The organism is Mesorhizobium sp. WSM1497 (assembly GCF_001672455.2).
GTDB classification, from domain to species: domain Bacteria; phylum Pseudomonadota; class Alphaproteobacteria; order Rhizobiales; family Rhizobiaceae; genus Mesorhizobium; species Mesorhizobium ciceri.
This window is the reverse complement of record NZ_CP021070.1, coordinates 1,074,272-1,129,096: the sequence shown is the minus strand read 5'-3', so window position 1 is coordinate 1,129,096 and position 54,825 is coordinate 1,074,272. Positions and strand designations below refer to the sequence as shown.

At 64.2% G+C, this 54,825-nt stretch carries 60 protein-coding genes (2 of these 60 only partly in view); 25 read left to right on the top strand and 35 right to left on the bottom strand.

Annotated features, from left to right (window positions below):
* The 7 genes from A9K65_RS05530 to A9K65_RS05500 form a co-directional block, all read right to left on the bottom strand.
* Positions 1 to 126 carry the 5' end (the start) of an ABC transporter permease gene (locus tag A9K65_RS05530; RefSeq protein WP_064992595.1) on the bottom strand. 855 nt of this gene lie to the left of the window's left edge, so only the first 126 of its 981 coding nucleotides appear in the window; it begins with the start codon at positions 124 to 126; the stop codon falls past the left edge of the window.
* Position 127: 1 nt separating this feature from the next.
* Positions 128 to 1,597, bottom strand: a complete 1,470-nt coding sequence (locus tag A9K65_RS05525; protein WP_064992596.1) for a sugar ABC transporter ATP-binding protein — start codon at positions 1,595 to 1,597, stop codon at positions 128 to 130.
* A 49-nt stretch (positions 1,598 to 1,646) separates the two neighbouring features.
* Positions 1,647 to 2,660 (bottom strand): ABC transporter substrate-binding protein, encoded by a 1,014-nt coding sequence (locus tag A9K65_RS05520; protein WP_013528926.1) that lies wholly within the window; start codon positions 2,658 to 2,660, stop codon positions 1,647 to 1,649.
* 96 nt (positions 2,661 to 2,756) lie between these two features.
* Complete coding sequence (locus tag A9K65_RS05515; protein ID WP_064993001.1) at positions 2,757 to 3,647, bottom strand: SMP-30/gluconolactonase/LRE family protein; 891 nt, start codon at positions 3,645 to 3,647, stop codon at positions 2,757 to 2,759.
* A 195-nt stretch (positions 3,648 to 3,842) separates the two neighbouring features.
* Positions 3,843 to 4,811 carry a YihY/virulence factor BrkB family protein gene (locus A9K65_RS05510; protein WP_245321986.1) on the bottom strand — a complete coding sequence of 323 codons (969 nt, stop codon included), beginning with the start codon at positions 4,809 to 4,811 and terminating at the stop codon, positions 3,843 to 3,845.
* A 114-nt stretch (positions 4,812 to 4,925) separates the two neighbouring features.
* Complete coding sequence (locus A9K65_RS05505) at positions 4,926 to 5,648, bottom strand: response regulator transcription factor (protein WP_027163049.1); 723 nt, start codon at positions 5,646 to 5,648, stop codon at positions 4,926 to 4,928.
* A complete protein-coding gene (locus A9K65_RS05500) occupies positions 5,648 to 6,928 on the bottom strand; it encodes a histidine kinase (RefSeq protein ID WP_064992598.1) in 1,281 nt (426 codons plus the stop codon). Before A9K65_RS05500 ends, A9K65_RS05505 begins: the two co-directional genes overlap by 1 nt.
* Positions 6,929 to 7,251: 323 nt before the next feature.
* Between A9K65_RS05500 and A9K65_RS05495 the strand changes: the two genes are divergently transcribed.
* The 8 genes from A9K65_RS05495 (at position 7,252) to A9K65_RS05460 (ending at position 16,628) form a co-directional block, all read left to right on the top strand.
* Positions 7,252 to 9,684, top strand: coding sequence for a glucan 1,4-alpha-glucosidase (locus tag A9K65_RS05495; RefSeq protein ID WP_064992599.1), 2,433 nt, complete (start codon positions 7,252 to 7,254; stop codon positions 9,682 to 9,684).
* 34 nt (positions 9,685 to 9,718) lie between these two features.
* A complete protein-coding gene (gnd, locus tag A9K65_RS05490) occupies positions 9,719 to 10,732 on the top strand; it encodes a phosphogluconate dehydrogenase (NAD(+)-dependent, decarboxylating) (protein WP_013528920.1) in 1,014 nt (337 codons plus the stop codon).
* 22 nt (positions 10,733 to 10,754) lie between these two features.
* Positions 10,755 to 12,131, top strand: a complete 1,377-nt coding sequence (gene zwf / locus A9K65_RS05485) for a glucose-6-phosphate dehydrogenase (RefSeq protein ID WP_063169510.1) — start codon at positions 10,755 to 10,757, stop codon at positions 12,129 to 12,131.
* A 13-nt stretch (positions 12,132 to 12,144) separates the two neighbouring features.
* Positions 12,145 to 12,864 carry an ROK family protein gene (locus tag A9K65_RS05480; protein WP_063169511.1) on the top strand — a complete coding sequence of 240 codons (720 nt, stop codon included), beginning with the start codon at positions 12,145 to 12,147 and terminating at the stop codon, positions 12,862 to 12,864.
* Positions 12,865 to 13,080: 216 nt separating this feature from the next.
* Positions 13,081 to 13,542, top strand: a complete 462-nt coding sequence (locus A9K65_RS05475; protein ID WP_013528917.1) for a MucR family transcriptional regulator — start codon at positions 13,081 to 13,083, stop codon at positions 13,540 to 13,542.
* A gap of 224 nt (positions 13,543 to 13,766) precedes the next feature.
* The gene (locus A9K65_RS05470; RefSeq protein WP_024503035.1) at positions 13,767 to 14,867 is read left to right on the top strand and encodes a pyridoxal phosphate-dependent aminotransferase; all 1,101 of its coding nucleotides are present in this window, start codon (positions 13,767 to 13,769) and stop codon (positions 14,865 to 14,867) included.
* A gap of 162 nt (positions 14,868 to 15,029) precedes the next feature.
* Positions 15,030 to 16,268: an MFS transporter gene (locus A9K65_RS05465; protein WP_013528915.1), complete on the top strand. Its 1,239-nt coding sequence runs from the start codon at positions 15,030 to 15,032 to the stop codon at positions 16,266 to 16,268.
* 51 nt (positions 16,269 to 16,319) lie between these two features.
* Positions 16,320 to 16,628 (top strand): NIPSNAP family protein, encoded by a 309-nt coding sequence (locus tag A9K65_RS05460; protein WP_024503037.1) that lies wholly within the window; start codon positions 16,320 to 16,322, stop codon positions 16,626 to 16,628.
* 100 nt (positions 16,629 to 16,728) lie between these two features.
* Here A9K65_RS05460 and A9K65_RS05450 read toward each other — a convergent pair whose 3' ends face one another.
* From A9K65_RS05450 to hemC, 6 genes are all read right to left on the bottom strand, one after another.
* On the bottom strand, positions 16,729 to 17,442 hold the full coding sequence (locus A9K65_RS05450; protein ID WP_027163054.1) for a glutamine amidotransferase: 714 nt from the start codon (positions 17,440 to 17,442) through the stop codon (positions 16,729 to 16,731).
* 15 nt (positions 17,443 to 17,457) lie between these two features.
* The gene (locus A9K65_RS05445; protein ID WP_013528912.1) at positions 17,458 to 17,937 is read right to left on the bottom strand and encodes a TerB family tellurite resistance protein; all 480 of its coding nucleotides are present in this window, start codon (positions 17,935 to 17,937) and stop codon (positions 17,458 to 17,460) included.
* 36 nt (positions 17,938 to 17,973) lie between these two features.
* Complete coding sequence (locus A9K65_RS05440) at positions 17,974 to 19,578, bottom strand: heme biosynthesis protein HemY (protein ID WP_027163056.1); 1,605 nt, start codon at positions 19,576 to 19,578, stop codon at positions 17,974 to 17,976.
* Positions 19,579 to 19,588: 10 nt separating this feature from the next.
* The gene (locus A9K65_RS05435; RefSeq protein WP_027163057.1) at positions 19,589 to 21,061 is read right to left on the bottom strand and encodes a COG4223 family protein; all 1,473 of its coding nucleotides are present in this window, start codon (positions 21,059 to 21,061) and stop codon (positions 19,589 to 19,591) included.
* Between the two features lie 109 nt (positions 21,062 to 21,170).
* Complete coding sequence (locus A9K65_RS05430) at positions 21,171 to 21,887, bottom strand: uroporphyrinogen-III synthase (protein WP_064992600.1); 717 nt, start codon at positions 21,885 to 21,887, stop codon at positions 21,171 to 21,173.
* A gap of 1 nt (position 21,888) precedes the next feature.
* Complete coding sequence (gene hemC, locus A9K65_RS05425) at positions 21,889 to 22,815, bottom strand: hydroxymethylbilane synthase (protein ID WP_064992601.1); 927 nt, start codon at positions 22,813 to 22,815, stop codon at positions 21,889 to 21,891.
* A gap of 101 nt (positions 22,816 to 22,916) precedes the next feature.
* On the opposite strand from hemC, the gene tsaD reads away from it, so the two are divergent.
* The 6 genes from tsaD to A9K65_RS05395 are packed head-to-tail and all read left to right on the top strand — an operon-like array spanning position 22,917 to position 26,928.
* Complete coding sequence (gene tsaD / locus A9K65_RS05420) at positions 22,917 to 24,002, top strand: tRNA (adenosine(37)-N6)-threonylcarbamoyltransferase complex transferase subunit TsaD (protein WP_198327618.1); 1,086 nt, start codon at positions 22,917 to 22,919, stop codon at positions 24,000 to 24,002.
* Positions 23,999 to 25,021 carry an NAD(P)H-dependent glycerol-3-phosphate dehydrogenase gene (locus A9K65_RS05415; RefSeq protein ID WP_050596319.1) on the top strand — a complete coding sequence of 341 codons (1,023 nt, stop codon included), beginning with the start codon at positions 23,999 to 24,001 and terminating at the stop codon, positions 25,019 to 25,021. Before tsaD ends, A9K65_RS05415 begins: the two co-directional genes overlap by 4 nt.
* A 26-nt stretch (positions 25,022 to 25,047) precedes the next feature.
* Positions 25,048 to 25,344: a YciI-like protein gene (locus tag A9K65_RS05410; RefSeq protein WP_013528905.1), complete on the top strand. Its 297-nt coding sequence runs from the start codon at positions 25,048 to 25,050 to the stop codon at positions 25,342 to 25,344.
* Positions 25,345 to 25,382: 38 nt separating this feature from the next.
* Positions 25,383 to 25,808 (top strand): EVE domain-containing protein, encoded by a 426-nt coding sequence (locus A9K65_RS05405; RefSeq protein ID WP_013528904.1) that lies wholly within the window; start codon positions 25,383 to 25,385, stop codon positions 25,806 to 25,808.
* Positions 25,763 to 26,461 (top strand): methyltransferase, encoded by a 699-nt coding sequence (locus tag A9K65_RS05400; RefSeq protein WP_198327563.1) that lies wholly within the window; start codon positions 25,763 to 25,765, stop codon positions 26,459 to 26,461. The genes A9K65_RS05405 and A9K65_RS05400 overlap by 46 nt, the downstream gene beginning before the upstream one ends.
* Positions 26,462 to 26,511: 50 nt before the next feature.
* The gene (locus tag A9K65_RS05395; RefSeq protein ID WP_063173342.1) at positions 26,512 to 26,928 is read left to right on the top strand and encodes a DUF1761 domain-containing protein; all 417 of its coding nucleotides are present in this window, start codon (positions 26,512 to 26,514) and stop codon (positions 26,926 to 26,928) included.
* A 146-nt stretch (positions 26,929 to 27,074) separates the two neighbouring features.
* On the opposite strand, the gene gcvA is transcribed toward A9K65_RS05395, so the two are convergent.
* On the bottom strand, positions 27,075 to 28,010 hold the full coding sequence (gcvA, locus tag A9K65_RS05390) for a transcriptional regulator GcvA (RefSeq protein ID WP_013528901.1): 936 nt from the start codon (positions 28,008 to 28,010) through the stop codon (positions 27,075 to 27,077).
* 130 nt (positions 28,011 to 28,140) lie between these two features.
* Between gcvA and A9K65_RS05385 the strand changes: the two genes are divergently transcribed.
* Positions 28,141 to 28,407 carry a hypothetical protein gene (locus A9K65_RS05385; protein WP_013528900.1) on the top strand — a complete coding sequence of 89 codons (267 nt, stop codon included), beginning with the start codon at positions 28,141 to 28,143 and terminating at the stop codon, positions 28,405 to 28,407.
* Between the two features lie 80 nt (positions 28,408 to 28,487).
* Here A9K65_RS05385 and A9K65_RS05380 read toward each other — a convergent pair whose 3' ends face one another.
* Complete coding sequence (locus A9K65_RS05380; protein WP_181172690.1) at positions 28,488 to 29,024, bottom strand: L,D-transpeptidase; 537 nt, start codon at positions 29,022 to 29,024, stop codon at positions 28,488 to 28,490.
* Positions 29,025 to 29,168: 144 nt separating this feature from the next.
* Here A9K65_RS05380 and A9K65_RS05375 point away from each other — a divergent pair, with 144 nt between their 5' ends.
* The 4 genes from A9K65_RS05375 (at position 29,169) to A9K65_RS05360 (ending at position 32,667) form a co-directional block, all read left to right on the top strand.
* Complete coding sequence (locus A9K65_RS05375) at positions 29,169 to 29,852, top strand: response regulator transcription factor (RefSeq protein ID WP_013528898.1); 684 nt, start codon at positions 29,169 to 29,171, stop codon at positions 29,850 to 29,852.
* 121 nt (positions 29,853 to 29,973) lie between these two features.
* A complete protein-coding gene (locus A9K65_RS05370) occupies positions 29,974 to 30,429 on the top strand; it encodes a Crp/Fnr family transcriptional regulator (RefSeq protein ID WP_013528897.1) in 456 nt (151 codons plus the stop codon).
* Positions 30,430 to 30,643: 214 nt separating this feature from the next.
* Positions 30,644 to 31,726 (top strand): glycosyltransferase family 9 protein, encoded by a 1,083-nt coding sequence (locus A9K65_RS05365; RefSeq protein WP_084015485.1) that lies wholly within the window; start codon positions 30,644 to 30,646, stop codon positions 31,724 to 31,726.
* A gap of 266 nt (positions 31,727 to 31,992) precedes the next feature.
* Positions 31,993 to 32,667 carry a hypothetical protein gene (locus A9K65_RS05360; RefSeq protein ID WP_050596349.1) on the top strand — a complete coding sequence of 225 codons (675 nt, stop codon included), beginning with the start codon at positions 31,993 to 31,995 and terminating at the stop codon, positions 32,665 to 32,667.
* 28 nt (positions 32,668 to 32,695) lie between these two features.
* On the opposite strand, the gene A9K65_RS05355 is transcribed toward A9K65_RS05360, so the two are convergent.
* From A9K65_RS05355 to tesB, 7 genes are all read right to left on the bottom strand, one after another.
* The gene (locus A9K65_RS05355; RefSeq protein WP_013528894.1) at positions 32,696 to 33,502 is read right to left on the bottom strand and encodes an exodeoxyribonuclease III; all 807 of its coding nucleotides are present in this window, start codon (positions 33,500 to 33,502) and stop codon (positions 32,696 to 32,698) included.
* 171 nt (positions 33,503 to 33,673) lie between these two features.
* Positions 33,674 to 34,357: an outer membrane lipoprotein carrier protein LolA gene (locus tag A9K65_RS05350; protein WP_024505000.1), complete on the bottom strand. Its 684-nt coding sequence runs from the start codon at positions 34,355 to 34,357 to the stop codon at positions 33,674 to 33,676.
* Between the two features lie 151 nt (positions 34,358 to 34,508).
* A complete protein-coding gene (locus A9K65_RS05345; protein ID WP_013528892.1) occupies positions 34,509 to 37,184 on the bottom strand; it encodes a DNA translocase FtsK in 2,676 nt (891 codons plus the stop codon).
* Between the two features lie 259 nt (positions 37,185 to 37,443).
* Complete coding sequence (locus A9K65_RS05340; protein ID WP_013528891.1) at positions 37,444 to 37,719, bottom strand: hypothetical protein; 276 nt, start codon at positions 37,717 to 37,719, stop codon at positions 37,444 to 37,446.
* A gap of 325 nt (positions 37,720 to 38,044) precedes the next feature.
* Entirely contained in the window at positions 38,045 to 39,226 is a 1,182-nt protein-coding gene (locus tag A9K65_RS05335; protein WP_224619141.1) for an ammonium transporter, read from the bottom strand.
* A gap of 205 nt (positions 39,227 to 39,431) precedes the next feature.
* Complete coding sequence (locus A9K65_RS05330) at positions 39,432 to 39,770, bottom strand: P-II family nitrogen regulator (RefSeq protein ID WP_013528889.1); 339 nt, start codon at positions 39,768 to 39,770, stop codon at positions 39,432 to 39,434.
* 217 nt (positions 39,771 to 39,987) lie between these two features.
* Positions 39,988 to 40,863, bottom strand: coding sequence for an acyl-CoA thioesterase II (tesB, locus tag A9K65_RS05325; protein ID WP_013528888.1), 876 nt, complete (start codon positions 40,861 to 40,863; stop codon positions 39,988 to 39,990).
* A gap of 96 nt (positions 40,864 to 40,959) precedes the next feature.
* Here tesB and A9K65_RS05320 point away from each other — a divergent pair, with 96 nt between their 5' ends.
* On the top strand, positions 40,960 to 42,219 hold the full coding sequence (locus A9K65_RS05320; protein ID WP_064993002.1) for a ubiquinone biosynthesis hydroxylase: 1,260 nt from the start codon (positions 40,960 to 40,962) through the stop codon (positions 42,217 to 42,219).
* 10 nt (positions 42,220 to 42,229) lie between these two features.
* Here A9K65_RS05320 and A9K65_RS05315 read toward each other — a convergent pair whose 3' ends face one another.
* From A9K65_RS05315 to A9K65_RS05305, 3 genes are all read right to left on the bottom strand, one after another.
* A complete protein-coding gene (locus A9K65_RS05315) occupies positions 42,230 to 42,757 on the bottom strand; it encodes a hypothetical protein (protein WP_024504998.1) in 528 nt (175 codons plus the stop codon).
* 140 nt (positions 42,758 to 42,897) lie between these two features.
* The gene (locus tag A9K65_RS05310) at positions 42,898 to 43,254 is read right to left on the bottom strand and encodes a YciI family protein (protein ID WP_063173350.1); all 357 of its coding nucleotides are present in this window, start codon (positions 43,252 to 43,254) and stop codon (positions 42,898 to 42,900) included.
* A complete protein-coding gene (locus A9K65_RS05305) occupies positions 43,251 to 43,472 on the bottom strand; it encodes a hypothetical protein (RefSeq protein WP_024504996.1) in 222 nt (73 codons plus the stop codon). Before A9K65_RS05305 ends, A9K65_RS05310 begins: the two co-directional genes overlap by 4 nt.
* A gap of 218 nt (positions 43,473 to 43,690) precedes the next feature.
* On the opposite strand from A9K65_RS05305, the gene A9K65_RS05300 reads away from it, so the two are divergent.
* Complete coding sequence (locus tag A9K65_RS05300; protein ID WP_013528883.1) at positions 43,691 to 44,116, top strand: OsmC family protein; 426 nt, start codon at positions 43,691 to 43,693, stop codon at positions 44,114 to 44,116.
* Positions 44,117 to 44,178: 62 nt separating this feature from the next.
* On the opposite strand, the gene A9K65_RS05295 is transcribed toward A9K65_RS05300, so the two are convergent.
* On the bottom strand, positions 44,179 to 45,150 hold the full coding sequence (locus A9K65_RS05295) for an AraC family transcriptional regulator (RefSeq protein WP_064992605.1): 972 nt from the start codon (positions 45,148 to 45,150) through the stop codon (positions 44,179 to 44,181).
* 324 nt (positions 45,151 to 45,474) lie between these two features.
* Here A9K65_RS05295 and A9K65_RS05285 point away from each other — a divergent pair, with 324 nt between their 5' ends.
* Both A9K65_RS05285 and A9K65_RS05280 read left to right on the top strand, forming a co-directional pair.
* Positions 45,475 to 45,828, top strand: coding sequence for a hypothetical protein (locus A9K65_RS05285; protein ID WP_064992606.1), 354 nt, complete (start codon positions 45,475 to 45,477; stop codon positions 45,826 to 45,828).
* On the top strand, positions 45,822 to 46,361 hold the full coding sequence (locus tag A9K65_RS05280; RefSeq protein ID WP_013528879.1) for a hypothetical protein: 540 nt from the start codon (positions 45,822 to 45,824) through the stop codon (positions 46,359 to 46,361). Before A9K65_RS05285 ends, A9K65_RS05280 begins: the two co-directional genes overlap by 7 nt.
* Before the next feature lie 2 nt (positions 46,362 to 46,363).
* Here A9K65_RS05280 and A9K65_RS05275 read toward each other — a convergent pair whose 3' ends face one another.
* The 6 genes from A9K65_RS05275 to A9K65_RS05250 form a co-directional block, all read right to left on the bottom strand.
* Positions 46,364 to 46,999 (bottom strand): DUF480 domain-containing protein, encoded by a 636-nt coding sequence (locus tag A9K65_RS05275; protein WP_024504993.1) that lies wholly within the window; start codon positions 46,997 to 46,999, stop codon positions 46,364 to 46,366.
* A gap of 32 nt (positions 47,000 to 47,031) precedes the next feature.
* A complete protein-coding gene (locus A9K65_RS05270) occupies positions 47,032 to 47,811 on the bottom strand; it encodes a succinate dehydrogenase iron-sulfur subunit (RefSeq protein WP_013528877.1) in 780 nt (259 codons plus the stop codon).
* A 9-nt stretch (positions 47,812 to 47,820) separates the two neighbouring features.
* Positions 47,821 to 49,656 (bottom strand): succinate dehydrogenase flavoprotein subunit, encoded by a 1,836-nt coding sequence (gene sdhA, locus A9K65_RS05265; RefSeq protein ID WP_064992607.1) that lies wholly within the window; start codon positions 49,654 to 49,656, stop codon positions 47,821 to 47,823.
* 1 nt (position 49,657) lies between these two features.
* On the bottom strand, positions 49,658 to 50,053 hold the full coding sequence (gene sdhD / locus A9K65_RS05260) for a succinate dehydrogenase, hydrophobic membrane anchor protein (protein WP_013528875.1): 396 nt from the start codon (positions 50,051 to 50,053) through the stop codon (positions 49,658 to 49,660).
* Positions 50,054 to 50,055: 2 nt separating this feature from the next.
* Complete coding sequence (sdhC, locus tag A9K65_RS05255; protein ID WP_064992608.1) at positions 50,056 to 50,475, bottom strand: succinate dehydrogenase, cytochrome b556 subunit; 420 nt, start codon at positions 50,473 to 50,475, stop codon at positions 50,056 to 50,058.
* A 261-nt stretch (positions 50,476 to 50,736) separates the two neighbouring features.
* Positions 50,737 to 51,165: a hypothetical protein gene (locus A9K65_RS05250; RefSeq protein ID WP_027163300.1), complete on the bottom strand. Its 429-nt coding sequence runs from the start codon at positions 51,163 to 51,165 to the stop codon at positions 50,737 to 50,739.
* Between the two features lie 261 nt (positions 51,166 to 51,426).
* On the opposite strand from A9K65_RS05250, the gene A9K65_RS05245 reads away from it, so the two are divergent.
* The gene (locus tag A9K65_RS05245; RefSeq protein WP_024504989.1) at positions 51,427 to 51,789 is read left to right on the top strand and encodes a hypothetical protein; all 363 of its coding nucleotides are present in this window, start codon (positions 51,427 to 51,429) and stop codon (positions 51,787 to 51,789) included.
* On the opposite strand, the gene A9K65_RS05240 is transcribed toward A9K65_RS05245, so the two are convergent.
* The gene (locus tag A9K65_RS05240) at positions 51,773 to 52,981 is read right to left on the bottom strand and encodes a GGDEF domain-containing protein (RefSeq protein ID WP_027163299.1); all 1,209 of its coding nucleotides are present in this window, start codon (positions 52,979 to 52,981) and stop codon (positions 51,773 to 51,775) included. The two genes, A9K65_RS05245 and A9K65_RS05240, sit on opposite strands and share 17 nt — an antisense overlap.
* 73 nt (positions 52,982 to 53,054) lie before the next feature.
* Positions 53,055 to 54,251 (bottom strand): GGDEF domain-containing protein, encoded by a 1,197-nt coding sequence (locus A9K65_RS05235; RefSeq protein WP_027163298.1) that lies wholly within the window; start codon positions 54,249 to 54,251, stop codon positions 53,055 to 53,057.
* Positions 54,252 to 54,410: 159 nt separating this feature from the next.
* Between A9K65_RS05235 and A9K65_RS05230 the strand changes: the two genes are divergently transcribed.
* The gene (locus A9K65_RS05230; protein WP_013528869.1) at positions 54,411 to 54,728 is read left to right on the top strand and encodes a hypothetical protein; all 318 of its coding nucleotides are present in this window, start codon (positions 54,411 to 54,413) and stop codon (positions 54,726 to 54,728) included.
* Between the two features lie 38 nt (positions 54,729 to 54,766).
* Here A9K65_RS05230 and leuC read toward each other — a convergent pair whose 3' ends face one another.
* Positions 54,767 to 54,825, bottom strand: partial view of a 3-isopropylmalate dehydratase large subunit gene (leuC, locus tag A9K65_RS05225; RefSeq protein ID WP_013528868.1) — the final stretch only. It continues 1,351 nt past the right edge of the window; the window shows 59 of its 1,410 coding nt (coding positions 1,352–1,410); its start codon lies off the right edge, out of view; the stop codon is at positions 54,767 to 54,769.

Sequence of the window (54,825 nt, the reverse complement as noted above, 5' to 3'; positions counted from 1 at the left end):
GGCGATGGCGAGCAGCACCAGCGCCAGCGACAGCGCCGGCAGCAGTCCTCGCAGCAGGCGGGCGCGGGCCAGCGCGCCACGCTCGGCGGAAGTCCTGGCAGCGGTGTCGAGGCTGGCGGCCGTCATCTCAGGCCGCATCGCCGAAGGAGGACTGGATGATCTTCTCTTCGGTCAACTCGTCGCGACGCAGATTGGCGACGATGCGGCCGTTCTTGAAGACATAGATGTGGTCGCAATTGTCGAGCTCTTCGGTTTCCGTGGTGTACCAGAGGAAGGTACGGCCTCGGGCAGCCTCCTCGCGCACGAGGTCGTAGACCTCCAGCTTGGTGCCGATGTCGACGCCGCGCATCGGGTCGTCCATCAGCACGATCTGTGCATCCGAGCCGAGCGCACGCGCAAACAGCGCCTTCTGCTGGTTGCCGCCCGATAGCGAGAAAATGTTGTTGTTCATATCAGGCGTACGGATGCCGATCTTCTTCTGCCAGAATGCAGCAAGCTCGGCCTCACGCTGCGGCGAGATCAGCAGCCCGCTGCGCAGCCGCGCCAGCGAGCGGATGCCGATGTTCTCAGCAATCGACCATTGCGGAAAGATGCCGTCCGACTGGCGGTCGCCAGCCACCAGCGCCACCGGCGCTGTCACCTCGATGCCGGCCCGGGCGCGCGATGCCCCGCTAAAGATCGCCAGCAGCAGGTCTGTCTGGCCATGTCCGGCAAGCCCGGCAAGGCCGATGATCTCGCCGGCGCATGCGACAAGATCGGTGCCGTCCTTTTGCGCGGCGGGCCGCGCCCGGACCCTCAGCGGACTGGCGGCGGGCTTGGCGGCAGCGATTTGCGCCGCGATCTTCTGGCGCGCCTCCGCGCCGCCCATCGCCGTCACCAGCCGGTCGCGGTCGAATGCATCCGCCGCATCGGCGACAACCACCTTGCCGTCGCGCATCACCACGATGCGGTCGGCGTTGCGCAGCACCTCGCCCAGCACATGCGAGATCAGGATGCAGCTTTTGCCGCCGGCGACGAAGCGGCGCACGAAGGCCAGCAACTGGCCCGCCGTATGCGCGTCGAGCGACGATGTCGGCTCGTCGAGGATGACGAGGTCGAGACGATCCTGCGTGACGGTGAAGGCGCGGGCCACTTCGACCATCTGGCGACGGCCGATCGACAGGTCGCCGACAATGTCCGACGCCGAGATGCTGTGGCCCGGAAAGATCTCGTCGAGCTTGGCGGCGATCAGCTCGGCCGCCTTGCGCCGCCAGCCGAAGCCACGCAGCGAAGCGTGGTTGATGCGTGTGTTCTCGGCGACGCTGAGATTGGGGCACAGCGACAGCTCCTGGAACACGCAGCGTATGCCGAGCTGCTGCGCCCGCGACACCGAGTAGTTGTCCTCGGTGTCGCCATGCACGCCGATCTGCCCGCTGTCGGGCACCAGCGTGCCCGCCACCATGTGCATCAGCGTCGATTTGCCGGCGCCATTGTGGCCGACGAGCCCGACGCATTCGCCGGGTCCGACGTGAAAATCCACGCCACCCAGCGCGCGAACGGCGCCGAAATGCTTTTCGGCGCCGTTCAGTCTGATGATGTCAGCGTTACCCCTGGGCATGCTCAACGATACTCGCTTGGCGATACGGACGGCAACGCTTGGCCGACATTCACTTGATGTTGGCTTTGATGGCCGCGATCGCGTCTTCCTGCGTGTATTCGTGGCTGGCGACGCCGCCCTTGGGGATCTTTGGCAGCTCGGCCTCGAAATCGTCCTGCGTGAAGGCCAGATACGGCACCAGCAGGTCGTGCGGAATATCGGTGCGGCCGTCGAGCACCTGCTGCGCCACCCAGAAGGCGAGCGATGACACGCCGGGCGCGATCGATGCCGACCAGGTCTGGTAGCCGTCCTTGTCCTTCTGCTCCTTCCACCACTGCAACTCGTCCTGGCGGTTGCCCATGATGATGGTTGGGCGCGGCTTGCCGGCGGCGGCGAAGGCCTGTGCGGCGCCGTAACCGTCGCCGCCCTGGTCGACGACGCCGACGATGTCGGGCAGCGACGGCAGGATGGTCGCCACCGCCTTTTGCGCCGTCGTCTGGTCCCAGTCGCCGGTCACCGAACCGACGATCTTGAACTCGGGATGGGCGGCGACGCCTTCGAGGATGCCGGCATGGATGGCATCATCGATCGAGGTGCCGGCAAGGCCGCGGATTTCAAGCAGATTGCCGCCCTTGGGCTGGAACTTGGCCATCTGCTCGACTTCCTGCTTGCCCATGTCCTTGAAGTCGACGACGACGCGGTAGGCGCAAGGCTCGGTCACGGTGCCATCGAAGGAGACGACGGTGATGCCGGCATCGCAGGCCTGCTTGATGGCGCCGTTGAGCGCATCCGGCGAGGCAGCGTTGATGACGATCGCGTCATAGCCCTGCAGGATCAGGTTCTGCACCTGCGCCGCTTGCGTCGGCACCTCCTTGTCGGCGGTGGTGAAGATGTCGGCCGCGCCGACCACTTTGTCGGCGACCGCCTTCTTGGTGACGATGCCATAGCTGTCGAGCATCGCCTGCCGCCAGGAATTGCCGGCATAATTGTTGGAAAAAGCAATCTTCTTGCCACTGGTGTCGGCCAGCGCCGTGCCCGAAGCGAGCATTGCCGCCAGAGCGCCCAGAACGAACAGTTTCTTCATGTCGTTATCCTCCCAGATGTGTTGACTGCTGCATTCCCACCGGCTTTGACCCCGGCCTCACTCCCAACTCTGATTTGAGCACGGATTGTCGCGAGCTCAAAACAGTCTCAATCCCGGCACGCGCACCCTGAGCCGGTACAGCGACGTCGACGCGGCAATGTAGAGGCTTTGCAAATCGTCGTCGCCGAAGGTGAAATTCGCGCAATCTTCGGGCGTCCGGATGACGCCAAGAATGGTGCCCGACGCGTCGAAAATGTGGATGCCGCCGGGTCCGGTGCAGTAAAGATTGCCGCGGCTGTCGATCTTCATGCCGTCGGGCGCTCCCGGCCCCTCGCCCTCGGTTACTGCCCACACCGCGCCGCCATTGAGGTCGCCATTGGCTTCGACGCCGAACACCCTGATGTGCCCGCGTTCGGTGTCGTTAATGAACAGCCGCGACTCGTCCAGCGAAAAGCACAGCCCGTTCGGCTGCCCGAAATCGTCGGCCAGCAATGTCAGCCGGGCGCCGTCGCCATCGATGCGGTAGACGCCCTGGAACGGCAGCTCCTGCGGGCGTGGCACGCCATAGAACTCCCTCCGGCCATAGCCCGGATCGGTGAAGTAGATCGATCCGCCGGTGGCAACGACGATATCGTTCGGGCTGTTGAGCTGCTTGCCCTGATGATGCGTGGCCATCACGGTCACGCTGCCGTTGGGCTCGGCGCGGGTCACGCGGCTTGTTGCGTGCTCGCAGGTGACCAGCCGCCCCTGGCGGTCCAGCGTGTTGCCATTGGCCTTGTGGCTCGGCTCGCGGAACAGCTCGATCTCGCCCTCGGCACTGCGGCGATACATCCGGCTTTCCGGAATGTCGGAGAAGACCAGCCATTTCTCATAGGGATGCCAGACCGGCCCTTCGAGGAAGCCGAAGCCGCTCGCCAGCGTTTCGATCGGCGCATCGCCGACGACATCGTCGAAACCGGAATGACGCGCACGCGCCGGCACCGACATCATCGGCTCCCGGCGCGAACAGCCGTGCTACTCCGCATGGTGACGAATGGCATGAGCGCTTCCCGATACAGTCTTCTTGTTGGGGCAGAGCGTAGGCGCGGTCCCGACGAGCCGATACGGGTCAAAGCGCACGGGCGACTGTGCATTTGCACAGTCGCCCGTGCCTATCGAGCGTAGAATACCGGCGACGTCAGATCAGGGCCGGCGAACACTTCGCAAAAGCGCGGTCAAGGTTGCGCTCGCGCACGCCACCGCCACGAGCACGACAACGCCGGCAGAGTTGGATTTTTGCCCTGCGCGAAATGAGCCGTGCTGCGCGGGCAGAGGGCTGTGAACCAACCTCTTCAGATCGGACCGGCTGCCGTGGCGAACGGAATAGGCGCGCGTGAACTCGGCGCCGAGGAGGAAAATCTCCGACGAGTAGTAAACCCAGAGCAAAATCACGAGCAGTCCGCCGGCGGCGCCATACGACGACGCAATCGCGCTGGTGCCGATATACCAGCCGATAAGCGATTTTCCCAATGTGAACAGGGCCGCGGTTCCGACAGCGCCAATTGCCACATCGCGCCATTCCAGGGTTCGATCGGGCAAAACCTTGTAAATGGCGGCAAACATCACGGCGATAAGCACAAACGAAACGACGCCGTTGATCCCGCTGAGTATGATCGTTCCGAACGGCAGATGGGCGTTGATGAAAGCGCCCAGTGCCGAAATCGCGGCGCTTGCGATGAGAGAGACCAGCAACAGGAACCCGAGTGCGGCCACCAACCCCAGACTGGCGGCCCGTGCCCTCACCAGACGCGACAGGGAATTGCCTTGCGGTTCGATCTTCCAGATTGTGTTCAACGACTGCTGCATTTCGCCGAAGACGCCAGACGCGGCTACCAGCAAGGTGACCAGCCCTATGATCGCGGCCCAGGTGCCGTACAGCCTGCCGGATGCACTTTCCAGCGCAGTCTTGAGGAGATCGGCGCTTTCCGGTCCCATCAGCCCTGATATCTGCGCGGACAAGGCCAATTGTGCGGCATCGTGGCCGAAGACGAGACCAGCAATCGCAACCACGATCAGCAAGATCGGCGCCAGCGAGGTGGCGGCATAAAAGGCCATCGCCGCACCATGGCTGAGCGCATTGTCGTCGATGAAACCGACGACGCTTTCGCGCACCAGGTGCCATGAATCTGCAAATGAGGGTCGCACTTCGGATCCGCAGGCGTTGAGTTGGCGTTCACTAGCAATGCGCCGGACCTTCCGATGTTCCGGCTTGTGGCCGCCGCTGTTTCAGTGCTCCGCCAGCCAGGCGTCGAGCCGGTCCTGTTCGCGGCGCAGTGCGTCGATGTTGATCAGGCCGCGCGCCATGGCGAGATAGATCGCCCGCGTCCGCGAGTTGAACACGGAAGCATCGCCGGTGCCGTCCTCCGCCGGCACGATGCCGAGCTTGTCGTAGCAGTGCTTGATGCGGCTCTGCGCACCACGGATCGACAGGCCGCGACGTGCCGCGATCGCCCGGTCGGTCAGGCCGAGCGCGATGTCGATCAGGCTTTCATATTCGCCGTCGGTGATGCCCTCGAACTTGTCCTGAACGCGATGCTGGATGCCGCGGATCTCGCGGTCGATGATGCAGTGGCCTTCGCGGAAAACCCCGCGCAGGGCGGACCGCATGCCTTCCTCCGTTGCCGATTTCAGCACATAACCGTAGACAGAGCCGGGCGGGACGATGCGCGCCACGCCGCGCACATAGGCTTCGTCGGCGAAATTCGACCAGAACAGGATGTGCGTGCCGGCGCGGCGGTTCCAGATCGCCCTGGCAACTTCGATTCCCGTCGCCTTCGGCATCTGCAAATCGAGCACGACATGCAGTGGCTCCCGCTCAGTCGCCAGGTTGATGGCGTCCTCGCCGTCGCTCGCTTCGATCACCTCGACGTCACCGGGCCACAATTGCTCCACCGTCCGCCGCGCGAAGCTACGGTGCAGCCCGTCATTCTCGGCGATCATCACAAGCATCACATGGCCTCCGATACGGCGAGTTCGCCAGGCATTGTTGCAGCCGCCGCCAGTTCCCGTAATGGCTGGCGGTCGATCTCGACGACGACACGGGTGCCGCCGTTCTTGCGGCCGGCCTGGCCGATGCGCAGCCGCGCCCCGATAAGGGCTGCCCGCGTGTGCATATGGCCGATGCCGCCATACGCGGCCGGGTCAACGGCGCCGCAGCCCTGGCCGTCATCCGTGACGATCACCCGCAGCACGCTCGCGGTCGACGCCAGCAGCACGTCGATGCGGTGCGGCGCGGCATGGCGAACGGCATTGTTGATCGCTTCCTGCACGATCCGGTAGAGCGCCGTCCGCACTGGCTCCGACAGGCTGTCGGCGCCGCCGTCGCTGGTGTCGGCGATGCGCACGGCGATCGGCGGCTTGGCCCTGGCGACGCTGCGGTTGAGATGCGCCTCGACCGCATCGCGCAGGCCGAACAGTTCAAGCACGCTCGGCCGCATGTCGTCGACGATGTGGCGCAGTTCCGTCAGGCAGCCGGCGACCTCCTTTTCGAGATCGGCAAGCTGTGCTGCCCGCGCCACGCCCTGGCCGCGAAGGGCCGAGAGCTGGCGCGCGATCCGGGCGAGATCGGCAAGCGTCTGGTCGTGCAGGTCCATGGCCATGCGCCGGCGTTCGCGCTCCATGCCTTCGGTCAATTGCGAGGCGCCGACGCGCAGCAGCTCGACGCGGTTTCGCGCCTCGCTCTCGGCCAGCATGGCGCGGCGCGCCTCCTCGGTCTGGATCAGCGCGAAGATGTAGGGCGCGATCAGGTCGGCGCATTGTTGGGCGACCGCGACGTCGGCAAGCGTGTAGCAGTCGACCTCGTGCCGGCTGATGTTGAGCGCGCCGATGATGCCGCCGCGCGCCCTGAGCGGCACGACGATGCGGCTGCGCAGCCTGGCGGCGAAGATCGGACCATCGATAGCGGTGGCGAAATGGAACCGCTCGTCGCTCAGCGCGTCGTCGGCGAGCAGATAGGGGACTTCGCCCCACAGCACCGAGCGGATCGGGCTGACTTCGGTCGGCAGCGGATGCTGGGCAAGCTCGCTCCAGCTGGTGTGGAAGCCGGCTTCGTAACAGGCGTGCCGGCGCCCATCATGCGACAGCACCGCCAGATCCATGTGGTCGTGCGGGATGAGCGAGCCGATCTCGATGGCTGTCGCGCGGAACGCCGTGCCGGGATCGATATGGCCGGCAAGCGCCCGCGATATCGCCAGCAGCCGGTCGATCAGGACCAGGGACACTTCCGCCATTGCTTTCACGATCCTCCCGTGCCGGGAAATAGTGGACGCATGCCGCCGCCGCTGTCAACGACGGTGCCTTTGGTCATAGGAATTTTTTCTTGACTCGGTGAGCTCAGCTATGGTACATTTTCGTCCATGGTGCTGATTTGCGCCGGTGACCCGCCGCACTGGCGGGTTTTTCATTTGCTGCTCCGTCAGCGCAGACGAAAGCTCCGAAGAAACCCGTTAGCCCTAGTTCGTTGCCCTGCCGTCGGCGCCGATCAACTTGCGGTGCAATGATTGTAAAGGGTTCGCGTCATGGTCTAGGGAGGAGGCCAGGAGACCGAAACAGAATGCCAGTGACGCCAAACGTTGCTCCGGGCGCCCCGGGAATTCCGGCGCGCTGGACGTCAAGCGCCAAGAGCGGCGTCGGAACGTCGCTTTCGCCGGCCGGCCGGATCTGGTTCACGATCAGCCACGGCATCCTCAACGAAATCTACTATTCGCGCGTCGACAGTGCCTGCACCCGCGACCTCGGCCTGATCGTCACCGGCGCCGCCGGCTATTTCTCGGAAGAGAAGCGCGCTGCCACGCACAGCATCGAACCGTTCGAGAACGGCGTACCCGCCTACCGGCTGGTCAACACGGCGAACGACGGCGCCTGGCGGATCGAAAAGCGCATCCTCGCCGATCCGGCGCGCCCGGCGCTGCTGCAGGAAATCACCTTCACGGCGCTGAGGGGCGTCGCTGACGATTATCGCGTCTACGCGCTTCTGGCGCCGCATCTGGTCAATGCCGGCATGGGCAACACCGCCTGGGTCGGCGAGCACGAAGGAAAGCCCGTGCTGTTCGCCTCGGGGCGCGGGTCCTGCCTGGCGCTGGTCTCGTCGCTGCCCTGGCGGACCGGTTCGGCCGGCTATGTCGGTTTTTCCGACGGTTGGCAGCAACTGCACAACACAGGTGAGCTCGATGCTGCATACCAGCGGGCCGAGGACGGCAATGTCGCGCTGACCGGCGAGATCGGCTTTTCCGCGGCCAGGACCAAGGCTTTGCTGGCGCTGGGATTTGGCGCGACGCCCGAGGAGGCCGCGGAACATGCTTTCGCCAGCCTGAAGCAGGGTTTTGAACCCGCGGCGAAATCCTACCTCCAGAACTGGCGCAACTGGCAAAAGGGCCTGCTGCCGCTCGACGGGCACGCGGTGCCCGGGACCAACTTCTATCGCGTCTCGACGGCGGTACTGGCGACGCACCGGTCGATCGCCACACCGGGCGCCGCGGTCGCCAGCCTGTCGATCCCGTGGGGCTTCGACAAGGGCGACGACGACCTCGGCGGCTACCATCTGGTCTGGCCGCGCGATCTGGTCGAGACGGCCGGCGGCTTTCTTGCTGCCGGCGACGCCGCCTCGGCGTTGCAAATCCTCGACTATCTCGGCTCCATCCAGCAGCCGGACGGCCACTGGCCGCAGAACGCCTGGCTCGACGGATCGGCCTATTGGCCCGGCATCCAGATGGACGAATGCGCCTTTCCGCTTCTGCTGGCCGAAGCTTTGCACCGCGCCGGCCATTTGCCGCACGCCAGGCTCGCAGTCTTTCTGCCGATGATCGAGCGCGCCGCCGGCTTCGTCGTGCGCAACGGGCCGGTCACCGGCGAGGACCGCTGGGAAGAGGATGCCGGCTACAGCCCGTTCACGCTCGCCGTCGAAATCGCCGCACTGCTTGCCGCAGCCGACCTGCTCGACGCCTGTGGCAAGCCGGACGCGGCGACCTATCTGCGCGAGACATCAGACGTCTGGAACGACCAGGTCGAGCGCTGGACCTACGTCACCGGCACGGCGATCTGCGGTCAAGTCGGCGTCGAAGGCTACTATGTCCGCATAGCACCACCCGACAGCGCCTCGGCCGGTTCGCCGAAGGACGGCTATGTCCCGATCAAGAACCGGCCGCCCGGCGACACCAACCGGCCGGCCGAGCAAATCGTCAGTCCGGATGCGCTTGCACTTGTCCGCTTCGGTCTGCGGGCGGCCGACGACCCGCGCATGACAGACACGGTCAAGGTCATCGACGCGCAATTGCGCTGCGATCTGCCGCAAGGGCCGCTCTGGTACCGCTACAACGGCGACGGCTATGGCGAGCATGAAGATGGCGCACCTTTCGACGGCAGCGGCCAAGGTCGCCCCTGGCCGCTGCTGGCCGGCGAACGCGCCCACTATGAGCTGGCGGCCGGGCGCAGGGAAAAGGCAGCCAGCCTGCTGGCAGCGCTGGAAGGCTCGGCCGGACCGGGCGGCCTGTTGCCGGAGCAGGTCTGGGACGGCGCCGATATGCCGGAGCGCGAACTGCTGCACGGCCGCCCCTCGGGCAGCGCCATGCCGCTGGTCTGGGCGCATTCGGAGCATATCAAGCTGTTGCGCTCGCTGCGCGACGGCGCGGTCTTCGACATGCCCCCGCAAGGCGTCAAGCGCTATATCGAGGACAAGACCGTATCGCCGTTCAGGACATGGCGGTTCAACAACAAGATCCGCACGGTCCCGGCCGGCAAGACGTTGCGCGTCGAACTGTTGGCCCCGGCTACAGTCCATTGGAGCACCGACAACTGGGCGACCGCCCACGACAGCCAGACGGTGGAGAACGATTTCGGCATCCATCTTGCCGATCTGCCCGTGGCAAGCCTTCCCAAGGGAAGCACGCTGACCTTCACTTTTTTCTGGCCCGGGGCCGGCGATTGGGAGAATGTCGACTTCTCCGTCATCTCAGGCGACCAGGACAGCCAGCAGACCTTCCCTCGATAACCCCGCAAATCTCCTAGAAAACAGGGACGAAACCATGCAGATCGGAATGATGGGACTGGGCCGGATGGGCGCCAACATGGTCCGGCGCCTGATGCGCGACGGCCACGAATGCGTCGTCTACGACATCAACCCGGCCAGCGTCGCGGCCCTGGTGACCGACGGCGCGGCAGGGGCGGCCTCGATGGAAGAATTCATCGGCAAGCTGGCCAAGCCGCGCTGTGTGTGGCTGATGCTGCCGGCGGCGATCACCGGCAGGATCATCGACCAGGTGGCGGCCCTGATGGAGCCCGGCGACATCGTCATCGACGGCGGCAATTCCTATTATCACGACGCCGTCGACCAGGCCGCGAAACTGGCCGGCAAGGGCATCCATCTTGTCGATGTCGGCACCAGCGGCGGCGTCTGGGGCCTGGAGCGTGGCTACTGCCTGATGATCGGCGGTCCCGACGTGGCGGTGCAGCACCTCGATTCGATCTTCGCCACGCTGGCACCGGGCGCCGATGCCGGCTCCAATCCGTCCAGGGATGCCGGGACCGCGCCCTTCGGCTACCTGCATTGCGGACCGAGCGGCGCCGGCCACTTCGTCAAGATGGTGCACAACGGCATCGAGTATGGCGTCATGGCCGCCTATGCCGAAGGCATGAACATCCTGAAATCGGCCAATGCAGGCAAGCGGCAACGGACGGCGGACGCCGAGACCAGCCCGCTGGAAAACCCGCAATACTATCAGTTCGACATCGACCTTCCCCAGGTGGCCGAGGTCTGGCGGCATGGCAGCGTTATCGGCTCCTGGCTGCTCGACCTGACGGCCGGCGCCTTGAAAAGCGATCCGGGCCTGGTGAATTTCGGCGGCCGCGTTTCGGATTCCGGCGAAGGCCGCTGGACGCTGAAGGCGGCGATCGACACCGGCGTGCCGGCTCCGGTGCTGTCCTCGGCGCTGTTCGACCGCTTCTCCTCGCAGGGCGAATCCGAATTCGCCGACAAGCTGCTCTCCGCCATGCGCTATGCCTTTGGCGGCCATGTCGAGAAGCCGAAGGCCGGCAAGTGAGGACAGCGGGGGAGACACGCGCATGAGCCAGGAACGGTCCGACACGCTGGTGCTCTTCGGGGCCACCGGCGACCTCGCCCACAAGAAGATATTTCCAGCCCTTTACCAGATGGTCGCCAAGGGCACGCTTACCGAACCGGTGATCGGCGTCGCCTTCGATGCCTGGGACCTCAAGCAATTGCAGGCGCGCGCGCGTGACGGCATCGTCAATGCGCTCGGCAAGATCGACGAAAAAGCCTTCGCCAAATTTGCCTCGCTGCTGCGCTACGTCAGCGGCGACTACCGTGACGGAGCGACGTTCGAGAAACTGAAGAGCGCGCTCGGCACCGCACAGCGACCGCTGCATTACATGGCGGTGCCGCCGACCATGTTCGAGACCGTCGTCCAGGGGCTGGAGCAGTCGGGCACGGCGCATGGCGCGCGGCTGATGGTGGAAAAGCCCTTCGGTCACGATCTGCAATCGGCGCGCTGGCTGAACCGGGTCCTGCATCTGGTGTTCGACGAGCAGTCGATCTTCCGCATCGACCACTACCTGGGCAAGGAAGCGATCCAGAACCTGCTCTATTTCCGCTTCGCCAATTCCCTCCTCGAGCCGATCTGGAACCGCAATTACGTCGAGAGCGTGCAGATCACCATGGCCGAGGATTTCGGCGTCGAGGGACGTGGCCGCTTCTATGACGATGTCGGCTGCATCAGGGACGTCATCGAGAACCATCTGCTCAACATCCTGTTGCTGCTTGCCATGGAGCCGCCTGTCGGCCGCTCCGCCGACGATCTGATCGACGAGAAGGTGCAGGTGCTGCGCGCGATCAGGACGCTGACCAAAGACGATGTCGTGCGCGGCCAGTTCACCGGCTATCTCACTGAACCCGGCGTGGCGCCGAACTCGCCCGTCGAGACCTTCGCGGCGGTGCGTTTCTTCGTCGACACCTGGCGCTGGCAGGACGTGCCGTTTTTCATCCGCGCCGGCAAGAACATGCCGGTGCATGTCACCGAAGTGGTGGTGCGGCTGAAGCGGCCGCCGCTCGATGTCTTCGATCCGATCAAGCCCGCCGACCAGAACTACGTCCGCTTCCGCATCGACCCACAGGTGGTGATCGCCATCGGAGCACAGCGCAAGGCGCCGGGCGACGACATGATCGGCGAGCAGGTCGAACTGACGGCGCTCGACGACTCGAAGGGCGACATGCCGCCCTATGAGCGCTTGATAGGCGACGCCATGAACGGCAACGGCCAGCTGTTCACCCGCCAGGACGCCAGCGAACTGGCCTGGCGCATCGTCGGCCCGGTGCTTGGCGACACCACGCCGCCGCACCTCTACGAGCCGCTGACATGGGGACCGGCGGACGTCATGGCCGGGTTCGGACCACCCAATGGCTGGATCGATCCGGTGAAGTGAGAGGAACCACGCGATGGCCAAGGCAGTGAAGCAACCAGCATCGGGCACCGAGACGCCGGATACTGAGAAGATCGTGCTCACGATCGACATCGGCGGCTCGCACGTCAAGATCCTCACCAGCGCCGGCGGCGCGGAGCGCCGCGCCGATTCGGGGCCGGGGCTGACGCCGCAACAGATGATCGATACCGTGAAGAAGCTCGCCGAAGGCCTGTCCTACGACGTCGTCTCGATGGGCTATCCCGGTCCGGTCAACCACAACAGGCCGCTCGCCGACCCCGCCAATCTCGGCAAGGGCTGGGCTGGATTCGACTTTGCGGGCGCGTTCGGCAAACCGGTGAAAGTGGTCAATGACGCGCTGATGCAGGCCATCGGCAGCTACGAGGGCGGGCGCATGCTGTTCCTCGGGCTCGGCACCGGGCTCGGTGCGGCGATGATTGCCGACAACGTCGCCCAACCGATGGAACTCGCGCATCTGCCCTACAAGAAGGGCAAGAGCTTCGAGGATTATGTCGGCGAACGCGGCCTGGAAAAGCGCGGCAAGAAGAAATGGCGCAAATACGTCTTCGACGTCGTCGACCGGCTCCGTGCCGCCATGCAGCCTGACTATGTCGTCATTGGCGGCGGCAACGTCGACAAGCTCGATGAATTGCCCGCCGACTCCAGGCGCGGCGACAACACACGCGCCTTCGAAGGCGGGTTTCGTTTGTGGCGCGACAAGGCGCTGATAGTCTGATACTGTTATTGTTTAATATAGTTGTTCAAAATAACGTGTGACCTGCCATCAAGTCGTTGCAATACGCAGATTTGCCGACTAGGAATTCCGCGCTACAACAACGCCAATTCGTCCCGTGGACGCACGAAGGACGCCATAGCATTTTGATTTCGCGCATGATCCTTTCCGGAAGTCGAATCCGATTTTCAGGTCATTCGCTGTAGACGGAGAAATAGAGTGACCGACGATAGCAACAGTGCCCGTAAAGACATCGATCTGCTCGAGCTGACCGCCCACATCGTGTCCGCTTACGTCGAGAAGAACCGCTTGCCTGCCTCCGGCCTGGCCGACCTCATCGCCAGCGTCAGCGCGTCGATAAGCGGGCTCGGCAAGCCTGCGGTCCCGGTGGCTGCCCCGCTGGTCCCGGCGGTCAATCCCAAGAAGTCGGTGACGCCCGATTTCATCATCTGCCTCGAAGACGGCAAGAAGTTCAAATCGCTGAAGCGTCACATCGGTGTGCATTTCGGCCTGACGCCGGACGCCTATCGCGCCAAATGGGGCTTGCCGTCGGACTATCCGATGGTCGCTCCCAACTACGCGGCCTCGCGTTCGCTGCTGGCGAAGTCGATCGGCCTCGGCCGCAAGGCCGCCCCCGTCAAGGCGCCCGCCAAGGGCAGGAAGGCCAAGGCCTCGGCCTGAACATTCAGTCCTGAGCCAACAGTTAGGACGACTGGAACAGAAGCCTGCCGGCGAATCCGCCTTGGCAGGCTTCATGTTCTTATGGCTTGGATGGACCGGACGGGTTCCTAGAGCAATTCCAGGAAAAGTGTGAAACGGTTTTCCGTCCGGAATTGCGTAAAAACAAGGAGTTAGAGCGGGTCGCCGTTTCCGTGAAACGGTGAACTGCTCTTGGGGAGTGAGCCATGAACTACACCAGGATGGTGATCGAGAAAGAGGCGCCGGAAGAATACGGCTACGACCGTATCCGCTTCAATCTTTCCGAAAGCTCGATCGCCGACCAGAAGCTCTCCGACATCGGCCTGTCGCTGCCCGATCTCACGCTTTTCTATGGCGAGCATCGCGGCGACAAGCAATTGCGTGCACTGATATCGGCGCAGAATGCGGGCATTTCGCCGGATGATGTGCTGGTCACCGCCGGTGCCGCCGGCGCACTGTTCATCATCTCGACCTCGCTTTTGTCGGCCAACGACCATCTCGTCGTCATCAGGCCCAACTACGCCACCAACATCGAAACCCCAAGGGCGATCGGCTGCGCCATCAGCTTTGTCGACCTGGCATTCGAGGAAGGCTTCGCCATCGATGTCGAACGCGTCAAGGCCGCGATTCGGCCGGACACGAAGCTGATCAGCGTCACCTGCCCGCACAACCCGACCGGCACGATGATGAGCCGAGCCGAGCTCGATGCGCTGGTGGCGCTTGCCGAGGCTCGCGGCTGCCATCTGCTGGTCGACGAGACCTATCGCGACCTCTCCTACGGCAGGCGGCTGCCGACGGCTGCCTCGCTCAGCCCGAAGGCGATCAGCGTCTCGTCATTGTCCAAGGCCTTCGGCATTCCCGGCATCCGCATCGGCTGGCTGATCACCAAGGATGCGGTGCTTCAGGAAAAATTCCTCGCCGCAAAGGAGCAGATCGGCATCTGCGGCAGCGTCATCGACGAAGGCATTGCCCGCGGCATGCTCGAGCGCCGGGACGCCTTCCTGGCGACACTGCTGCCCGAAATGGCCAAGCGCCGCGACATCGTCCAGGCCTGGATCGACCGCGAACCGCTGATCGACTGGATCAGGCCCGAAGGCGGTGTCGTCGGCTTCCCGCGCCTCGATGTCGAACCCGGCTTCGACCTCGACCGGTTCTATGCGAACCTGCTGGAGAACCATGGAACCTATGTCGGACCCGGCCACTGGTTCGAGATGGAAAAACGCTTCTTCCGCGTCGGCTTTGGCTGGCCGACGGAAGCCGAATTGCGCGGCGGCCTCGACGCCATCTCCGTCGCGCTGCGGCAGTAACTTCCGCGTGCCGGCGATGGAACGGGCTGAAAATTCCTTGATCCAGCACTGATTTTGACGCATATCCGCGGCGAACTGAGCTAAAAGTTCCGCCAGCCGGACCAGCGCCCATCGTGGAAGTGCCCCGCCAGCTGACGCCACTGCAATGGGGCCTCTTAAATCATGACCGCCGAACAGATATCACCGGACCAGCGCTATGCCGCGTTCCGCCACCGCTCCTTCCTGAGTTATTGGGCGGCGCGTTTCCTCACCACATTCGCCACCATGATCGTGTCCGTCGCGGTCGGCTGGCAGATGTACGATTTGACCCGCGACCCGCTCGATCTCGGCCTGGTCGGCATCGTCCAGTTCCTGCCGTCGCTGCTTCTGGTGCTGGTCACCGGTGTCGTCGCCGACCGCTTCGGCCGCCGCCTGATCATGGCGCTGGCGGTCGTGGTGGAGGCGATGTGCGCGCTGGCGCTGCTGTTCCTGGCGCTGCGCGGCATCAGCGGGCCGCTGCCGATCTTCTGCGTGCTTGCCATGTTCGGCGTCGCCCGCGCCTTCTTCGGTCCGGCCTCCGCGTCATTGTTCGCCAATCTGGTGCCGCCTCAGGATTTCGCCAACGCCATCGCCTGGAATTCATCGGCCTGGCAGACGGCGACCATCGTCGGACCCGTCGCCGGCGGCCTGCTCTACGGCGTGTCGCCGGAAGCGGCCTACGGAACCGCCGCTGTCCTGATGCTTGTGTCCGGGCTGCTGATCTTCACCATCCCGAAGCCGTCGCAGCGCACCGAGTCGGACAAGCCGACGATGCAGCACCTGCTCGGCGGGTTCAGCTATATCTGGAGCGAGAAGATCGTGCTCGGCGCCATCTCGCTCGATCTGTTCGCCGTGCTCCTGTCCGGCGCCTCGGCGCTGCTGCCGGTCTATGCGCGCGACATCCTCCAGCTCGGCCCGTGGGGCCTCGGCCTGCTGCGCTCGGCGCCAAGCATCGGCGCCATTTGCGTCGCCATCTGGCTGGCCGGGCATCCACTTCGCAACCACGCGGGCATGATCATGCTGGCCGCCGCAGCCTCGTTCGGCGCCTTCACCGTGGTTTTCGGCCTGTCGACCATCACCTGGCTGTCGATCGTGGCATTGGTCTTCCTTGGCGCCACCGATATGTTCAGCGTCTACATCAGGGAGACGCTGATCCAGCTGTGGACGCCCGACGAGGTGCGCGGCCGCGTGAACGCCGTCAACCAGGTCTTTGTCGGCGCCTCCAACGAGGTCGGCGAATTCCGGGCCGGCACGATGGCCGCGCTGATCGGCACGGTGCCGGCCGTGGTGATCGGCGGCATCGGCGCCATCGCCGTCGCGGGCCTGTGGGTGGTGCTGTTCCCGCAACTGCGCAAGGTGCGCCACCTCAACGGGCGCAACTGATCTTCCCACGGTTGACAGCCGACATGCCTAGCCCATGCCACAGGAGCTCTCATGATCACTTGCTACCTGAAATACGTCATCGACCCCTACAAGCTTGCCGAGTTCGAAGATTATGGTCGCCGCTGGATAGCTCTGGTCAACCGCCTCGGCGGAAACCATCACGGCTATTTCCTTCCAAGCGAAGGGGCGAGCAACATCGCCTATGCCATGTTCAGCTTCCCGAGCCTTGCCGACTACGAGGACTATCGCAAACGGATGGCTGCCGACCCGGAATGCCAGGAAGTGTTCGAAATGGAAAAACGCAATCGCAGCATTCTCAGCTACGAGCGCAGCTTCCTGCGGCCGGTGCTCGAACCTTAATGCATGTCGCCCAAAAGTGGCCCCGGTTTTGGGAGAACGACATGCATGAAGACAAAGACCTAAAGCGGGTCGCCTGAAATCCGTTCAGACGACGGTTTAGCTATCTGCTCGGCTTGCCGAAGACCATCCGCAAAAACTCGTCCAGCCAGCGCTTGAGATGCATGTCCCAGATCAGCCGGCCGCCGAGATGATCGCGGCCGGGCTGGGCACCGGGCAATTCGAAGCGATGCGCGCCGCGCACCACCCAGCGCTGCATCATCACCCTGGTCAGTTCGCCATGGAACTGGATGCCCCAGGCATTGTCGCCGTAGCGGAAGGCCTGGTTGGGATAGGTTTCGGCCGTCGCCAGCAGCGTCGCGTCCCTGGGCAGCGAAAAACCCTCGCGGTGGAACTGGTAGACCATCTCCGGCCAGTGCATGAGTTGCTTGCCGGCTTCGGTCGCCTTCAGGGGATACCAGCCAACCTCGACCAGCCCTTCACCATGACCCTCGACCTTGCCGCCGAGACAGTTGACCAGCATCTGCGCGCCGAGACAGATGCCGAGACATGGCCGGTTCTCCCTCAGCGGTATTTCCAGCCAGTTGGTCTCGCGACGAACGAACTCGTCGTCGTCATTGGCGCTCATCGGGCCGCCGAACACCACCGTGCCGGCGTGGTCGTCCAGTGTTTCGGGCAAGGCGTCGCCAAGCGGCGGCCGGCGGATGTCGAGATCGAAACCTTCTTCCAGCAACATGTGGCCGACACGTCCCGGGCTCGAACTCTCCTGATGCAGCACGATCAGGATCTTTGGCTTCGAACTCGTCTGGCGTGGCATGGGAAGGCGAAGATCCTATTCGTCGCTCGATGTTCCGGTGGCGCCGGGCGCGTGCGCCGCCGCCTTGCGGCGCGCCTCGACGCGGTCGTGGCGTTCGACGCCGATCAGCTCGGCGACGCGCCAGACGGTGTTGTCCTCGAGCTCGTGCAACTCGCCGTCGGCATAGACGATTTCCCACATCAGGCCGATGAAAGCCTTGCGCGCATCGGCATCGAGATGGCGCTTCAAGACGCTGGTGAAGGCGTAGAGATCGATCGCCTCATTGTCGGCCCGCTCGCCGGCAGCGGCCAACGCTTCGAGTTCCGCGCCACTGATCGAATAGCTCTCGGCCAGCACCGCCTTGAACCGCTCCCACTCGACATCCTGGCGCACGCCATCGGCGTTCATCACATGGTAGAGCAGCGCCGAGGCGGCGACACGCGGATCGTCCGTGCTGGCATGCGTGCCGGCACCGGCCGGCAAATCCCTGAGAAACGACAGAACGCGTTCAAACATAGATCCATACCCCAACGGCCTGACGGCCTGCCCAACTCAAAACAACCGAAACCGGCGCGGCGATTTCTCCGCTTCCTCGTCCGGATCGACGCCGGGATCGTCCGGCAGCCGCGCAAGCTCCTCGGCCGGCTCGACGCCTTCGGCATCGCTCGGCACCGCGGCGAAGGCCGCTGCCGTGATTGGCCTGACATGATCTTCTTCGCGACTTTCAGCTTGCTTGCCCGCCGACGTCTCGCCACCGGCGTCGTCGATCACTTCGATCGGCCTTTTTTCGCTCGTCGGCTTTGCCAATGCTTCAATAACCGGTGCCGCACCCGCTGGCGCGTCATCATGGCTGTCGATCAACTGGCCAAGACGCTCCATCGGCGCGCGCCACTCGAAGGCGTCGAGCCGGCCGGTGATCGGCGATACCGGAGCCCAGCGTTCCGATACCACGCCGTCTGCGACCCAGGCCGGATCGCGCGGCGCCCGCACCGCCCTGGACAGCAGCTGCCGAACCTTGCCCTGATCGCCGGTCTCGGCCTCCTCGATGTCGGCGAGCAGCAGATAGGCGCCCTCGCGACGGTCCATCCGGATCGCCGCCTCGGCCTCGCGGCGGGCGGTCGCGAAATCCTGCGCGTCGAGCGCGGCGCGCGCCACCGTCATCGACGATTCGGCGTGGTTCTTCTTCATCTCCTGCAGCTTCTTCGCCCGGTTGAGGCGGTCGAGCACCGCGTCGCCCGGCCTTGCATGGGTATAGAGCTCGGCGATCTCCGGATGCGGCTCGGCCTTCCACGCCGCCTCGAGTATCTTCGAGCCCTTGCGCACATCGTTCTGCTTGAACAGTGCGGCCGCGGCGGCCACGGCGGCAGGCGCGAAATCGGGCCTGAGCTTGTTCGCCTCGATCGCGGCCGTTCTGGCGGCGGCGGGATCGCTGTCGGCAAGCGCCTGCGCCTTGGCGGTCAGCAGCACGGCGCGGCGGCGGTTGGCGGCATCGCGTTCGATCTGCCGTGTCGCTTTCTGCGCGTCGACGAGTTTCAGGGCGCCGTCCCAGTCGCCGCGCGCGGTCAGCTCTTCCAGCGTCGATTCCGCCGCCCAGGCCAGCTGCGGCGCCACAGCGGCGGCGCGGCCGGCATAATGCCTGGCGGCGTTGCGGTCGCCGAGCCGTTCGGCTTCCAGATAAAGCCCGCGCAAACCCAGCAGCCGCATTTCGGGATCGTCGAGCATGCTCTCGAATTTCTGCCGCGCGCCTTCATGATCGCCTTCGAGCAGCGACGCCTGCGCTTCGAGCAGGTGGATCAGCGGCTCCTGGTCGGAACGGATCAGCTTGGCGGCTTCCTTGGTCTTCTTGCGGGCCAGCGCGCCATCACCGGCGCCGGCGGCAATCATGCCGGTCGACAGCGCCTGATAGCCACGATCGCGGCGGCGGACACGGAAATAGCGCGAGATGGTGTAGGGGCTGTTCCACAGCGACTTGAGCAGCCACCACAGGATCATCACCGCAGCGACCACGGCAACGACAGCCACCGCCGCCACCATCAGGCTGACCTGGTATTGATAGCCGTTGAAAGTGACGACCATGTCGCCCGGCCGGTCGGCCAGCCAGGCAAAGCCCAGCCCGAGCGCGAAAACGACGATGAGGAAGGCGAGCAGGCGGATCATTGTGTTGCCCTCATGCCTTCATCGCGCCCGAGATCAGCGCATCGACCTGGGTTTCGACCTCGATGCGCGCCTTCAGCTTACCGGCAAAGTCGGCGCCCGCGGCCTTGGCGGCCTCGGGCAGCGTTTCATACTCGCTGAGTGCCTTGGCGTAGTCGCCCTGGTTGACCGCCGCCTCCATGCGCGCGACGGTTTCCGGTGCGCCGGCGCCTTCGACGGCGCCGATCGGCCTGACCTTGACCAGCGATTGCGCGCTCGACAGAAGGCTCTGAACGAAGCCGGCATTCTCATCGACAGGCGTCGCCGCCGTGACCATGGCATTGGCGGCGGCATCAGCCTGCGATGCGATCTCGGCGCGGGTTGGAACGCCCTTTTCGGCATAGGGGCGCAGTGCCGCAAGCTGCGGCGCATCAGGCGAAATCGCGGCGAGGGTTTCGAGTTCGGCCGAAAACGGCCCGCCACGCTCAAGCGCCGCCTTCAAGGCCGACGCCGCGATGGCAAGCGCGATCTTCGGCTGTCCCGCCGCCGCCTCGACCTTGCCGGACAGCTGCGACACAGACTGCTCCAGCGCTTTCAGCCGGCCATCCTGCGCGGTCGCCGCCTCGCCGGCCGACTTCACCTGCGCGTCGAGGCCTGCCAGTTTTTTGGTGAGCGGACCAAGATCGACCGGCGCCGAGCTGCCCGCCTTGCCGAGGGCGGCGACCGCCGTCTCGATCTGCGCGACCTTGTCGCCCAGTGCGGTGACGCCGGCCGCGTCGCCTGCTCCACCTTTCTCGACAGCCGATTTCAGCGCCGCGACATCAGCCTTGACCTGCTCCAGGCCCGAGGACAGCCCGACCATCTTCGCCGCTGCATCGCCGTTGCCGCCGGCGTCCTTCAAGCCGGCGATTTCGGTCTTCAGCGAGGCGATGTCGCCATTGACGCCATCGAGCGAGACGCTGGCGCCGGAGCCCGGCGCGCCGAGCAGGCCGGCAAATTGCAGCCCGCCGGCGCCGACCAGCGCGATGACGCCGCCGATGATGCCGGCGGCGATGCCGTTGAGGCCGCCACGCTTTTCAGGGGCTGGCGCCATTTTCTCGTCCCGTGTCTCGGCTTTTGCCTTGTTGCCGTCGGTCTGCGCTGCCGACGCGTCGTCGAAACTGTAGTCGAAGGTTTTGGCGCGGTTGGGCGGCGCATCCGAACCGGGATAAGGCAGCTCTGGCTCGGCGGCTTTGGCTCCGCCATCCGCCGGCGCTTGCCCTTCCGCACCTGCGGCGCCATCGGCATGTTCCCACGGCTCGAGATCGGTCTGGTCGGCATGAACCGGCTCTTCGGGAACCTCGGGCTGCGAAGCGTTCGCTGCTTCCTCGGCCTTCGCCTCGTCTGTCTGCGCCTCCTGCGTGGCGGCGTCCTCGTCGGCGATGCGTGAGACGGCGCCCGGCTCGAGATCGATGGTCACCGGCTCGCGGCGGCTTTTCGAGTGTCGCATCTTCGGCGTCTTGACCATGCCTGGGCTCCGCACATTCGCTTCGTCTCAACGCCTGGCGGCGCATGATGGTTCAGAAAGGGTCTAGCACATCACCAAGCGGTGAAAAGGGGCGGTGTGATGACGCGGCTCAGCGCGGCGCCTGCAAAAGCGCCAGCAATGCCTCCTCGTCAGGTTGCGCGGCAATGCGGATCCTTTCGCTGGCGGCATCGTCGAAGGCTGCGGCGATCCGCGTGGAAAGCGCAAAAACCCATGTTTTTTCGAAGAGACCGCGCAGAGCGGGCCGTCTTGCCAGGATTTGCATCGCCGCCGCCGCCTTGGCTGAATAGAGCAATACCGCGTCGGCAGGTTGCCCGGACAGGCGTTCGAGGGTGACTTCGTCCGGATAACCCACTGTCAGCGTGTCATAGGTCTCGACGGCGTGGACCCGAACGCCCACCGTCCCGAGCCTCTGTTCGAACGCCGGAAAACGCACGCGCCCGCAGAGGTAGACAATCGTCTTTCCAGAAAAATCGGCGGCGAGAACGTCGGCCAGCGCCTCGGCATCGCCCGGGCCTTCACTGACCGACAAAAACCCCGCTTTGCGGGCAGCTTCCGCAGTCCGCCTACCGACGGCATGACAAGGCAAGGCGGCGAGCGTCGCGATGATTTCTTCCGGCGCATGGCGCATGGCATTGGCGCTTGTGACGGCCACCGCGACGGCATCGTCCGGGATCAGTCCGGCAGCGGCGGGCAACGCCTTTGTTTCGGTCAGGGGCAAAAGAACCGGCTGAAAACCTGCCTCCTCCAGCCGATGCGCTGTGCGCGAAGCACCCGGTTCCGGCCTGGTCACCAGGACGCGAAGCATTTCAGAGCCAGCCGTCGAAGAACTTTTCGCCGGCCCTGGCGCGCACGCTCCGGGCCGCTTCACCGCCGATGCGGGCGGCGTCTTGCGCCGGCCCCTGCAGCTCGACCGTGTGCGACTGCGTGCCGTCGGGCGAGATGATCAGCCCGGCAAAAGACAGCTTTCCGGCCTCGATCGCGGCATAGCCGGCGATCGGCGTGCGGCAGGAGCCATCGAGCGCCGCCAGAAAGGCACGCTCGCAGGCCAGCGCCTGGCCGGTCGGCACATCATGGACGGCTGCCAGCATCTTTTCGACATCGCGGTCGCCGATACGGGTTTCGATGCCGATCGCGCCTTGCCCCGGCGCCGGCGGGAAGACGTCGAGCGGTATCAGGTCGGTGACGACATGCTCGAGCCCAAGCCGCTTCAGCCCGGCATAGGCCAGGATCGTGCCGGCGGCGACGCCTTCCTCGAGCTTGCGCAGCCGCGTCTGCACATTGCCGCGGAACATCACCACGTCGAGATCCGGCCGCATCCGGCGGATCAGCGCTTGCCGCCGCAGCGACGACGAGCCGACTTTCGCCCCGCGCGGCAGTTCGGCGATCGTCTTCGCCGCTTTGCCGACAAAGGCGTCGCGTGCGTCCTCGCGCGGCAGGAAGGCCGACAGTTCGAGGCCGTCGGGCAGTTGCGTCGGCATGTCCTTCGACGAATGCACGGCGATGTCGATCCGGCCGGCCAGCAGCGCCTCCTCGATCTCCTTGGTGAACAGGCCCTTGCCGCCGGCTTCCGACAGCGGCCGGTCCTGGATGCGGTCGCCGCTGGTCGAGATGACGACCACCTCGAACGCCTCCGCCGGCATGCCATGCGCGGCCATCAGCCGCGCCTGCGTTTCATGCGCCTGCGCCAGCGCCAGCGGGCTGCCGCGTGTTCCGATTCTCAAGATTGTTTGCATGGCGCGCAGTCCGTGATAACCCCCCGGCAAGCGAGGCTTTTCCGGGGTTCTCCTAACGGGGAAAGCCCCATGATACAATCTTTAGGGACAGCGACGAATTGATCCGCGTGCTGGGCATAGAGACGAGTTGTGACGAGACCGCCGCCAGCGTGGTGGCCATCGACGGCGACGCCGCGCCAAAAATCCTGTCCAACATCGTGCTCAGCCAGATCGAGGAGCATGCCGCTTTCGGCGGCGTCGTGCCGGAAATCGCCGCGCGCGCCCATGTCGAGGCGCTGGACGGCATCATCGAGGCGGCGCTTGCCGATTCGGGTACAGCACTAGCCGATATCGACGCGATTGCCGCCACCGCCGGCCCCGGCCTGGTCGGCGGGCTGATCGTCGGGCTGATGACCGCCAAGGCAATCGCCGCGGCGGCGAACAAGCCGCTGATCGCCATCAACCACCTCGAAGGCCATGCGCTGACCGCAAGGCTGACCGACGGGCTCGACTTTCCCTATCTCTTGCTGCTGGTCTCCGGCGGCCATACGCAAATCGTCGCCGTGCGGGGTGTCGGCGACTACCAGCGCTGGGCAACGACTATCGACGACGCGCTCGGCGAAGCCTTCGACAAGACGGCCAAGATGCTCGGCCTGCCCTATCCCGGCGGACCGAATGTCGAAAAGGCGGCACAGGCCGGCAACGCCTCGCGCTTTGCCTTTCCGCGTCCGATGAAGGGCTCGGCCCAGCCCGACTTCTCCTTCTCCGGCCTCAAGACCGCCGTGCGCCAGGCGGCGAGCGCCATTGCGCCGCTGAGCGACCAGGACGTCGCCGACATCTGCGCCTCGTTCCAGGGGGCCGTAGCCGATGCTCTGGCCGACCGTGTTTCTCGCGCGCTGACGCGCTTTCGCGAGACATTTCCCGGCACCAGGAACCCAGCCCTCGTCGTTGCCGGCGGTGTCGCCGCCAACCGCACGATCAAGACCATGCTGGAGCGGCTCTGCGCCGAGACCGGCTTCACCTTCATTGCGCCGCCACTGAAACTTTGCACCGACAATGCGGCGATGATCGCCTGGGCCGGCATCGAGCGGCTGCGCGAGGGCATGGCGCAAGAGAACGGCTTCGATTTCGTGCCGCGCTCGCGCTGGCCGCTGGACAGCATCTCGGCGCCGATGGTCGGCTCCGGCCGGCGCGGAGCCAAGGCATGAACGAAGTGGCAATGAGCGGCAACGTCACCGCGCCAAGCGGCTGGCGCGTTGCCGTGCTCGGCGGCGGCGCCTGGGGCACTGCCTTGGCCTTGGCCATGCTGCGCGCCGGCCATTTCGTCCGCCTTTACGCGCGCGATCCGGAGACCGTCGCCGCGATCGACCGCGGCGAAAATCCACGCTACCTGCCGGGCATTACGCTCCAGCCCGGCATCGTGGCGACGAGCAACATCCAGGCCACGCTCGACGGTGCCGATTGCGTGCTGGCGGTGACGCCGGCGCAGTCGCTGCGGGCGACGCTGGCGGCCGCGAAGGACCATATGCCGGCCGGTATCCCGCTGGTTCTGTGCGCCAAGGGCATCGAAAGCGAGACTGGCGCGTTGCTATCGGCGATTGTCGAAGAAATCCTGCCGCTCAATCCGGTTGCCGTTTTGTCGGGCCCGAGCTTCGCCAACGACGTCGCCCGCGGCCTGCCGACGGCCGTTGTGGTCGCCGCCCGCGACGAGGCGTTGGCCGCCGATCTCGCCGCCCGCTTTTCCGCCGAAAACCTGCGCTGCTATTCGAATGACGACCTGATCGGCGTCGAGATCGGCGGCGCCTTGAAGAACGTCTTTGCCATTGCCGCAGGTGCCGTCACTGGGGCGGGTCTCGGCGCCAGCGCCCAGGCCGCCATGGTGACGCGCGGCTTTGTCGAATTGCGCCGCATCGGCGCTGCCTTCGGCGCCAGGCCCGAAACGCTGATGGGGCTTTCCGGCCTTGGCGACCTGCTGCTGACCTGCTCGTCCACCCAGTCGCGCAATTTCGCCTATGGGTTGGCGCTCGGGCAAGGCAAGCCACTTGCCGGATTGCCGCTGGCAGAAGGCGTGCCGACGGCGGCGATCGCAGCCCGCATTGCCACCGAGCGCAACATCGACGCGCCGATCATTGCCGCCGTCGCCGCCATACTGGATGGCACCATCACCGTCCGGCAGGCCGTGACGGCGTTGATGACCCGGCCGCTGAAGACCGAAACCAACGATTGATCCCCTTTGAACGATCAGGAGAAAAAATGCTGTTTGCTGTGATTTGCAAGGACAAGCCCGGAAGCCTGCAGGTGCGCCTCGACACGCGGCCCGAGCATGTTGCCTTTCTCGAGGGGTTGAACGGCGACAAGAAGCTGGCATTCGCCGGTCCGTTCCTTGACACTGAAGGCAAGTCCAATGGCAGCCTCGTGGTCGTCGAAGCGCCCGACCTGGCTGGCGCCCAGGCTCTGTCGGCCGCCGACCCCTACGCCAAGGCCGGGCTGTTCGAAAGCGTCGAAATCCGCCCGTGGAACTGGACGTTCAACAAGCCGGCGGCTAGTTAAATCCCGGTCGCCAGCGCGACTCCAAGGAGGAGAAAGACATGAACTACTGGCTGTTCAAATCCGAGCCATTCAAGTTCTCCTTCGAGATGCTGAAGGCCAAGGGCAAGGCCGGCACGCAATGGGACGGCGTGCGCAACTACGCGGCGCGCAACAACATGAAGGCGATGCAGATCGGCGATCTCGGCTTCTTCTACCACTCCAACGAGGGGCTGAACATCGTCGGCATCGCTGAAGTCTGCGCGCTTGCCCATCCCGACACCACGTCCGACGATCCGCGCTGGGAATGCGTCGACATCCGCGCCGTAAGGGATGTACCGAACCCGCCGACGCTGGAACAGGTGAAGGCCAATCCGAAGCTTGCCGACATGGCGCTGGTGCGGCTCGGACGGCTTTCCGTGCAGCCGGTGACGCCGGCCGAATGGAAGGAAGTCTGCCGCATGGGCGGCTTAACGCCGGCTCCGTGACGGCGCTCACGCCCAACAGTGCCAAACAGTTCATTCTCGACAACACGGCGCTGATGGCGCCGCCGCACGTGCCGGAGATCCTGCTTCATCTTGCCGACGAAGCGCATGACCTGTGGCAGCGGACCGAGGAAGAGCTGGTCGAAATCGGCCTGCCGCCGCCCTTCTGGGCTTTCGCCTGGGCCGGCGGCCAGGGCCTTGCCCGCTATGTCCTGGACAATTCCGGCACGGTGCGTGGCAAGCACGTGCTCGACTTCGCTTCCGGCTCCGGCCTTGTCGCCATCGCCGCTGCCAAGGCCGGTGCCGCCAAGGTGATCGCCTCCGACATCGATCCGTTCTGCGCCACCGCGATCCGGCTCAACAGCGAGATCAACGGTATCGGGACCAAATTCCTCGGCACGGATTGCATCGGCACCGATGCAGGTTGGGACGTGGTCCTGGCCGGTGATGTTTTCTATGACAAATCTTTCGCTGACCGGCTGGTGCCATGGTTCGCAACGCTGAAGGCGCGCGGCGCCGAAATCCTTGTCGGCGATCCCGGCCGGTCGTATCTGCCGAAGACAGGGCTGGAGCCGCTTGCGGTCTATGAAGTGGCCGTCACGCGGGCGCTGGAGGATGCGCTGGTCAAGCGCACGACCGTCTGGCGGTTCGCTTGACGCGATCGCCGAACAGGCGTTCCATCATATCCAATCAGAGGGGGGAGCTCATGGATTTTTCAGCAGTGAACTGGCTGGCGGTGGTCGCTGCCGCAATCGTGGCGTGGCTGTTCGGCGCCGCCTGGTACATGAGCCTGAGCAAGCCGTGGCTGAAGGCCGCCAAGCTCGATCCGGCGACGATGAAGAAGTCGCCGCTGCCCTTCGTCGTCAGCTTCATCGCCGAACTGGTCATGGCCACGATAATGGCGCTGGTCGTCGGCGCGATGACCGGCGGCGAGCCGACATGGCTCGCCGGACTTGTCTTCGGCTTCGTGCTCTGGCTGGGTTTCGTCGCCACGACGCTCTCGGTCAACCATCGCTACGAGAATTTCGGCTGGGACCTGACCCTCATCGACGGCGGCCACTGGCTCGGCGTGCTGCTGATCATCGGCGCCGTCATCGGCTGGTTCGGCGCGGTGGCAAGCTGAGTCAAGAAGGGAGTAGGGCAGTAAGGCAGTAGGGGAATAGGGGGCAGACGGCACCGACGCCTATCCCTACTGCCCTACTGCCCTACTGCCCTACTGCCCTACTGCCCTACTGCCCTACTGCCCTACTGCCCTACTGCCCTACTGCCCTACTGCCCTTTATCCGTGGTCCGCGTCTTGGCGACTTCCTCTAGCATCCATTCGCGAAAGGCGACGATGCGTGGATCGTCGGCGGTATTTTCGGGATAGACCAGGAAATAGGCGAACTCGGGCGCCACGCGCAGGCCGAGTTCGAAAGGCTGCACCAGCCTGCCCTGGGAAAGGTCGTTCGCCACCATGGCGAAATCGGCGAGCGCAACGGCATTGCCGTCGAGCGCTGCCTGGACGGCATCCGTGGAATTTCCGAACACGACTGTCCGGCTGTCGTCGAAATCATTGATGCCGGCCGCCGCCATCCACATCCGCCAGTTCGGCCACGTCACGCCTTGCCGCGACCATTCGATATGCGCAAGCGTATGGTTGAAAAGATCGCGCGGCTCGCGCAGCGGCGGACCGGACGTCAAAAGGCTCGGGCTGCACACCGGAATGAGGATGTTGTCGAACAGCCGGTGGGTGCGAAGGCCCGGATATTTGCCAGCGCCAAAACGGATGCCGACATCGATGTCGTCAAGTTCGAAATCCCGCACTTCATAGGCAATGTCGAATCGCAACTCGATATCGGGGTGACGCTTGCGAAAATCGTCGACGCGTCGCATCAGCCATTTTGACGCGAACTGCGCGTCGAGCGTTACCTTCAAAAGAGCGGTGCCGCGCGTCAGCTTTTGCGCCCGCGAAACAGCCCGGCCAAGCAGGTCGAGCGCGTCCGCCGAGGCGTCGAACAGCACCGTTCCCGCCTCGGTGAGCCGGATGGTGCGGCTGGTGCGCGTGAACAGCACCAGCCCGAGCTGATCCTCGATTTCCTTGATCTGATGGCTGACGGCGGCCGGTGTCAGCCCAAGCTCGTCGGCGGCACGGGTGAAATTGAGGTGCCGGGCCGCCGCCTCCAGCGTCCTCAAGGCACGAGTCCCAGGCAGAAGACGAGCCATCCTATCCTCAAAGAAAACTTGATGATCGAGAGAAAACTACTCGTTTCCTACAGAGATTTCAATCTGGCATGATCTGTCCATCGAAACATCATCAAGCCGGATTTGATATTCGGGGAGAACGGAGCACACCATGTCCATCATCGTTTTGAATTCGTCCGCACATCGTCCGAACTGGCTGGCCGAAACCCTCGACTGGTTGCGTCACGCCCGGGTCGCGATACGCCTCCCCCGCCGCGATACTGCCTACCAGAACGTCGAGGATCTCTCCGACCGCCAACTGCGCGATATCGGCGGCGCGCGCCGTGATGTCGCTCGCGCAATGGACAAGGAGCTTGGCCGGCTGGGCCTGCTCGACATCGGCTGGCAGAGACCTGGCCGTAGGGGAATAGGGGAATAGGGGAATAGGGGAATAGGGGAATAGGAAAAACTACGGCCGCGCCGAGCTTTCCCCTACTCCCCTACTCCCCTACTCCCCTATTATCTTACCACCCTCACCACCGTCCGGTCCGACAGCAGCGGCAGCAGCCGCGCCATGGTTTGCGCCGTGACAGCCACACAGCCTTGCGTCGGCGTGAAGCCGGGGCGCGCCAGATGGAAGAAGATGGCGCTGCCGCGTCCGCGCCGGCGCGGCGACAGGTTCCAGTCGAGCACTAGGCAGGCGTCGTAGAGCCTGTCGTCGCGCCGCATGCGTTCGTGGCTGGCGCCATAGGGAATCCTGACCGGCCTGTTGTAGTTGCGGTCGTCAGGCACTTCGCACCAGCCCAGATCGGGCCCGATCGGCGTCATCGCCAGCCGGGTCCTGCGGCCGCTGGAGAACTGATCCCCCCGGAAATACCCCGACAGGATCCGCATCGCGGCCAGCGGCGTGGCGCCATCGCCTTCGCGCTTGTCGGCCGAGATGCCGCCGCGCCCCAGCGCACAGGCAAACACCGTTTTCCCGGCCTGCAGCAGGCCCTGGCTTGGATGCCCAGGCCTCGCCCGCACGGTCAGCACACGCAGCCCTTTTCGCAAAATTGCGCCGGCTGCATTGCGATCGTGTTTTTTCTTGTATGATCGTGCCACGGAACAAATCACTGTGAACGGCTGTTACGCCGGTCAGCTTCCGCATAAACAGGCAGCGGTCAACTGAATTTTCTTTTCAAAACAACGGATTGATCCATGACTTCACGCACCATACTGATCGTCGACGACGATGATGACCTGCGCGGCACGCTGGTCGAGCAATTATCCCTTTACGAGGAATTCGACGTGCTGCAGGAATCGACTGCGGCAAAGGGTGTCGCCGCAGCGCGCGGCGGCCTCATCGATCTGCTCATCATGGATGTCGGGCTGCCCGACATGGATGGCCGCGAAGCGGTGAAGATCCTGCGCAAGGGCGGCTACAAGGCGCCCATCATCATGCTGACCGGTCACGACACCGATTCGGATACGATTCTTGGTCTCGAGGCCGGCGCCAACGACTATGTGACGAAGCCGTTCCGCTTCGCCGTGCTGCTGGCGCGCATTCGGGCGCAGTTGCGCCAGCATGAGCAGAGCGAGGATGCCACCTTCTCGGTCGGGCCCTATACTTTCAAGCCCAGCCAGAAACTGCTGCTCGACCCGCGCGGCGGCAAGGTGCGGCTGACGGAGAAGGAGGCCTCGATCATCAAATATCTCTATCGCGCCGACCAGAAGGTGGTGACGCGCGACGTGCTGCTCGAGGAGGTGTGGGGCTACAATTCCGGCGTCACCACGCACACGCTGGAAACCCATGTCTACCGGCTGCGCCAGAAGATCGAGCGCGATCCTTCCAATGCGGAAATTCTTGTGACAGAAAGCGGCGGCTACAAGCTGGTTCCTTAAACATTTTCATTATCCAATGAGCGGCCGGGCGGGGCCGCTTTCGGGTACGATCCAGTTGGAGGGTGGTTTGGATCGAACTCGCAGAGGAGGAGTCGGACTGTCGGTTCGGGGACATAGCTAGATGGCGCTGGATGACGACATCCGCGTTCTGTCCGCCGTGAGGCTCTTCGAGGGCTTCACGCAGGAACAACTGCGCCTGCTCGCCTTTGGCGCCGAGAACACCAGGCTGATTGCCAACCACAAGCTCTATCGCGAGGACGACGAGGCCGATTCCGCCTATATCGTTGTCAGCGGGCGCATCGTGCTCTACCGGGAGCAGAATGGTGAGCGAATCCCGATTGGCACGGCAGACCCCGGCACGATCCTGAGCGAACTGGCATTGATCGCCGACACCAACCGGTTGACCAGCGCCTCGGCCGAGATCGATTCGGAAGTGATGCGCCTCAGCCGCAAGATGTTCCGCCGCATCCTGGAGGAATATCCCGAGATCGCGGTCAAGCTGCACCAGCGCATCTCGGAGGAATTTCAGGCGATGATCCGCCGCATCGAGGAACTGGCGCCGCGCTTCTCCGGCTAGATCTAGCGTACCCACGAAGCTGCTGGCCTCGCGGCCGAAGGCAGAAGCGTTTTCAACGACAGCGATGAGCTGGTCGTGGCGCACTGCGGCCATCCGGACGCCCGGATCCAGCGGCAAGGCTCCGTTGACAGGCAAGAGGTGAAATCCTAAAGCACCTCGAAGGCGGCCGGCGCAGCAGGCGCCATCACCACCAGGCTCCTGGGGGGAGCGAGCCATGCCATCAGGGCGGTACGAGACCATTATCTTGTATTCCCGCAATGACGCGTTCGGCGACGGACTGATCCGGATTCCGGCATTGCGCGCCGCCAGAACGGCATTCCCCGATAGTTTCATCGTCTACGGAACCACCCGGTCGTCGTCCCTTGAACATAGCCTCAATCGCCATGCCCGCCATTTGGTCGATGCGATCAATGTGCGGACGCCGCTGGCGCGCCTAGTCGCCGATCACCGCAAGGGCAAGGAGCGATTGGCCGTCGTCGATTTCCGCATCTCGGCGCGTTGGCTGCTTCAAGCCTCGGCATCACTGCTCGGCCGCGGCATTGCCTATGAGGCAAACTTTCCGGCTTTCGCCCTTTCCTGGCGCCTGGGTCACAGGCCTGAAGCACGACCCGGGCACAATGCCTGGCGCTACCATCGCCTCATCGAACGCCTTGCCGGCAAGCGGCTGCCTTTCGATCATCGGCTGGAGCCTAGCCCGGCCGCACGAGCGGCGGCCAGGAGCCTTGCGGACGGCAAGCATGCTCCCTTGATCATTATCGCGGCGCATGGCAGCGCCAGCAAGCGCATGTCGGCGGATCAGGTTGCCGCAATCGCCGACAGCCTGATCGCCGACGGGGCGAACCTTCTCTATGTGAGAACCCCCGGCGACGGTCCCGATATGGCTGAGCTGGCTCAGCGCGTGCCGAAGCTGCGGCTTGTCGATTCCGCCGCGATCGGAGGTGTCGATATCGGTGACATCTTGCTGGCGCTCGGCGAGTTTGCCGATCTTTACATCGGCGCCGAAGGCGGTACCGCACATCTCATGGCAACGGTGATGACGCCGATGGTTATCCTCAATGGCGGCGCCAACATGGCCCGTTGGAGGCCGCTTTCGAACTGCGTGGACGTGATCGCGACCCGCCATGCCAGCCCGACCGGCCTGGTCGCCGATGTCCCGGCGCCGACAATCATCGAAGCGGCGCAACGGATGCTGGCGACACGCCGCCGCGACCATCCCCATCTGCCGGATCTCGCAGGCCTGTCAGCGCAGCAGCCCTGGGGCAACGACATGCGTGAAGACGTGAAGCGCGCCGTTTGAGTTCGAATTTATTTGGACGCGCTTCGAAGCGTGTTGGATTCAGGTCGGGCATTTGCAGGCCGGCCTCCCCTGAACATCGGCGCCATGGTACAATGGGTTCGGTGGAGCGAAGCGCTGCAACCGTTCGATGCTGACCACCGGCACAATGCAGGCGGAGTTCTCGGCGCGGCAGAGCTGGCAGCCATCGCACTGGATTAGGCATAGGTCAGCACTTCTTGATCTTTGATTCCAATGGAATTCCTCTCAGTCCTCTATGAGAATAGCAAATGCCAGAGAACAGCGCGCCGAACACAAAGCATGGCGGCGAATGGACAATAGCCTGGCGCTTGGTCGTGGTGGCGGCGGCGGCGATCAACGTTGCGATGCTCTTGGCCGCGCTGTTCGTCGCGCAAATTCGTGGTCTGGACGCGTGGATCTTTTATCGAGATCCATCCGCAGCCGCCGGAGTCGGTTTCTATACGGGGTGGATTTCGTCCCTGGGTGCTTCGCTATGGATCGGCTCCGGCGCCGCAACCCTGTTTGCTGGCCTGCTCACGCGCCGATGGGATTGCACGTTTCTCGGCGGCCTTACCCTCCTCTTGGGCCTCGATGACCTGTTGTTGATCCATGAGGACGTGCTGCCCATTGTTGGGATACCAGAGATCGTTCCGATGATTGCCTACGCCGCCGCCGGGTTGTTCTGGTTCTTCCGGCTGCGACGAAAAACATTCGACGGCACGATCATCTTTGTGGCCGCAGGCTTCCTGCTGGCGATGTCAGCATCGATCGACCAGCTCGGAGAGCTGTTTCCTACCCCCGGTTCTGCGGCCGCCATCGCCGAGGACGTCGTCAAAGAGCTTGGCATCTTCCTTTGGGCGGCAGGTGCCGTTGGGTACGCGGCGATGGTGACACGATTGGGCCGCCCGTGGGTGGATCCAGCCGGTCCCAACTCTACAGACTGACTGCCGCACGCGGGCATTTTCGACCAGACTAGTCCAGATCGAACCGCGCGATGACAGGCACATGGTCCGACGGGCGCTCCCAGCCGCGCGCCAGACGCAGGATCTCGTAGCCGGAAAAGCTGGGCACAAGGTTCGGCGACGACCAGACGTGGTCGAGGCGGCGGCCGCGATTGGACAGCTCCCAATCCTGCGCGCGATAGCTCCACCAGGTGTAGAGCTTCTGCTCGTCCGGCACGTTGAGCCGCATCAGGTCGACCCAGTTGCCGGCGCGACGCATCGCCTCGAAATTTTCCGTCTCGACCGGCGTGTGGCTGACCACGTTGAGCAATTGCTTGTGCGACCAGACGTCATGTTCGAGCGGGGCGATGTTGAGGTCGCCGACCAGCACCGAGCCGGACACCTCGTCATGTTCTGCCCGGATGGCATTCATCTCGGCAACGAAATCGAGCTTGTGCTTGAACTTCCTGTTGATGACGGGATCCGGTTCGTCGCCGCCCGCCGGGACGTAGAAATTATGCAGCAGGATCGCCTTGCCGCCGGCCCGCACCGTCACCGAGAGGTGCCGGCTGTCCTCGATTTCGCAAAAGCGTCGCTTTTCGACCAATTCGATCGGCCGCCGCGCCACGGTTGCTACGCCGTGGTAGCCCTTCTGGCCATGGAAGGCGATGTGCTCGTAGCCGAGCTTGCGGAAAGCCTTCTCGGGGAACAGTTCGTCGGGAACCTTGGTTTCCTGCAGGCACAGCACGTCGGGCGCATGCTCGACGAGCAGGCGCTCGACGATCGGCATGCGAAGGCGAACGGAGTTGATGTTCCAGGTGGCGATGGAGAAGGGCATTTGGCAATCCAGGACAGCGTGCAACGGCCAGAACCGATGGGTCCCGGCGGGGAAGACGCCTTTTGACGGAGTCGGTCCGGGAAATTGCCAGCCGCGGACCGCAAAGACAAGCCGGGCAACGCCCGACGAGGCGCGGCCCGGTGCTTTCCACAGCTATTGGAGCGTTTGAAGCTAGCGCGCCTTGTTGGTGTTGAGCTCGCGGTTCGCCGTGTAGTCGATGGCGAAAGTATCCGGCGCGAAGCTGACGCCTTCCTTGGTGTTGAAGATCATCACCGTCGTATCCTTGCCCTGCGCGTCGGTGATCGTCCACTGCCGCAAGTCGAAGGTTTTCGGATCGAACATCATGGTGATCTTCGAATTGCCGAACACCGATTTGTCGGCGAGCTGGATGGTTGTGAGGTCGTCCTCCTGCTTGACGCTTTTGACGCGGTCGCCGGAGAGGTCGATCCTGTTGTCGAGCAGCAGCTTCAAGGGTGTCTTCGACAGCGGATAGAGATCGGACGTGTTGAGCCTCTTGTTCAGGATGACCACCGACTGGCCGTCTGAAATCACCCGGAAGTTCGAAGAGCCGTCGTAGTTGAAGCGGATCTTGCCCGGCCGTTCGAGGAAGAACTTGCCGCCGGTCTGCTCGCCCTTGGGGCCGAACTGCACGAATTCGCCGCTCATCGATTTGACCGAGGAAAAGTGGTCGGCGATCTTCTGCGCAGCGGCCGGCACAGCCGCCTGCGCCGAGGCCAGCACCTGGAAGCCGGGCACCGCGTTGAAGGCTGCCGCCCCTGCAAACGCCAGGCCGAGGCCCAGCAACTGACGCCGGGAGGGAGCAAATGTGCTGAGCGCTGAAAGATCGTTTTTCATATCGGTCACTCTCGTCTGATTCCTGAGTTGTTCTGTGCTTGGACCCCCAGTTGGGCTGAAATTTGGCGGGTCGGGCGTCCCTTGGTCGCTTCAACGCCTTGAAAGGTTCAAGGTTGCCGGACAGGGATGTCGCAAGGGTCAGGCTTTCTGGTCAGAACTTGTCCTCTTCGGTCGGCACCAGGATCTCGCGCTTGCCGGCATGGTTGGCCGGGCCGACGATACCTTCCTTCTCCATCTTCTCGATGATCGAGGCAGCGCGGTTGTAGCCGATGCCCAGCCGGCGCTGGATATAGCTGGTCGAGGCCTTGCCATCGCGCAGCACCACGGAGACCGCCTGATCGTAAGGATCGTCGGAATCCTCGAAATTGCTGTTGCCGCCACCGCCGCTCGCTCCACCCTTGCCTGACGGCTCGTCGTCATCCTCGCCATCATCCTCGGTGATGGCGTCGAGATACTCCGGCACGCCCTGCAGCTTCAGATGCGCGACGATCTTCTCGACCTCTTCATCGGCGACGAACGGGCCGTGCACGCGCTGGATACGGCCGCCGCCGGCCATGTAGAGCATGTCGCCCATGCCGAGCAGCTGCTCGGCGCCCTGCTCGCCCAGAATGGTGCGGCTGTCGATCTTCGACGTCACCTGGAAGGAGATGCGGGTCGGGAAATTGGCCTTGATGGTGCCGGTGATGACGTCGACCGACGGCCGCTGCGTTGCCATGATGACATGGATGCCGGCGGCGCGCGCCATCTGAGCCAGGCGCTGCACGGCACCTTCGATGTCCTTGCCGGCGACCATCATCAGGTCGGCCATCTCGTCGATGATGACGACGATATAGGGCATCGGCTCGAGATCGAGGTTCTCGGTCTCGTAGATCGCCTCGCCGGTCTGGCGGTCGAAGCCGGTCTGAACGGTGCGCGAGATCTTCTCACCCTTCTTGTCCGCCTGGCTGACGCGGGCGTTGAAGCCGTCGATGTTGCGCACGCCGACCTTGGACATCTTGCGGTAGCGGTCCTCCATCTCGCGCACGGTCCATTTCAGCGCCACCACCGCCTTCTTCGGATCGGTGACGACGGGCGTCAGCAGATGCGGGATGCCGTCATAGACCGAGAGTTCCAGCATCTTCGGATCGATCATGATCAGCCGGCAATCCTGCGGCGTCAGCCGGTAGAGCAGCGACAGGATCATGGTGTTGATGGCGACCGACTTGCCCGAGCCGGTGGTGCCGGCGACCAGCACGTGCGGCATCTTGGCGATGTCGACGATGACCGCCTCGCCATTGATGGTCTTGCCCAGCGCCAGTGCCAGCTTGGCCTTCGTCGTCTCGAAATCGCGGCTGGCCAGGATCTCCCTGAGATAGACGGTTTCGCGCTTGGCGTTCGGCAGTTCGATGCCGATGGCGTTGCGGCCGGGCACCACCGCGACGCGGCAGGCGATGGCGCTCATCGAGCGGGCGATGTCGTCGGACAGGCCGATGACGCGCGACGATTTGATGCCGGGCGCCGGTTCGAGCTCATAGAGCGTGACGACCGGACCCGGACGGACGGCGATGATCTCGCCCTTGACGCCGAAATCCTCCAGCACGCCTTCGAGCAGGCGCGCATTCTGTTCCAGCGCGTCCTTGGACAGGCTGGCGTCGCGCACCACGTTCTTCGGCTCGGAGAGGAAGTGCAGCGACGGCATTTCAAATTTTTCAGAGCCGATCAGCGATGTCTGCGCCTCGCGCTGCACACGGGCGCCTGGCACGGGGCGCGCCGCCGGCGCCTCGACGCGCGTGGCGGCATCGGAACGGAACGGCTGTACCTTGGCGGTCGGCGCGCCGCGGCGTTGCACGACAGGCTCATCGTCGAAATCGGCATCCTCGCCCGCATTGTCGAAGCGGTCGTCGAAGATATCGGCATCGTCGGGGTCGAGCGAGGCGCTGCGGTCATTGACCATGGCGGCGAAGAATTCCGGCTCGACGCGGGCGCGGCCATCCTGGCTCATCCGCTGCTCGGCGAACTCGGCCGATTCGACCCGTTCGGCCGCGCGGCGCCAGGCGGTGGAGCGCTGCTCCATCTCCGGCTCGTACTCGTCCCGCTCTTGCCTGCGGCGCACGGCGCGGCGGTGCATCCACGCGCGCAGCGACAGCCACCAATGGGTGATGGCGCCGAGCGCCAGGATGCCCTCGTCGCCTTCGTCCTCGTCATTGTCGAACAAAAGGTCGTCCTCGCGCGGATCGACGGCGGGCTCGTCCTCCATCACCGCAAAGCCGTTCTTGCGTCCGATCAGCGCCGAGCCATGGGCAAAGAGCCACAGTGCGGGCGCCGAAAGCAGGATGGCGATGATGCTGGCGATCAGCCCGGTCGGATAGCCGCCGATGACGACACCGGGGATCTTCAGCACCATGTCGCCGAACACGCCGCCGAGGCCGGTGGGCAGCGGCCAGGTCTTGGGCGGCACCACGCAGCCGACCATCGCAGCGGCCAGCAGCGCGAAGCCGAACCAGGACAACCCGCGCTTGGGCAGCCTGTCGACGCCGCGCGCGGAAAACAGCAGGAAGCCCCAGATGACCGTCGGAACCAGGGCGGCGACGGCGGCGAGGCCGAAGAACTGCATGGCGAGGTCGGAGAACACGGCACCCGCATAGCCCATGGCGTTGGTGACGGTGTTGTTCGTCGCGTGGGAAAAACTCGGATCGGCGACATTCCAGGTGGCAAGGCTGGCAACGCCAAAGGCGGCCAGCGCGAACAGGCCGACGCCAACCAGCCGCCCCACCTGACGCCGCGCGAACGCCTGGATGCCGTGCCCCGTATCGGCCAGCGCGAGCGGTGCTGAAGCCCCTGAACGCATGCTCTTCCCCGTCTGTCGTGGACTCGCCGGGTGCGTGGCGCACTCCGGCAGATTCGGGTCTCAGACTATCGGTGGGAAGGTTAAGGGCGCATTAACTATAAGAGGTTGAGACGCTCAAACCTCATTACCGCCGGTTGAGGCGTATGAGGCAATGTTGGACGACGGACCGATGGAGCTCCATCGAACGAAACAATGGCGGGCTGCCGGCCCGCCATTGGTCGTCTGAACAGAGATCGGGTCTCGGCCCGATCGCGGCAAATCAGTTGGCGCCGCCGAGCGCCTGCACATTGGCGCAGAATTCCGCATGCGGCTTGCTCATCGCCGCATCCTGGCATTCCTTCTTCATCGCTTCCTGCTTTTCCATCGGCATGGCCATGAAAGCTGTCTTGAAGTCCGCCATCGGCTTCATGGTTTTCATGCCGGAATCCGTGAAGAACGGCGCCATGTTGTCGGGCTCGTCCAGAGCACCGGCAAACGCCACGCCGCCGATCATGGAAAGAGCAAGCGCTCCGAGACAGATGTTCTTGAGGTTCATGAGATGGTTTCCTTCCCTGTTGTTTGGCACGAGCGTCAGAACGACGATCGTCCCCACGGTTCGGAACCAGAGCGGTCGTTGTTTCCTCAAAAAACATGATCACGCGAACGTGATTGCGTGAAGCCGGGCATTGCCGGAATGGCTTGCCAAAAAAAGAGGCCCGGATGCGATCCGGGCCTCAATGCGTGAACTCCTTTCGGGAGCGTCACGACGGGATCTTTCAAAGCAATTCCAGGAGAACTGTGCAGCGCTTTCCATTCGGAATTGCGTGGAGATATGGGGCCGGCGGGAGGAGGGTTCCGCCGGCCCCTTGGCTAAGCTGGCCTTACGGCACCACTTCGCCATGCTGGGAGATGTCGAGGCCTTCGACCTCTTCCTGGGTCGTCGGGCGCAGGCCGACAAGCGCCTTGACGATGTAGAGGAGCACGAAGGTGGCAATGCCGGTCCACACGATAGTGACGGCAACGCCGTAGATCTGCTTGCCGAGCGAAGCACCTGCGCCGAGGCTGTTGATCGCCGGGTCGGCGAGCACGCCGGTGAGCAGAGCGCCTACCACACCGCCGACGCCATGCACGCCGAAGGCGTCGAGCGAGTCGTCATAGCCGAACATGTGCTTGACCTTGACCGCCGAGAGGTAGCAGACGACGCCTGCGACGATGCCGACGATGAAGGCACCGGTCGGGTTGACGAAGCCGGAAGCCGGCGTCACCGCGACCAGGCCGGCAACCGCACCCGAGATGATGCCGAGCACGGAAGGCTTCTTGGCGACGATCCATTCGGCGAACATCCAGGCCAGTGCCGCCGCCGCGGTGGCAACCTGGGTGTTGAGCATGGCAGCGCCGGCAAGACCGTCGGCTGCCAGTTCCGAACCGGCGTTGAAGCCGAACCAGCCAACCCACAGCAGCGAAGCGCCGATCACCGAATAGACCAGGTTATGCGGCGCCATGTTGGTGGTGCCATAGCCTTCGCGCTTGCCGAGAACCAGCGCACAGACCAGACCGGCGACACCGGCATTGATGTGAACGACCGTACCGCCGGCAAAGTCGAGCACGCCCGCCGATCCGAGGAAGCCGCCACCCCAGACCCAATGCGCGATCGGCACGTAGACGACCAGCAGCCACAACGCCATGAAGATCAGCAGCGCCGAGAACTTCATGCGTTCGGCGAAGGCGCCGGCAATAAGCGCCGGCGTGATGATGGCGAACGTCATCTGGAACATCGAGAACACGAATTCAGGAATGTTGGCGACGCCCGGCAGCCACAGCGAGGCCGTGGTGATGCCGTGATGGAAGAACTTCGAGGTGCCGCCGATATAGCTGTTCACGCCGCCGCCGTCCGAGAAGGCCAGCGAATAGCCGAACATGAACCACAGCACCGTCACCAGGCAGGTGATGGCGAAGCTCTGCATGACGGTGGCGAGCACGTTCTTCTTGCGCACCATGCCGCCGTAGAACAGCGCAAGGCCCGGAATGGTCATCATCAGCACCAGCGCCGTCGAGGTCAGCATCCAGGCGGTGTTGCCGGTGTCGAGCACCGGGGTCGGGGCAGCAGCCGGCGCGGCCGCGGCTGCGGCCGGTGCCGCTTCCTGTGCGAAGGCGGCGACCGTGCCCAATGCTGCGAGAGTAAGCGAACCCAAAAGGGCAGCTCGTCCCGTCGTCTTCAAGGTGGAAGGAATATTCATTGAACTCTCCATTGGAATACGTGATCGCCGCTCAGAGCGCGTCGGTGTCTGTTTCGCCGGTGCGGATGCGCACCGCCTGATCGATGCCGAAAACGAAGATCTTGCCGTCGCCGATCTGGCCGGTCTTGGCGGCTGCGGTGATGGCTTCGACGGCCTTGTCGACCATGTCGGCACTGACCGCGACTTCGATCTTGATCTTCGGCAGGAAGCTGACCGCGTATTCCGCCCCGCGATAGATCTCCGTATGCCCTTTCTGACGCCCGTAGCCTTTGACTTCGGTGACGGTCAGGCCCTGGATGCCGACGGCGGTGAGCGCTTCGCGTACCTCGTCGAGCTTGAACGGCTTGATGATTGCCATCACGATTTTCATAAGGTTTCACCCTTTGCTGTTGCGGTCCCCCGCGTTTGCACACCTTCACCGATCCCAAAGAGCCGGAGAGTGCCCACAAGGATTCAAGCTCCGTGCCAAGTGCCGAAGCAGGGTGTTAACCCACTGTAAACAAAGAGATTAGGGAGTGCGCCGACGCAACCTGCCCACAGCTGCGGCGATACGCCTGCTTAAAAATTGGGCAAATTTCGAAAAATGCCTACTCTGCAGGCGATCGCTTGAGCCGGATCAGCCCTTCCTGCGCAACCGAGGCAATCAGCGTACCGTCGCGGGCAAACAGCGAGCCGCGTGTAAAGCCGCGCGAGCCCTGCGTGGAGGGGCTGTCCTGCGTGTAGAGCATCCAGTCGTCGAGCGCATGGCTGCGATGGAACCACATGGCGTGGTCGAGGCTCGCCGCCTGGATATCGCGATCGAAAATGGCGCGGCCATGCGCGAAGGTCGATGTGTCGAGCAGCGTCATGTCGGAGAGATAGGCGAGCACCGCTGCCTGGATGGCGCGGTCCGCCGGCACCGGACCGGTGGTGCGGATCCAGATGTTCTGCTTTGGCTCCAGCTTTTCGCGGCTAGTGTAATGCTTCAGCATCACCGGCTTCATCTCGATCGGCCGGTCGCGCTCCCAGTAGCGTTTGATCCCATCGGGCACCGCCTCGCCGAATTTGCCCAGCAATTCGCGTTGCGACAGCAATGTGTCCGGCCCCGGAACGTCCTGCGGCATCGGCACCTGGTGCTCCAGGCCGACCTCATCCTGCTGGAACGAGGCTTCGAGCGAAAAGATCGCCTGGCCGTGCTGGACCGCCACCACGCGCCGCGTGGTGAAGGAGCCGCCGTCGCGAATGCGGTCGACCTCGTAGACGATCGGCACCTTGGTGTCGCCGGGCCGCATGAAATAGCCGTGCAGCGAATGCACGTACCGATCGGGATCCACTGTCCGCTGCGCCGCCACCAGCGCCTGGGCGATGGTCTGGCCGCCGAACACGCGCTGCCAGTCGAGCAGCGGGCTGCGACCACGATACAGATTGTGTTCCAGCTTCTCGAGGTCGAGAATGCCGAGAAGCTCGTCCATGGCTGCCGTCATATTTCGCGCCCTCGCCGCAGAAGTGTTATGGCGGTTTCCGACAGGACGGACAGGCAGTCAAGGGCGCAAGACCCGGCCGGCGCAGGAGCGAAGATGATGGAACGCAAGGCGGACACGAAAAACAGATCCGGGCTCGATGTCCTGGTCGCCGGCGCCGGCTATGTCGGCCTGGCCGCCGCCGTATCGCTGAAACAGGCGCGACCGGGCCTCGCCATCGCTCTCGTCGATGCGGCACCTGCTGGCGCCTGGCAAAGGGATGGCCGCGCCTCGGCCGTTGCCGCTGCCGCCTGCCGCATGCTCGACCAGCTCGGCGTGTGGGCCGAGATCGCACCCCAGGCACAGGCGATCACTGAGATGATCATCACCGATTCGCGCACCGCCGATCCGGTGCGTCCGGTCTTCCTGACCTTCGGCGGCGAAGTGGCGCCGGGCGAGCCCTTTGCGCATATGGTCGCCAACAAGGTGCTGAACGGCGCCTTGCGGGCCAGCGCCGAAAGGCTCGGCATCGATATCATCGAAGGCGTCGCGGTGCAGGGCTTCGAGACCAACGGCAGTGGCATCACCGTGCATCTCGCCGACGGCGCGGCGCTGAAGGCGCGGCTGCTGGTCGCCGCCGACGGCGTCAACTCGAAGCTGCGCGACATGGCCGGCATCAAGACGGTGAAGTGGGAATATGGCCAGTCCGGCATCGTCTGCACGGTAGCGCATGAACGCCCGCACAATGGTCGCGCCGAAGAGCATTTCCTGCCGGCCGGGCCTTTCGCCACATTGCCGCTCAAACCCGGCGAGGACGGCACCAACCGCTCGTCGATCGTCTGGGTCGAGCGTACGCCCGATGCCGAGAAGCTGGTGGCCGGTGACGATCTCCTGTTCGAACACGAACTCGAGCAGCGTTTTGGCCTGAAGCTTGGCGAGATCCGCGTTATCGATGCGCCGCGCGCCTGGCCGCTCGGCTTGACCATTGCGCGTGCCTTCGTCGCGCCCCGCATCGCACTCGCCGGCGATGCCGCCCACGGCATCCACCCGATCGCCGGCCAGGGCCTCAATCTCGGCTTCAAGGATGTCGCAGCCCTTGCCGAGGTGATCATCGAGGCCGACCGGCTCGGCCAGGACATCGGCGCGCTCGACGTCCTCGAACGCTACCAGCAGTGGCGCCGCTTCGACACGGTGCAGATGGGCATCACCACGGACGCGCTGAACCGGCTGTTTTCCAACGATATCGGCCCGCTGCGAACCGTCCGCGACATCGGCCTCGGCCTTGTCGAACGCATGCCGCGCCTGAAGGACTTTTTTATACGGCAGGCGTCGGGGTTGTCCGCCAGCACGCCGCGATTGTTGAAGGGCGAGGCGATCTGAGCGCTATCGCTCAGTTGACCTCGAAACCCAGCTTCTGCCGCAGCCGCAATATCCTCTGGTCGGATATTTCGAGGCGTTTTTCCCCGCCCTGGGCGGCGCGGTTGACCATCTGCAGCAGATCGTTTCGCTCGGCGACATCGAGGCGTTCGCGCAGGAACGGCGCCAGCTTGTCGATGACGACGGTGGTGTCGTCGACCTGCGCCGCCGCCCATTTGGCGTAGATCACCGCCTCGTCGGTCTTCTTCTTGTCGGCGATCTCGGAAATCACCGCGCGGATGACAGCCTCGCGCTGCGGCAGGATGGGCCCATCCTCGGAGACGATTGATGTGATCAGCGTAGCCGCCGCTACGACCGGATCATCGATCGCCGTCAGAGGCGACAGAGCCGCCTGCTTGCGCAGCTTCTTGCGACGGATGTTGCCCTGCACGCGCCCGACAACGTCCGCAACCTCGCGAGCCGCGTCGTTCATCGCCTTCATCCGGTACCACCAGAACGCCGCCGCGCCCATCACGCCAAGGATAGCAATCAGGAAAGGCATGTCGAAATCCCCAAGAACCCCGGCGACGATAGGAGAACTCTCGCCTTGCTTCAACACGCAAAAGTTGCGCACCAAATGAGCCGGGACGATCGTTCAATCGAACGCCTTGGTTTCCGCGTGGCTGTAGCACATGGCGGGGGCTATGACCCCGGCACATTGTAGATCGCCCGCACCTCGATGGTGCCGATTTCGGCCAGCGGGATCTCGCCGGCGATCTCCAGCGCCTGGTCGAGATTGTCGGCCTCGATCATGACGAAGCCAAGCAACTGCTCCTTGGTTTCGGCGAACGGGCCGTCGGTGATCAGCCGCTTGCCCTGGCGTCGCCGCACCGTCTTCGACGTTTTCACCGATTGCAGCGCCTGCGCGACGATCAGCACCCCACGATGATCCAATGACCGGTCATGAGCCATCGAATCGGCATCGAGCTTGGCCAGACGCTCCGGCGTCATGGCATGGAGGTCGTTCTCCTCGCCATAGACCAGACAGACATATTTCATTTCCAGCTCCCTTGCTGTGACGAACCATAGGCGATCACGGTATCGGTTGAGTTCTTGCCGGCAGCGACATGGTCGAGAAGGCTGACCGCAATGCCGATGATTGCAACTGCCGCAAGCAGCCGGCCGAAGCCGGAGGGCGGCACATGCAGCGGGTCGCTTTTCCCTGGATCGGCCGTTCGGCAGGTGCTTGTCCAATGGGCAGAAAACAGATTGTTCATGCGAACCTCCATCCGCCACGAGAATCCGTGGCCGCCCGCAGGACGGTCGGGGCCGATGCAAGTCGACATTCTTGCACGTACATTTTTCAAAAAAATTCGGTGCGGCTCGCCGGTGCTGCATGCGCGCGCAAACAGCGCGGTGGCCTTCCCTCGCGCCCGCGCTATAGTTGGGAGGAACGCCGCCTGGCCGGCGCCACCGCTGTAATAAGGAGGAATTCATGGACCGCACCGCAAACGCCGTCTGGAAAGGCAATCTGAAAGAGGGCACGGGCACGCTCGACACCCAGAGCGGAACCCTGAAGGGCACGCCCTATTCGTTCAAAGCCCGCTTCGAGGACGAGAGCGGCAAATCCGGCACCAACCCTGAAGAGCTGATCGCGGCGGCGCACGCCGGCTGCTTTGCCATGCAGTTTTCGCATTTCCTGGCCGAGAACGGCACGCCGGCCACCGAACTCGACGCCAAGGCCGTGGTGACGCTGGTTCCCGGCACCGGGATCACCGGAAGCGCCCTCACAGTGGTCGGCAAGGTCCCGGGCATCGACGCGGCGAAGTTCAAGGAATTGGCCGAAAAGGCCAAGGCCGGCTGCCCGGTCTCGAAGGCGCTCGGCGCCATAAACGTATCGCTCGACGCCAAGCTCGGCTGAAGGCCCGAACGGCAAATTCATCCAGAAACCGCTGGCCCTTGGGCCGGCGTTTTCGTTTGCGGTCAGCCCTTCAACGCGGCCGCCCGCACATCCGATGGCGTCGCGCCGTAGCGCCGCCGGAACGCCCGGTTGAAATAGGAGAGGTCGTTGAAGCCTGCCTCGAAGGCGATCGCCGTGATGCTGCGTCCGGCATGACGAGGATTGCTGAGCATCCGATGCGCGCGCAACAGGCGCTGGCACAGCATGAAATCCGACAGCGACGTGCCTTCGCTCTCGAACAGTTTTCTGATGTAGCGGGCCGAAAGGCGGTGACGGCGGGCGATGTCTTCGGCCGACAGGTCGCCGCCATGGGCTGCTATTTCGGCCTTGATGGCACGCAGCCGCGCCACGCGCACGCCTCGGCCCCGGGCGATTTCTGCCGCGTCTCGGGTGGCACCCATGGCCAGAGCGACGAGATCGAAAATATGCGTCGTCGCCAGATGCCAGGCCTCCGGGGTCAGCACGTCGCCGGCATCCTGGATCGACCTGACATAGTCGAGCAGCAGCCGCATCGCCCCGCCGGAGGTTGGCAGCGGCTGCATCAGCGCCGGGGCCGGGTCGCCGATCAGCGGTGACAGTGCCTTGAGCGAGAAGCTCATATTGACGAAGCGAAGACCGCCTGGCTGGATGACATTGAGGCCGACCTCCTCGCCGCTCATCATCAGCGCCTGGCCGTTGCCGACCGGCTCCTCGCGGCCGCGATGCTTCATCACGCTTGCGCCATCGAGGGCGACCAGGAGGACGAGATCGTCGCTGTCGATCAGCGACGTCGAATGATGGACGCGAAATTCCGAACACGTGCCCGTGGCGATGCCGAGGCCAGGCAACGCGCGCACCTGCATATCGACATGCGTCGGGCCGAGTGGATCGAGATCGACCTTGAGCACCGTGCGGCCATAGACCTCGCGCATGACCTCGACGCGATCCCGCTCCGGAAGCGCGTCCGTCATCAGTCGGAACGAGGCGGTTGGCCCAATCGTCGCCGTCACCGGCATCCCCCATGCCTCAGGTCAATTAGAAGCGGCGTGATATGCGCCGCGCCTCCGAAAACGTCAATACAGGGCCGTTTGGGCCGTTTTTAGGGCCGCTGCGTCCAAGCTGCCCGCTTTTGCCGGACCTAGTTTGCAGCGCGTTTCCGATCAGGAAGCGCATCGCAAACAGCCACAAGGGGGTTCGATGTATCATTTGCAATTGTTCAGGACACTGTCGGGGCTCGCCTCGGCAGGCTTCAATCCACGCGTCTATCTGTTGTCCATCGCTCTCGGCGGAACCGTAGCCGACCATCGCGATCCGAAGCGGCCGTGTGGGGAGCGTCGGCCATGAGCGTCCGGCATACAGTCCTGGCGGCACCGGTCCTGTGCCTCGGCCTATCGGGCTGCGTCGGCATCAACCCGGTTTCTGCGGTCGTCGGCATGGCCGGCATGGCGGCGGCCAACTCCGCCGGCATGGCGCAATCGAGCGTCATCGGCCCGCAGGAGCAGGCGAAGTACGCCTCGATGTCCTGTGCGGATCTGCGGCAATTGATGGCAGGTTACGAAGAGGCGAAGAACCATGGGCCGTCGGTCAAGAAATACGGCGGCATGGCGCCGGCCGGCAAGACGGCGATCGTCAACAATGTCATCGGCACGCGGCTTGTCTATCTCCGGCAGCTTGTTGCGAGCAAAGGATGTTGAGGGCCTCGTCACACCACGCCTGCCGGGCGGCACTTGTCGGGCTTGCCGGCTGGCTGGCGTTCAGCGCCGGCGGCGCTTACGGCCAGGGCAAGGGACCGACGACACGCTCGCGCCTCGGTGCGATGCCGGCAGCGCTTGTCGGCAAGTGGGGTTTTGCAGTTGCCAGCGGCAATTATTGCGACACATTCAGCAACTGCGATCCAGGCAGCGGCGGCAGCGTCACCTTTACCTTCGGGGCTGACGGGCGCACCTATTACGCGCTGTTCCAATCGTCTCTGGTCGACGGCTGCGGTCAGGTCCGGTCGCTGACCCTGAAAACCGGTAAGGCCTCCGTGCGCGGTTCGACCCTGGTTTTCACGCCGACGGCAGGAACCTACAAATCCGTCAATGGTTGCCGGCCCGACCTCACGGGCCTCTGGAAATTCAAGCCCGGTGACCTGAAGCCGGTCTCCTTGCGCTGGCAACTGGACGGCAACCAGTTGCGGCTGATCGACCCCGACGGCGAGGCGAGCGGCGTTTACTCGAGGAGGTGAGCCTAGCGCTCGCCGGTCAGCGCGTCGATGCGGGCGCGTAACATTGCAATCTCCTCCTCGAGGGCGCTGACGCGCTCCTCGAGGCCGGAGGCAGATGAAGCAGCCGACGCAGCCTGCATGGCGATGGGGGCGATCTGCGGAGTCCCGCTCAGCAGATGGACGTAACGCTCCTCGCGCTGGCCCGGTCCGCGTGGGATTTCCTGGATGAGTGGCGGTCGGCGGCCGATCAGCATGTCGAGCTCGGCGCGCAGATCTTCGATCGACGAAAACCGTGCCATGCGCTCGGTGCGCGCCGACAATTCATGGGCCGTCTGCGGCCCGCGCAGCAACAGCAAGCCGATCAAGGCGGTCTGCGGTGTGGTCAGCGAGAAGCGCTGCGCCATCTGGTGCTCGTAGCGCTCGACACGCGAACCGAACATCTGCCGCACCAGCCCCTTTTGTTCGAGCAGCTTCAGCCCCCGGTGCACCTCGCTCTGCTCCAGCGCCATCACCGGCTCGCGCGCCGTCTTCTGGTTGGCGGCAGCCAGTGCCGCGTTGAGCGTCAGCGGATAGACATCCGGCGTCAGCTCCTTCTTCTCGATCAGGCAGCCGAGAATGCGAGCTTCCACAGGGGAAAGGATGGGAAGGTCATCGCTCATTGGATTACTCTCGCCGGCAACCAACCAACCGCCTAAACCCTTCTCTCCACCATCATCTTCTTGATCTCCGCGATCGCCTTGGCCGGGTTGAGGCCTTTGGGGCAGGTCTGCGCGCAGTTCATGATGGTGTGGCAGCGATAGAGCCGGAACGGGTCTTCGAGATTGTCGAGCCGCTCGCCGGTGGCCTCGTCGCGGCTATCGATCAGCCAGCGATAGGCCTGCAGAAGCGTTGCCGGGCCGAGATAGCGGTCGCCGTTCCACCAATAGCTCGGGCACGAGGTCGAGCAGCAGGCGCACAATATGCATTCGTAGAGCCCGTCGAGCTTCTCGCGATCCTCATGGCTTTGCAGCCACTCCTTGGCCGGCTCCGGCGACACCGTCTTCAGCCAAGGCTGGATCGACGCGTGCTGGGCGTAGAAATTGGTGAGGTCGGGCACCAGATCCTTGACCACCTGCATATGCGGCAGCGGGTAGACTTTTACCGCGCCCGAAATGTCGTCGCAGCCCTTGGTGCAGGCGAGCGTGTTGGAACCGTCGATGTTCATGGCGCAGGAGCCGCAAATGCCTTCGCGGCAGGAACGCCGCAAGGTCAGCGTCGGGTCGATCTTGTTCTTGATCCACAGCAGCGCGTCGAGCACCATCGGTCCGCAATCGTCCATGTCGACGAAATAGGTGTCGATGCGCGGGTTCTCGTCGTCGTCCGGCGACCAGCGATAGATGCGGTATTCCCGCAGATTGGTGGCGCCCTCCGGCTTCGGCCAGGTCTTGCCCGGCTTGATCTGCGAATTCTTGGGGAGCGTGAGTTCAACCATGTTCGATCCTCAATACACTCTGGCCTTGGGCGCGATCTTGGCGAGGCTGATGCCGCCGTCCTTTTCAGCCAGCTGCGGCTCGGTGTGCACCGGCCGGTAGGAGAGTGCCACCTTGCCGTCTTCGCTCAGCCTGGCCAGCGTATGCTTGCGCCAGACCGCGTCGTCGCGCGCCGAAAAGTCCTCGCGTGCGTGCGCGCCACGGCTCTCCTTGCGCGCCTCGGCGCTGTAGACCGTGGTGATGGCATTGGCCATCAGGTTTTCGAGCTCCAGCGTTTCGACCAGATCGGAGTTCCAGATCATCGAGCGGTCGGACACTTTGATGTCCTTCAACTCGCCCCAGATCTGCGAAATGCGCTTACAGCCATTTTCGAGCGACTCCTGCGTGCGGAATACGGCCGCGTCTTCCTGCATCGCCTTCTGCATCTTTTCACGCAGCACCGCCGTCGGCGTCGAGCCGTTGGCGTGGCGCAGCCTGTCGAAGCGGTCCATGATCTTTTCGACCGAGGCTTCGTTGGGCGAAGGGATCGCCGACTTGCGGTCGATGACCTGGCCGGCGCGGATCGCCGCCGCGCGACCGAACACCACAAGATCGATCAGCGAATTCGAACCGAGCCTATTGGCGCCGTGCACGGAGGCGCAGCCGGCTTCGCCGACAGCCATCAATCCGGGCGACACCTGGTCTGGATTGAGCGCCGTCGGGTTGAGCACCTCGCCCCAGTAATTGGTCGGCACGCCGCCCATATTGTAGTGGACCGTGGGCAGCACCGGGATCGGCTCCTTGGTCAGGTCGACACCGGCAAAGATCTTGGCCGATTCCGAAATCCCCGGCAGCCGCTCATGCAGGACGGCGGGATCGAGATGGTCGAGATGCAGGAAGATGTGGTCCTTGTTCTTGCCGACGCCGCGGCCTTCGCGGATCTCCAGCGTCATGCAGCGCGAGACGACGTCGCGCGAGGCAAGGTCCTTGGCTGACGGCGCATAGCGCTCCATGAAGCGCTCGCCCTCGGAATTGACGAGATAGCCGCCCTCGCCGCGCGCACCCTCGGTGATCAGGCAGCCGGCGCCATAGATGCCGGTCGGGTGGAATTGCACGAACTCCATGTCCTGCAGCGGAAAGCCCGCACGCGCGGCCATGCCGCCGCCGTCGCCGGTGCAGGTGTGCGCCGAGGTGGCCGAGAAATAGGCGCGGCCATAGCCGCCGGTCGCCAGCACCACCATCTTGGCCGAGAAGCGGTGGATGGTGCCGTCATCCAGGTTCCAGGCGACGACACCGGTGCAGGTGCCGTCCGGCTCCATGATCAGGTCGAGCGCGAAATACTCGATGAAGAACTGCGCATTGTTCTTCAGCGACTGGCCGTAAAGCGTGTGCAGGATGGCATGCCCGGTGCGGTCGGCAGCGGCACAGGTGCGCTGCACCGGGGGACCTTCGCCATAGTTCATCATGTGGCCGCCGAACGGCCGCTGGTAGATCTTGCCCTCTTCGGTGCGCGAAAACGGCACGCCGTAATGTTCGAGCTCGTAGACCGCGGCCGGCGCCTCGCGCACCAGATATTCCATGGCGTCGACATCGCCCAGCCAGTCCGAGCCCTTGACGGTGTCGTACATGTGCCATTGCCAGGAATCGGGACCCATGTTGGACAGCGAGGCGGCAATGCCGCCTTGCGCCGCCACCGTGTGCGAGCGGGTCGGGAACACCTTGCTGATGCAGGCGGTGCGCAGCCCCTGTTCGGCCATGCCGAGCGTGGCGCGCAGGCCGGCGCCGCCGGCGCCAACGACCACCACGTCGAACTTGTGGTCGACAAAGGTATAGCCTGCCGTGTTGGCTTGTTTCGCGTCCTTGGCCAACTCAGCCTCCGAATGCCAGCTTGAGCAGGGCGAAGATCGAGGCGACGCCGACCGCTATGGTGAAAAATGTATTGAGCGCGATCAGCGCCAGCTTCATGCCTTCGCCATGCACGTAATCCTCAATGATCACCTGCATGCCGATCCGCATATGGGTGAGACCGGAGATGAGCACCAGGGCCATCACCAGCGCCACGAACGGGTTGGCAAGGGCTGCCCGCACATGCTCGTGGTCGGCGCCGTTGAGCGCGATCAGGAAACCGACGAAGAACAGGATCAGCGGGATGTTGGCGATCGCGGTCAGGCGCTGGCGCCAGAAATGCCCGGTGCCCTCGCGGGCGGAGCCGAGGCCGCGGACCCTCGCCAGCGGCGTGCGCATGTCGGTGTTTTTGCCGCTCATGATCAAGCTCCCCGTGCCATGGTGCCGGCGATCCATATCAGCAGCGTGAGCAGGATCGAGCCGGCCAGCGTCGCCCAGGCGATCTTCGAGGCGGTATGCTTTTCCAGGCCCGCGCCCGTGTCCCAGATGAGGTGCCGTACGCCGCCCAGCATATGATGCATCAGCGCCCAGGTGTAGCCGAACAGGATGATCCGGCCGAGCCAGGTGCCGAAGGCCCAATTGGCCCAATCGAAGGTCGCCTGCGAGCTTGCCGCCGCCATCAGCCACAGGGCGACCAGCAACGTGCCTAAATACAGCGCGCCGCCGGTGATGCGGTGAATGATCGACATCGTCATGGTGATCGGCGGCCGGTACACGGTGAGGTGCGGCGAAATCGGCCGTTCACGTCTGGCAAATTCGCGGGTGGCTGGTGATTTGCTCATGGCTCCCCCAGTTCGGCGTCTCTCTGGAGCCTCAGGTGGAAATGCGGCATTGCCGCTTCCGGTTGCGACTTCGGACAGCCGGTTTCTAATGCTCTTTTTGCACCGCGTCAAAGCCAGAAAACCGTTTCGAAAACGTAATTTAGTCTGACTAAAGGGCGGGCTTTGGCTTCAATCGATTAGGCCGGGAAGGCCTGAAGCCGGCTCGATATCGCTGCAGTGCAACATATCTGGCCCCAGGGCCCAGCGGTGGTGAGACTGGCGTCAGCGTTTGCAGGTCTGCGGCGTCGATCCCTTCTTCATCACCAGCGCCTCGCGCCCGTCGATCACGATTGCGTCATGGGTAGCCGCCTGGTAGCGGCTGCTCTGGTTGGCAGGCGACGCCGCAAACTCCTCGGTCGCGCCGTCGGACCCGACCACACGCAACGACGTGCCTAGATTTTGGATGAAAATCATACCGTTGTTGCCGCATCTATAGGTGGCCGTGCCTGTGCCTGGTCGCGGCGCGGTAAGGTCGGTGATAATCTTGGTTGCAGCTGCCGGAGGCACCGCGGCTGCGACGGACTGCTGGGCCGGCGCAGGTGAGACGACGACGGTATTGGCTGCCTTCGGCGCGCTGTCTTGCGGCACACAGGCAGCGACGACACCGAGCAACGGGAAAACGGACACCCAAATCGGCCGGCGTAGCGCCATATGCTGTCCTCCCGCGCGGCAAGCGGCCACGATGCTTTGTCCAGATCACGATCGTCCCGACGCCAAGGCGGACGCCGCCGCGATGGTGCGGCCAAGCATGGCCGAATGATGGCCACCGGGTTTTCCATCTAGTCGGATATTAACGGATATTAACCATGTTTACCGAGACATCGCCGCCAAACGCGCCGGCCTCTTAACAAAGGTTAAGAAACCGTTAATTTCTGATTCGAGGAGGCTTTCCCTCAAGACACGGAGGACGCCATGCGTTCGAATTCGGGCAAATCGCGCCTTGCGGCGCTCGTCGTAGCAGCCTCGGTCGCCGGCCTTGCAGCGCCAGCGCTTGCCGGCGCACGGCATCAGGATCGCGTCTACGCCGATTCCTTCGGCAACCTCGTCGTCGACAGCGCCGCCGGCTACAAGCGCATCATCGTCGGCCAAGGCAGGCTGGCCAAGCAGCTCTCCGACTACACCAGCGCCGGCCAGCCCAAGGTGATCTACGAGAACGAAGCCGACGAAATCGGCGGTTATAGCGATTGCTACCGGCCGCCGGTGCTGGTGAAGGGCCGCTCCTATATGTACGGCCTCTCCGACGGCGAGATGCCCGAACTCAGCCCCTGCCGCTAGCTTCCGTTCCGGCTGACGACCAGTTGCCGGCAGGCCCGACGGAGACGCGCACGCAATCGCGCCCGGCATTCTTCGCCTGATAGAGCGCCTGGTCGGCCCGCCGCATCAGATCGGCAAAGTCTTCGCTCGCATGGAGTTCGGCGACGCCGAAGCTCGCGGTGCAGCGGTTGTCAGCCGGCAGTCCGTCTATGGGCAGCGCGCCGAAGGCGCTGCGCGTTCCCTCGGCGAACAGCCGCGCCGCGGCAAGGTTGGTTCCCGGCAGGATGATGGCGAACTCCTCGCCGCCAATGCGGCCGGCAACGTGATGCGCGGCGGCGGCTTCACGCAGGAAGCCTGCAAAAGTCTCGATCACCCGGTCGCCGGACGCATGGCCGAAGCTGTCGTTGACGCTCTTGAAATGATCGAGATCGGCTATGACCAGCGCGACCGGCACGCCTTGCCGCAGGGCGCCAAGCACCGCCAGTTCGGCATGGCGGGTGAAGCCGCCGCGATTGAGCAGGCGCGAAAGCGTGTCCGTCTCCGACTTCGACGTCACTTCGGCAAGCACGTCGCGAACCAGGATGGCCAGCATCAGCAGCGCCAGCGCCAGCGCAAAGACAGTGCCGAGCGATTGCGACACCAGCGCGTAGTTGCTTTGCAGATAGGCTTGCGGATTGGCGCCCCAGCCGCCGAGCGCATGGGCGATGAATGGCTTGGAGGCAAACTGCAGGCCGCTCGCCGCCAGCACGGCCATCAATATGCGATCGAGACGGGCAAGCTTTTGCCTCGATGACCAGACGATGGCCAGCCCGATGAACTGCATGACCGCATAGGGAAGCTGATAGGCCATGATGCGGATCAGCGACTGGCGGGGCAGGTCCTGTACGAAATACACAGCTATGGTGGTGGCCAACAGGAAAAACAGCATCGCCTTCCAGGGCGGTGCCACGCCGTATTTGCGGGCAAGCCCGCCATTGAACGCAATGGTGGCGGCAAGGAAGACCGCGAAGGCGGCAACGACCGGGAGCCGCGCGTCGGCAAAAGCGGGAATGGAGAATTCGATGGCCGAATAGGCCATGCCCAGCAGATAGCCAAATGCCAGCCAGCGCGCCGGCGCCCGGCCGACATCGTGGAAGGCGACCGCCATGAAGCAGGCCGCCAGCAGGCCGGCAACCGACAGATTGATCAACAGGATGAAGTTGGCGCCGCTCATGTTCTCCCGCACCCGCGCCGACAGCTAATCATCGACGGGCGAAGAAGACGTTAACGTCCTGGCCGGGCAGGATTCAGCCGGTCTTGAGCGGCTCCGGCAGGAACGCCGTTTCCGGTCGCTCATAGGACAGGCGTACACTGTCGCGGCCGTTCTTCTTGGCCTTGTAGAGCGCATCGTCGGCACGGCGCATCAGCGGCTCCAGCGCCTCGTCACCGCTGCGGGCCGCCACGCCGAAGCTTGCCGTCACCTTCGTTCCCTGGGGAAGCCCGTCGACATGGCCGGCCGAATAGACCGTGCGCACCGCTTCGGCGAACAGCCGTGCCGCGGCAAGATCGCTGAGTGGCAGCAGCACGGCGAATTCCTCGCCGCCGATACGCCCGGCAACACCGCGCGCGCCGGCCGCCGACCGAAGCTTGGCGGCGAAATCGGCAATCACGCGATCGCCCGCCCCATGCCCATGCACATCGTTGAGCGCCTTGAAATGGTCGAGGTCGGCCAGCACCAGCGCGACCGGGAACCGCGCCGAGGCGCAGTGCCGCAAGAGCAGCATGCCGCGCTCCTCGAAGCCACGCCGGTTGAGCAGGCCCGACAGAGGGTCGGTAAAGGTCTCGGTCTTCAACGCCTTCAACACGTCGAGTGCCGCGGCGGAAAACAGGCACAGCGCGATAAGCAGCGAGAGCAGCGCGTGCGACAGCAGCGCCGTCGTCCAGTAGGACGAGCCATAGAACCCGTCATAGCTCGTGAAGGGCCCGTGCGCGATGACGACGATAAGGGTGCGCACGAAGAAGTTGACGCCCGACAGCAGCGACAGCACGAACAGGATTTTCTCGGTCGGGCCGCTGTTGCGCACCGGGCGCAGTTCGGCGGCAACCAGAAGGCTGATACCGCCGAAAGCGAAATTCATCGCCAGGATGCGCCAGGTGAGATCCGGCGCGATGAACAGGAACCAGCAAAACGACGCCAGTCCCCCGCAGGCCAGCGCGCCGATCCCCACATAGGGCACCTTGCGGCCATAGCGGTGGACGATGGCGCCGGCCAGGCAGCAGCCGGCGATGCTGAAGCAGATGTTCGACACCAGCTTGGTCAGCGGCATGCCGATCGGCAAGGTGAAATACTGAAGCAGGAAGCCCACCGCCGAGAGACTGTAGCTGAGCGCCAGCACGGCCAGATAGGGGCGGTGGCGCTGATAGGACCATAGCACGAGGAACGCCGCGCCGAGCGCCAGCGCGATCGTCGGGTTGAGCAGCGCTATGAGCAGACCCGTGTCCAAACGACTATGACTTCCCCTCGCTTACGTCGGGGAAGAGCTTAGAGGGCAAGCCCAAACAAGCGGTTAAGCCACGCGGTAGGCAGGACCGCCATCTCAAAATAATGTCAGGGAACCGCCGTCTCCGGTCAGCGTTCCTTCGTTGACAATCTGGAGCGACCGATGGCCGACACAATCACACTGACCGACCACGATGCGATCCGCTCGTGGGCTGCCGGGCGCGCCGGCTTTCCCGCAATCGTCGACATCTCGCCCGAAGCGGGGACGCAGCCCATGTTGAGGCTGGTCTTCGGCCAGCACGCCTATCAGGATCAGGACCAGCCTGAACGGCCGCTCAATGCGGGAGGCTATGAACTCGTCGAATGGGACGAATGGTTCAAGCTCTTCGAGGAACAACAGCTTGCGCTTGTGGTCGCGGCCGAACAGCCCGGACGCCGCGAGGAGTTCCACGAACTCGTCCGCCGTGACGGGAAGCGTTGACCCGAGCCGGGTGCGGCTCGGGTCCGTTCAAGTCTGGACTACTTCCACTCGCGAATGTCGACGAAGTGGCCGGCGATCGCCGCCGCGGCCGCCATCG

Coding starts and splice junctions, on each gene's coding strand:
- A9K65_RS05500 (WP_064992598.1), bottom strand. CDS start 6,928: ATGGCGGAAGTGTCCCTGGTCCTGATCGACCGGCTGCTGGCGATATCG.
- A9K65_RS05250 (WP_027163300.1), bottom strand. CDS start 51,165: ATGGCGCTACGCCGGCCGATTTGGGTGTCCGTTTTCCCGTTGCTCGGT.
- A9K65_RS05520 (WP_013528926.1), bottom strand. CDS start 2,660: ATGAAGAAACTGTTCGTTCTGGGCGCTCTGGCGGCAATGCTCGCTTCG.
- A9K65_RS05330 (WP_013528889.1), bottom strand. CDS start 39,770: ATGAAAATCGTGATGGCAATCATCAAGCCGTTCAAGCTCGACGAGGTA.
- A9K65_RS05460 (WP_024503037.1), top strand. CDS start 16,320: ATGATCACTTGCTACCTGAAATACGTCATCGACCCCTACAAGCTTGCC.
- A9K65_RS05435 (WP_027163057.1), bottom strand. CDS start 21,061: ATGGTCAAGACGCCGAAGATGCGACACTCGAAAAGCCGCCGCGAGCCG.
- A9K65_RS05505 (WP_027163049.1), bottom strand. CDS start 5,648: ATGCTTGTGATGATCGCCGAGAATGACGGGCTGCACCGTAGCTTCGCG.
- gnd (WP_013528920.1), top strand. CDS start 9,719: ATGCAGATCGGAATGATGGGACTGGGCCGGATGGGCGCCAACATGGTC.
- hemC (WP_064992601.1), bottom strand. CDS start 22,815: ATGCAAACAATCTTGAGAATCGGAACACGCGGCAGCCCGCTGGCGCTG.
- A9K65_RS05445 (WP_013528912.1), bottom strand. CDS start 17,937: ATGTTTGAACGCGTTCTGTCGTTTCTCAGGGATTTGCCGGCCGGTGCC.
- A9K65_RS05285 (WP_064992606.1), top strand. CDS start 45,475: ATGAGCGTCCGGCATACAGTCCTGGCGGCACCGGTCCTGTGCCTCGGC.
- A9K65_RS05345 (WP_013528892.1), bottom strand. CDS start 37,184: ATGCGTTCAGGGGCTTCAGCACCGCTCGCGCTGGCCGATACGGGGCAC.
- A9K65_RS05305 (WP_024504996.1), bottom strand. CDS start 43,472: ATGAACAATCTGTTTTCTGCCCATTGGACAAGCACCTGCCGAACGGCC.
- A9K65_RS05300 (WP_013528883.1), top strand. CDS start 43,691: ATGGACCGCACCGCAAACGCCGTCTGGAAAGGCAATCTGAAAGAGGGC.
- A9K65_RS05360 (WP_050596349.1), top strand. CDS start 31,993: ATGCCAGAGAACAGCGCGCCGAACACAAAGCATGGCGGCGAATGGACA.
- A9K65_RS05295 (WP_064992605.1), bottom strand. CDS start 45,150: ATGCCGGTGACGGCGACGATTGGGCCAACCGCCTCGTTCCGACTGATG.
- A9K65_RS05335 (WP_224619141.1), bottom strand. CDS start 39,226: ATGCTGACCTCGACGGCGCTGGTGCTGATGATGACCATTCCGGGCCTT.
- A9K65_RS05410 (WP_013528905.1), top strand. CDS start 25,048: ATGCTGTTTGCTGTGATTTGCAAGGACAAGCCCGGAAGCCTGCAGGTG.
- A9K65_RS05480 (WP_063169511.1), top strand. CDS start 12,145: ATGGCCAAGGCAGTGAAGCAACCAGCATCGGGCACCGAGACGCCGGAT.
- A9K65_RS05440 (WP_027163056.1), bottom strand. CDS start 19,578: ATGATCCGCCTGCTCGCCTTCCTCATCGTCGTTTTCGCGCTCGGGCTG.
- A9K65_RS05355 (WP_013528894.1), bottom strand. CDS start 33,502: ATGCCCTTCTCCATCGCCACCTGGAACATCAACTCCGTTCGCCTTCGC.
- sdhD (WP_013528875.1), bottom strand. CDS start 50,053: ATGAGCGGCAAAAACACCGACATGCGCACGCCGCTGGCGAGGGTCCGC.
- A9K65_RS05375 (WP_013528898.1), top strand. CDS start 29,169: ATGACTTCACGCACCATACTGATCGTCGACGACGATGATGACCTGCGC.
- A9K65_RS05280 (WP_013528879.1), top strand. CDS start 45,822: ATGTTGAGGGCCTCGTCACACCACGCCTGCCGGGCGGCACTTGTCGGG.
- A9K65_RS05465 (WP_013528915.1), top strand. CDS start 15,030: ATGACCGCCGAACAGATATCACCGGACCAGCGCTATGCCGCGTTCCGC.
- A9K65_RS05340 (WP_013528891.1), bottom strand. CDS start 37,719: ATGAACCTCAAGAACATCTGTCTCGGAGCGCTTGCTCTTTCCATGATC.
- A9K65_RS05395 (WP_063173342.1), top strand. CDS start 26,512: ATGGATTTTTCAGCAGTGAACTGGCTGGCGGTGGTCGCTGCCGCAATC.
- A9K65_RS05275 (WP_024504993.1), bottom strand. CDS start 46,999: ATGAGCGATGACCTTCCCATCCTTTCCCCTGTGGAAGCTCGCATTCTC.
- A9K65_RS05370 (WP_013528897.1), top strand. CDS start 29,974: ATGGCGCTGGATGACGACATCCGCGTTCTGTCCGCCGTGAGGCTCTTC.
- A9K65_RS05320 (WP_064993002.1), top strand. CDS start 40,960: ATGGAACGCAAGGCGGACACGAAAAACAGATCCGGGCTCGATGTCCTG.
- A9K65_RS05245 (WP_024504989.1), top strand. CDS start 51,427: ATGCGTTCGAATTCGGGCAAATCGCGCCTTGCGGCGCTCGTCGTAGCA.
- A9K65_RS05240 (WP_027163299.1), bottom strand. CDS start 52,981: ATGAGCGGCGCCAACTTCATCCTGTTGATCAATCTGTCGGTTGCCGGC.
- A9K65_RS05385 (WP_013528900.1), top strand. CDS start 28,141: ATGTCCATCATCGTTTTGAATTCGTCCGCACATCGTCCGAACTGGCTG.
- A9K65_RS05365 (WP_084015485.1), top strand. CDS start 30,644: ATGCCATCAGGGCGGTACGAGACCATTATCTTGTATTCCCGCAATGAC.
- A9K65_RS05230 (WP_013528869.1), top strand. CDS start 54,411: ATGGCCGACACAATCACACTGACCGACCACGATGCGATCCGCTCGTGG.
- gcvA (WP_013528901.1), bottom strand. CDS start 28,010: ATGGCTCGTCTTCTGCCTGGGACTCGTGCCTTGAGGACGCTGGAGGCG.
- A9K65_RS05405 (WP_013528904.1), top strand. CDS start 25,383: ATGAACTACTGGCTGTTCAAATCCGAGCCATTCAAGTTCTCCTTCGAG.
- A9K65_RS05415 (WP_050596319.1), top strand. CDS start 23,999: ATGAACGAAGTGGCAATGAGCGGCAACGTCACCGCGCCAAGCGGCTGG.
- A9K65_RS05400 (WP_198327563.1), top strand. CDS start 25,763: ATGGAAGGAAGTCTGCCGCATGGGCGGCTTAACGCCGGCTCCGTGACG.
- A9K65_RS05430 (WP_064992600.1), bottom strand. CDS start 21,887: ATGCTTCGCGTCCTGGTGACCAGGCCGGAACCGGGTGCTTCGCGCACA.
- A9K65_RS05310 (WP_063173350.1), bottom strand. CDS start 43,254: ATGAAATATGTCTGTCTGGTCTATGGCGAGGAGAACGACCTCCATGCC.
- A9K65_RS05450 (WP_027163054.1), bottom strand. CDS start 17,442: ATGCCACGCCAGACGAGTTCGAAGCCAAAGATCCTGATCGTGCTGCAT.
- sdhC (WP_064992608.1), bottom strand. CDS start 50,475: ATGAGCAAATCACCAGCCACCCGCGAATTTGCCAGACGTGAACGGCCG.
- A9K65_RS05315 (WP_024504998.1), bottom strand. CDS start 42,757: ATGCCTTTCCTGATTGCTATCCTTGGCGTGATGGGCGCGGCGGCGTTC.
- A9K65_RS05470 (WP_024503035.1), top strand. CDS start 13,767: ATGAACTACACCAGGATGGTGATCGAGAAAGAGGCGCCGGAAGAATAC.
- A9K65_RS05270 (WP_013528877.1), bottom strand. CDS start 47,811: ATGGTTGAACTCACGCTCCCCAAGAATTCGCAGATCAAGCCGGGCAAG.
- A9K65_RS05525 (WP_064992596.1), bottom strand. CDS start 1,597: ATGCCCAGGGGTAACGCTGACATCATCAGACTGAACGGCGCCGAAAAG.
- A9K65_RS05515 (WP_064993001.1), bottom strand. CDS start 3,647: ATGTCGGTGCCGGCGCGTGCGCGTCATTCCGGTTTCGACGATGTCGTC.
- tesB (WP_013528888.1), bottom strand. CDS start 40,863: ATGACGGCAGCCATGGACGAGCTTCTCGGCATTCTCGACCTCGAGAAG.
- zwf (WP_063169510.1), top strand. CDS start 10,755: ATGAGCCAGGAACGGTCCGACACGCTGGTGCTCTTCGGGGCCACCGGC.
- A9K65_RS05350 (WP_024505000.1), bottom strand. CDS start 34,357: ATGAAAAACGATCTTTCAGCGCTCAGCACATTTGCTCCCTCCCGGCGT.
- A9K65_RS05495 (WP_064992599.1), top strand. CDS start 7,252: ATGCCAGTGACGCCAAACGTTGCTCCGGGCGCCCCGGGAATTCCGGCG.